Below are 45576 nucleotides of genomic sequence, written 5' to 3' on the forward strand. Positions count from 1 at the left end.
GCTTATTTAGGAAACAACGCCGTCTAGAAAACCCGCTATTAGCTTACTATGGAAAATATTTTTAGTCTGTTTTAGTCAGCAATGTCATGAAAGAGAGTTATTTGGACAGGTTACTAGTAATGAGATTTGACAGAACTTCAATGTCAGAACTTTCTTACATTAATAGAGATTTTTCTTAACGATATAATTGAAGCAAGCCTTTATAGTCTGCCTAAACTATCTTTTGGAGGCTGTAAATGGATTTCAGAACTTACCGAGAGTTGGCATTAACGGCTGAACCAGGTTGGGGCATAGCTTTTCTAAAACAGCATAAATATGAAATTTATCATCAGACACTTTATTGGCTGATGGATGCTGGACTTTGCATATCAAAAGATGAGTTACACGTTGAGCAGTTGGCAGGCTGTGACATTATTTTTTGTCGTTTACACCCTTTTCGTTTGGAGCGTTTCTTAAGAAGCCAAGATATTCCGCTTTACAAGAGTGACAGTGAATCTCGCTGGGTCTTGCCACAACCTATTTTGCCATATCATTATCGTCGTTGGCGAGCCTCCTTGATTATGACATTAGGCTGATTTTCAACCTTACTGTTCTTAAGTTTATTTCAGTATTATCCTTGATTAAAAAATTGATAGAAAAGGCAGCCATCTGGCTGCCTTTTTTAAAACTATTCTTTTTATTAATGTTACTTGTATGTCAAGGTAAAAGTAGCCGTGGCATCAGCTCTACCGGGAGTGACTTCTGATTCGGTTTGGATATATCTTGCTCTCAGTGGAATGGTAAAAGTTGTACTATTTTCATTTGATAAAGTATATATCCAAGGAGTTCCAAACTTTATATAATTGTTAAATCTACGATTGGAAAACTCGGCAAGCTGAATGGCAACACCTTGAGCGCTATTGGTTCCGGACTTGATACTCATAATACCTGCACTATTATCTACCGTACTTGTGTTAGGTGATATTGATACTCCCAACGCATTTTGAGTGTAATTTCCGGTGTTCACTACGCCTGTGGTGTAATTGTAGTTGGTATTTTTACCATCTTTTAGGGTGCCGTAAAATCTCGGACAGTTAGTCAGCCTGATGGATGCGTCGACCCATTCAGTGGTTTTCCCTTTTCCTGTTAATTTATCACCTATCTTATGCTGTCCCATAGGGACAGTCACATTCGATACCCTGCACGTTTGCGACACTATATTGATAGAGCCGGTGATTGCTAATCTTGCCAATAAAACATTAGCACCAGGCGCTTTAAACCTTATGTTGCTGGAAGGTAAGTTAAATCCTCTAATAGTTCCCGGTTGTACATTTCCTATTTTAATGAAAAATAAAACCATGCCTAAGTTTAAATTATAATTAGTGAACTGATTCGCTGGTGTGACTTCGTTAGCTTTTATATCTATAGGTAAAGGCCTATTCTCTGCTAATATCATTACGCCAATACCCGGCACTCCGGTTTGATAAATAGTTGCTCTAGGATAAGGTCCGCCATACCATTGCGAACTAGGCAATGGCATGCGTGTATAATTATAACTCCTATAAATTTGATATGGCGAGCTTGAAGGGGTGCAATGTACGGATAGCCTTTGTCCTACGCGAAAATCTTGCCTAAATATAACTGTGCCGTTAGGCGTGTCAGGGCCAACAGTTAAGTTATTTACAGCCAAAGGCATTTGTGCGTTAACTAAAGATGAGGTTCGAGAACATTGGATCGCTTCCGCTACGCTAGAGTATCCTCCTATGACTAACAATAAGAAGATCCAAAAAAATTTTTTTATACACTTCATCTTAATCTACCTGTTACTTTAGGTGAAACTTTTCTAAGCTTGTTAATTCAGTTGGTTAGTGGCAAGCAGCTTTGAATTTATGGATCCCATTTGGTAAATCTTTCTTTATTTCATAATCAATTGAGCAACTTTTTGAATCAGGTTCTGACCATTTTATATTTAATTGTCCACTGTTTTTATCGACTCTGGCATAAAGAACGCCACCTTGGCCTACAGTGCCAACATGATTGTTTTGACCATCTGTAACATAAGCCCCAAATGGTAATGGGTTTCCTTCATAGGTTGCTTTGACCAAAATCAGATTACCCTGCTTGGTTTTATAGCTTAACTTCACCACAGCTCCTGCATGAGGGGCTACTTTCTGAGAAGTAGATTCCAATTCAACCCCGGCAGAGGTTCCTTTTGGATCAATGTTAATCTCGTTTATCTGATAAGGTTTCAAATAAGGTACGGCAGCATAACCATTGCTATCAAGATGAATACCAGGATATGAAGATACACTTGCTCCCTCAGCACCTATAGCTTCAATCAAGGCAAAGGTATTGGCTACATAGGGGGTGAGTGTTATTCCACCTGAATGTGCTATGACAGTGCCATTAATCCCTGCCGCAGCGCTGTTGTAGTTATTTCCATGGCTATAACTACCTGTTAGTGTGGTTGCATGCCCTCGATAATTGGCGTTGAGTGAATGACTGGTTCCGCCGTTATCAGTATTGGTAATAGTTGCACCATAACCTAATTCACTTTCGGCTCCATATACACCAGATACCGCCAACTGCTGGCTATTATTGCCATTGGTGTCATGGGAAAGGTCGACCATCATCTGCGGCGAGAAGTTACTTTTTCCAAGGGGCAGACTAAAGCTCAATAAATAGTTGGTTTCTTCTGTTCCTATACTGGAAAAGCTACGGTTTATACTTAAACCATAAGACAAAATTTTATAACGATTGTTATATCCAAAATGATATTGCTTTTCTGTCCCTTTTTGGTTCCAATAATCTTGTAATGAGCCACTTAAATAAAATTGTCCCCAATTATTAGGTAAACTCTGTGCTGCGGTAACAGTAAAGCGATTTTTAGATCTGAAAATATTCTCTGGTGAATCTCCTAAAGATACAGCATCACGGGTATGCATTGCTGTCATAAAGTCCATATACCCATCGGTTGAGAATCGATATGCAGCCAATGACAAGTTAGTGTTTGTTTCGCTGATAGCCTTACTATAGCTTAGTCGATAACTTTGTCCTGTTATATTTTCTACTCTCTTACTAATATCCATAGGTTCAACTCCGTCTCCCAAGCGGGTTCTTGCGTGGGTAATATCCAGAGCAAATGCACCAATGGAAGAACCGATAGCACCACCAAGTTGCACGGCGTAATAATCATCACTGGCCTGGAGTCCACCATAACTAGTAAAGGTATTATTGACACCATACTGGTAAGTCGCCTGATAGATATCAGGATTACTTAATAAGCTATCACTATGAATTTTACCTGCGGTAAATTCATAGTGTATTGTACCTGGCCTTAACAACTGGGTTACAGAAGCGTAGGGTACTTTAAATGAGTGTTCACTGGCATCAGATTCTCTTACAGTAACAACAAGATCCCCACCAAAACCGGTAGGATAGAGATCGTTAATTAGAAATTCACCGGGAGTTACATTGGTTTCATAAATGATTTGATCATTTTGGCGGATAAAAACTCGCGCATTAGTTTTAGCTACACCTCTTATTTGAGGTGCGTAGCCTTGCTGAGATTCAGGTAACATTCTTCTATCGCTTGCCAAATGAAGTCCAACGAAAGGTAAGGTGTCAAATATTTGTCCAGAAGTATTTGATTGTCCAACTAAAGCACTACTTCTCCATGAAGGGATATCACGTTGTATATATGTATTTATAGCGTTATAGTTCTCTCTTCCTCCTTCAATTGAAGAGTAGTTACCATTATGTCTTAGTTGCCATGCTCCGATATTGATTCCGGTTCTAAAGTTGGCAAATAATGAGTTGTAATTTTCTCCATTGGAACGGCTACTATAACCATTGATATTGTATCCAAAAATACCAGAGTTGATGCCCTCATCCCATAGTTCAGGGTGAACTTCCCCCCTTGCCTTATTGTACAGATAGGCTTGAGGCACAATAATGTCAAGGTGTTGAGTTCCGCTATCATAGTTAACGTATGCCGTAGAGATGTGATTTTTCAAGTCAATGCATGAATCGATATTTTTATCAATGGGTATGGGTAATTCATCTGGATTGAATTGAATGTCTTTTATCAATTTTTGACTCAGGCATGGATATACCTTTTTCTTATTGTCTACCTTGAATTCAACATTGTAATAGCCAAGTAATACCCCATTGATATATACTGCCGACTTATAATTTCCAGGAAGAGCAGATGCGCCATCTTGAAAATAGCTTAAATCGAAGCTATCTGATCCCACCATGTTCAATAGAGATGAATCAAATGTAACGCTAGTAGATGATGCACCAACAGATGGGGAGGTATCAGCAAGAGTTATCCTACAGCCAAATGATAGTGTATAGCCCACTACTAATAATGTAATAAAATTACTGATTGGTAATTTTTTCAATTTGACCTCGATTTAGTTATTTAGCTGATGCCAATATTGTTATCCATATTAGGCTATTAATTATTTAACTAAATATTCCTGAAGTTTCATGGCGCCGTAATCATTGATATAAGTGGCTTCAACTTTACTTCCTATTCGGTTAGGTAGTTGGAACTTCAACGATGAATGTGGCGATACCATCTCTCCTTCTATTTCTTTTTCATTGGATACTATCTTGGCGAAGGAAATGTGGAAAGGAGTTGGGTTATCAACTCTTACAGTGTCATTGTCTAGTCGGTTGAAACTGATCTTTTCTATAGAATCCTTAACGTCAAACGCTAATGAGTTTGGTCGGTAAAATAGCTTTATTCTCGTTCTAAACGCCATTTGCAAATAGTTTTCATTGCTTTCTGAGCTTGGTTTTGCAGGGATTTCAAGTACGTTTAGCCAAAATAAACTCTCCCTATCAGTCGGAAGAGTATCCCCTGTGTAACGTATTCTTAGAGTCTGTCCCTTATCTGGATCAATTCTATTTACAGGAGGAGTAATGATAAATGGAACATCGATGAAGTCAGGTTTTTCATCAATTTCACCATTGTCAATCCAGCTTTGAACCAAAACAGGAGTTTCTCCCCTGTTATCCAGCTTTACACTCACCTCATTCGCATCAGAAGGGTAAATTACACGAGTGCCAGTAATCACCACGCTGGCTAATGCTTGTGGTGTAACTCCTATAGTACATATTAATGTAACCATAATTAGAATAAGGTAAAAGAAGCGAAGCACTGTATTATCCTTTTTGATGATAGGGGGGGAGTTCCCCCCTATATATCTTATTTAATAAAAGGTTTACTTATATTGGATTGAATAAACTACTGATGAATTAACCTTACCCGCAGTCACCGCATTTTCAGCATAATATTCTACAGTGTAAGGAAGTTGAGCCTTACCTCCGGCTGTGGTTGGCAAATTGACATAAGTGTTTGTAGTAGTTTGGCTTGAGTCGCCAACTTTGATTGCTGTATCAGATGAAGCGTCACGTAACTGCAATGTCACGTTACTTGCGGCATTGTTTGGCGCGGTATTTTTAAGACGACCAGTTGCTATATTGACTGCCGAGCCGCTCTCGAAGAAAGCAGAACCCTGAGTCATAGTACCTAGTGCAGTACAATCACTTAACTCAACGGTAAAGCTGGTTTTCCCGGCGGTATTACCAGCCGCTTGAAGTTGACTGTTACTGACAGTTGGCAGTGTTACAGTGGCATTGCCTGTGCCATTAACCGTAGCATTACAAGTGGCTCCAGTGATCTCACCAACGAATTGAATAGTACCTGTTGATGCTGCGTTAGCTGTTCCTAGAGAAGCATAACCAGCTAAAGATACCGCTAATACAATTACTTTCTTCATATGTGTACCTATTAATCCTTAATATTTAAAGAATAGGTGGTATGCGCTTTTATACTTGTATAATTTAGAAGCCTAGGCAAACCTAAGATCTCAAATTAAAATTGAGCTTCATATTTTCAAGCTAAGCTCGAACCACTTCGATGCTGATACTACAATTAGTTTTGACTAGAATGAAAGAGGGGAGGGGTTGGATCGGAAATGACAATCCCCCTATAGGAAAATTCCTACACGGGTGATGCTTTTTATAGTTTTTTAATCTTATGTTTAATATCTAGTTGTTCAATTGTCGCAATCTATTAATCTATTGATGAATATTAATTTTTTATACTAGTCATGCGAGCTATAAATATCAATTGGTAAAATAGGATGATGTCGATAATGTTAAAGTAAAAATGTTTTTAGTTTACTTTTTAGTCAAGTTGGTGTTTGTTGTTGAAATAACTTAGGTGTTTTATTTTATAGAAAATTTAAGCTAAATTTAGATTGTAAAATCTATCGTTTCGTTTTTCTCTGAAATTAGGTATGCTTTTATATCTTCAGCAAGATGCTCCAATGAATTACTGAGTGTAACCAGATACACACTTGCTTCTTCTAGGGTTTCTGCCTGTTCTAACTGCTCGCAATGTTTGACTATGGAAGTAGCTGAAATAATCTTCGCCGCACCTTTAATTTTGTGGGCTATACTCTTGGTCTTATCTTCATCCCCATCTTTCAATGCTGATTTCAAACTTATTAGGTCAGCTTCATTGGCATTCAATAATTCATGTAGTAACTGCTCTGTTAGCATTAAATTGCCACCGGTTAATTTATCCAATGTACTAGGTAGGAAGCTGGGCTTTGGAACATCTTGTTCAAGTACTTGATGGAAGCTATCCAAGGTGCTTTTAAGCTCAGATAAACTGATAGGCTTAAACAGGCAATCATTCATGCCTGCGGCGATGCAGATTTTTTTGACTTCCAGCTGGGCATTGGCTGTGTAACCTAAGATAACAGCTGGCGATAGATTACGGCTTTTCTCAAGTTGTCTCAGCTTGCGGCTAAGCTCATAACCATCCATCTCCGGCATATTACAATCGGTAATGACGATTCGATAAGGGTGTTGGTTGAAGAGTTGGAGCGCTTCCTGACCATCGTTTGCTTCATCAATGCTGTGCCCCATATATTTAAGTTGCTGTGACAACAGCAGTCTGTTGGCTGGATGGTCATCGACTATTAATACATGTTGTGCTTGGGTTGCTGGGAGGGCATCTGGTACAGAAGAGGTTTGATTTTCTTCAGCAGTATCGGTATTGGCGATTTGTAAAGGTATTCGGATATTGATACATGTTCCTTGCCCTGGTTCACTAACCAAAGTAATAGAACCGCCCATCATCTCACACAGGGAACGGCATATAGGTAAACCCAGACCGGTTCCCCCTTTGTTGTGGGCACCATTTTGGGCTTGAACGAAAGGATTAAATAAGTCCTGTTGCTCTTCAATTGGCATGCCTATACCTGTATCGGCCACTTGGAAGACCAGTTCATTCTGACCTGCGGCGTTTTTCGCTTTAAGTGCTGTGAGGACTATATTGCCCTGCTCGGTAAATTTTATGGAATTACCTATTAGATTGGACAGTATCTGTTTGATTCTTAGGGGGTCTAGCAGCGCATACGTTGGTAGTTGAGGGTCAACTTCCAACGATAATTGCAAGCCCTTTTGGGTTGCAATACCTTCGAAGATACGTATTACCGAATCCAGCGTTTGCCTTAGTTCTGTCTGTACAGGGTTTAAGCTTAATTGCCCTGCCTCAATTCTAACAATGTCGAGTATATCGCCAATCAGTTCCAGTAACCCTTTGGCTGAGTCATAAGCAACACGAATAGACTTAAAATCATACAAGTTTTCCTGGGAGCGTTTTATCGATAGCTCCAGCAAGCCTATAATCGCATTCATGGGGGTGCGTATTTCATGGCTCATAGTCGCCAAAAATTGAGTCTTGGCCACGCTGGCCTTTTCGGCCTGTTCCTTGGCTAGGCTCAACTGTTGCATTAATTCAATTCGGTCGCTGACATCTATCCATCCACCGACAATCCCCTGGATCTGATTTTGTTCATTTTTATAAGGGCGGAACCAGTGATACACATCAATAGGTTTTTCATCAATATATATACGCCTATCTTCGTAGCATGCTCTGTTCTCATCTATGGCTTGAATATATTTTTGATCTATGGTGTGAACATCTTTGATTCTGTCACCGTTTTTCAACACTGTTCTGTTTATCAATTCCTGTTCTGATACGTGGAAAAATTGTAAATAACTTTGATTGCAGAGAATTAGCTTACGCTCTGTATTGCGTACATAAATAGGGTGGGGGATGCTGTCAATAACCTCTTGCATAAATATAAGTTGTTTTTGCAGTTCCTTTTTTACCTTTAACCGTTTGAGATAGTGGCTACGAGTGAACCAGGCCCAGATTAAAGATGCAGTAATCAACAATATAGCGGCAATAGTGATGGAATAGATAGTATACTTATAGTCACGCCAGGTCTCTTGTCCGGGGACGGCATTGCCGCGCCATCTATTTCCTATAGATTGCAACTCATCTGCGGGAATAATGGCCAGAACCTTATTGAGAATGCTGATTAATTCAGGGTTACCTTTGCTCGTGGCAAAGGCTGCAGTCGCCGGCGGTAAACTATCAAAAATACCCTGTATTTCAAGTTTGTGGTCATAATAGTGATTGACGTAATAATCTGCGACCCCAAGCGGGGCTATAGTGGCATCTACCTTACCTTTTAGCGTGGCCTCAAGGGCTTCCATATAGTTGCTTACTTCTAGAACTTTAATCTGAGGTAATACTTCAGGTAACATTTCCGTAGAGATATGTGCCGTTGGTAAGGCTATTTTTAAGTTATTTTTTTGCTGATTGATGTGAGAGTTTTTAAGGGAGATCCATACAAATGGAGCATAAGCTAACTCTTTAGTGAAAATCAGTTCCTTTTTACGTTTATCTGAAGGTGATAACAATGCTAGATCAGCACTGTTATCTTGTAGGCTCTTGGCAATTTCATGGAAGTTTTGCGTCTGGATAATGATAGTGTCAATCCCGCTATAAAGCTTTATAATCTCCAAAATATCAGCTGCGAAACCATGTAATCTGCCTTCTTGATCGAAATAGGTCATAGGTGCATTAAACTTATTGGCTGCAATTCTTATAGGCTGATGTCGCTTTAACCAAGCTAATTCTGTATCAGTCAGATCCAGACCGAGTTTTTTTTTAGATAGATTCAGGCCGCCTCCACTCCAACGTTTTTTGATGGCCCAATGCTCACTTTGCGGGATTTGATTTAATGCATCATCTATTATCTCTTTAAGTTGCTGTTTATCATTGCTTAAAGCAAAGCTTATGCCTTGAGTATCAACGGGCAATAATTTCTTAATCCGTAACTTCTTGGCAAAATAGTTGTTAACAATATAGTTGGCTGAAAACAGATCCATGATAACGGCATCAGCTTCACCAAATACAGCTGCGGCTACCGTTTTTATTTTGGAGGGATAGGGGGTGATTTGGATTTTAGGAAGAAGTGTGGTTAAGTCGGCATCTGGCAGGTAATCATAAGCCATGGCAATATGAGTCGGAGCTTGTTCTGAAGGCAGTTTTTCTGAAGTGTATAACGCAGCTTGGTTATCGACATAAGCCCGGCTTAGTAGTAATCCTTGGGATGCTTCGTAATCAGAGGCCCCGGTGAGCAGATCCAATTCGCCGTCCTTGATAGCTAAGATAGCGTCCTCTTTGTTATTAAATAAACGTAGCTCTATTCTGACTTTTAGGAGGTCGGAAAGAAGCTGCAAGTAATCGGCACTCAAGCCCTCGTAATAGTCACTGTTGCCATCCATTGTCATATCGAAAGGTGGATTGTCAGGTGTCGTAACTCCTACCCGGATACTTTGCTGTGTTTGTAACCACTGCCACTGCTCATCGGCTAAATCTATCTCTATTTCACTCATACTGGCATGGCCTGAGAGTGTTGGAGTATGCAATTGAGCCCCTTTTGCTTGCTTTGAAGTAAAAGTGACAAAAAGCAATATTAAGTATAGCGCCAATAGAAGTGGTGCTTTCTTCATATAATATGATTTCTCTTGGATATTTCGATAAGATCGACCAGGGTACGAGCGTTAAGCTTTTCCAGTAAACGAGTCTTATATGTACTTATGGTTTTATTACTGAGTAACATGCGATCGGCAATCTCTTTATTGGAAAGGCCGTGTGACAGTTGTTGAAGTACCATCATTTCTCGGCCTGATAATTGTGCCAACTTATCTGACTCCGGCAGTTGTTTGTTCTGCTTATAATGAATGTAAGCATTGTTGGGAAAGTAGGAATATCCAGATAACACCGCCCTCAAAGCCCCTAAAACCTCAGTTAGATCCTCTTGTTTTGAGACAAAACCAGAGGCGCCTGCTTGTATACAGCGGGTAACAAAGTACTCGGATGGCTGTGCCGTCAACACCAGGATTTTAGGTGGAAAGTCCACATTATTTAACCTGTTAATCACCTCTAGACCATCTAGTTGTGGTATGCCTATATCCAGAATAACGGCATCTGGTTGATGCTCTCGAATGAGCTTCAGCGCGTCAACTCCATTATCTGTTGTGGCTATGACATGAAAGCCATTTTGCTCGAGTATGATTTTTATGGCCATAATCACCACAGGATGGTCATCAACAACAATAATTTTCTTCATATTCTAAACTTCTACCCCCATTATCATTCAAGCCAATTGTGGCAGAATAATATTTACATGTAAGTAGGATATTTCCTACTGAACTTTCAGCCTTTTCTCTTGGGTTTTACAATTACTATAATATGGTTGAATATATATCGCTTCAAAGTAAATTAGGAATAGTGTGATATAGACCATTTTCGGTGTGTTGGCGTAAATATAGCCATATAAGGATTTGGTTAATTTTAATAAAGCAAATGTCGGCTATTTTTGGAGATAAATGATGCTGACCGCCATTTATATCCATATTATTTTTTGGCTTAAACAATGAAGAAATGCAAGGTGTTGGTGCTTGAGGATCATCCTTTTCAACGCACTGTGCTGGAGCACAACCTCAAGTCGCTAACTTGTGTGGAAGTCTTCAGCTTTGGCTGCGCGACAGCCGCTTTTTCCTGGTTACAACAGCATAGGGAGGTCGATATCGTAATTTGCGACTTGATGTTGGCTGGAACCGATGGTTTGTCTTTCTTGCGCCAGGCAAGAGCCAGATTCAAAATCCGTGGGGTAGCGCTTTATAGTGATGTTGACAAAGATCTGCGTCGGGCGGTGTCTCAGATGGTTAAGCTATTGGGATTTCAGTATCTGGGTGATTTGGCTAAGTCGCCCACAATTGAAAACTTGAATGCCATGATCAAGTGTTATCGTGAGCTCAATGAGCCGCCGAAGATACCAACTGAGCCGGAGTTACATCCGGATTGGTTTTCGTTAAACTTCAAGGATTTTAAGGATGCGGTCACGCAACATCAATTTGTTGGTTTCTATCAACCCAAGTTCAGCGTTACTGATTTACAAATAGAAGGAGCGGAAGTGTTGGCGCGATGGCAGCATCCCGTGTTTGGGTTACTGCATCCTAATCTGTTTATTGAACCTCTCATTCGTTATGGCCTGCTGGACGAGATGTTTCTTCAATTATTCCATCAGGGGATCAAATTGCAAAAGCGATTGTTGGAACAGAACTATCGCTTATCGCTTGCCTACAACCTTGACATTTCCCAATTAAACTCCACTGAACTTGTATATCAAATTTCCAAATTGATTCGGGATTATAAGCTTCCGCCTAAGTTGGTTACCATAGAGATAACAGAGTCTGGACTTATATTGGCACCGGCCCTCAACATGGAGAATTTGATCCGTTTACGTATGTTGGGTTGTGAATTGGCGATTGATGATTTCGGTGCCGCACATTCATCTTTAGCTCGCCTGTGTGATCTGCCTTTTTCACAGATGAAACTGGATGCCTGCTTTGTGGAAGGTTTGGATACAGAGCCCAGATGTAAGGCGGCGATATCCAGTGTGATAGCGCTCTCGGATTCATTGGATATGCAGCTAGTTATTGAAGGTATTGAAACGGCTGCCCAGCTTAAGTTATTGCAAAATCTCGGTTGCAATCTGGGACAGGGATTTTACTTTTCGCATCCATTGAGTGAAGCTGACTTTTGTAAACGCTTTTTACAGAATGAACTTTTAAGACTTCATGGCTGAACAGATAGCGGCAATAACCTGTTTGCGCTGTACTTTGAACCCCTCGGCAACCTGTTGCGGCCAGGGATAATAGTGCCTCGGGCGTTTAAAACGGGCCAGCTTGTCTGCCAGGAAGGCAGTCAACTCGGCTTCGCTCGGCGCCTGTGAGCCTCGATAACGCAAAATGGCGGCCGGTAGTAAACCAAACTCAGGGTTATCTTCACCAAAGACAATGGCATCCAGGATGGCCGGGTGCCGTTTCAGCGCCGCTTCCACCTCTTCCGGTTGAATATTCTCGCCGCCGCAGATAAACATATTGTCGACCCGCCCCTGAATATGCAGTAGCCCATCCAGGCTCCAGAAGCCTTTGTCCTTGGTGCAGAACCAACCGTCTTGGGTCTCTTTAACTATGCTGCCATCCGGCTGCAGATAACCCATAAACAGGGTCTCGCCCCTGACCCAGATAACTCCTTGTTCTATTTTGAGTTCGCGCCCGGGTAACAGGCGGCCACTGCTGCCATCACTGCGGGCGAATCCCGTGGTGATCTGCGAGCCCATCTCTGTCATGCCGTAACTGGTAAAGGATTTCACTTTCAAGGGGGATAGCCGGTCCAGCAGGCCTTGGCCTATGGCACCGCCGCCAAGTAGCAGGCACTTTACCCCCATAAGGCTTTCGGGGTTGTCGTCCAATAGGCGTTGCAACTGGGTGGCCACCAATGAGAGATGAGTGATGGCATCGCGCTTTAACTGCGCTGCCATAGTCAGCTCATTATCCGGCAGCACCACGGCCGCGGCGGCCAGGGCGCAGCGATTGAGAATGGCCAGACCTCCAATATGGAACAGCGGTAGCGAGAGTAACCAGGCATCACCATTTGCCAAATGGATCAACTGCCGACTGCCATTGGCGTTGGCGATATGGTTGTTAAGGCAGTGGACTGCGGCCTTGGGGCTGCCACTGGAGCCCGAGGTAAGAATGATATTGAGCGGCGTATCGGCCGAGACCGTGGCTATCTCGGCTGGGATACCATTCGATTCGAGAATAGCAAAATCCGCCAGCACTCGGGTGATATCCCGCGTTTGCCAAAGCTTATTTCTGGTGTTATCCGGACACCAGATAAAGCGAATATGAAAACGCTCAAGCAGCTCCTGGAGCTGACTATCCGGAAACTTGGGTGACAGCGGGCAAAAGAGCAGCCCCAGATCCAGACAAGCCCAATACAGCAATATCAGCTCGCGGCAGTTGGTGGCCACACAGGCCAGTTTATCCCCGCGCTGCAACCCCAAGGCTCGCAGCTCGGTGCCGAGCGCCAACACCTGCCGGCTTACTGCCTGATAGCTATGGCAGATACCGCCCTCTACCAAGGCGATGGCATCCGGCGTTTGTTGGCCACTGAGGTGAAGGGGCGAGTAGGTCATGTGCTCTCCTGTTACTGAAATTGGAGGTTGCAGAGGCTGTCAGAGCTTGGCGGTTACAGACAGGGCCACTGACCCAAGAGTTCCAGCTCGGCAAAGTCCAGACAGGGTTTGTGGCCTTGACCGACAATAATATCGCGTCCGAAAGGCGCCAGAGTATCCAGTCCGGGGGCTTCATTGGGGGTCAAGAGGGCACTGACCGCCTCCAGATCGGCAATTCCCAGAGAAGATTCCAGGCTGGAGCTCAACAGGGCGCGCACACCGGCCGCTTCGGCCTGTTCGATCAGGGTTTGCAGTCTGGTTAAGCTGCCGAGCAACATAGGTTTAAGCACCAGCGCGGTCAGGCCGCTCGCGAAGTCATTGCAGTCAGGTACAAACTCACTTTGCAGCAGACTTTCATCCAGGGCATAGCGGATCCCTGTGGCCTTGAATAGGGCCGGGTTATCGTCGGCGCGGCGGCAGGGTTCCTCAATATATTCAATGCTGGTTTTGGGCAGACAAGCGCAAAAATCCACTGCTTGTTGATACTCAAAGCCCTGATTGGCATCCAGCCTGAGTTTGAGATGAGGTTTGGCGGCCAATACAGCATGGATCAGTCTGAGCTCTTGCTCCATGCTGGTCTGGGCGACTTTTATCTTGGCTCTGAGAACCGTATCGGGAAGCGCCGCCAGCCTTTGTTGCAGTAGCGCCAGTGGCTCTTCTTCTCTGTGGTAGATGAGCGGGATGGTTTCAACGGCAGGCCAGCGCTGTGGCAGTTGTCCCTTGAGTTTGGCATCGAGCAGACTTAGCCCCCAGGCGAGTGAGGGATACTGACAGGCATCGGCCGCCTGACTCAACTTAAGCTCTTTGGCGGCCAGTGCTTGCATCAGTGCCAAGGCTGCTTCTGTCACCTCCGCCAGCGATTCACGGCTAAAACCCAGCAGTGGCTCGCCGTTGGCATCCAGGCCGCTCAAGGGGGCGACTTCTACAAAATGTTCTTCGTTGCCGCAACTGGCCTTGATAACCAGCCCGGATCTCTGCTCGATTCTTTGCTTACCCACAGGTAGTGAGGTTTCCAGCGGCAGCCTATAGCGGGCCAGTGACAGTGAGTCTGGATGCATCATTCACCCCTTGAAATCGCGTTCAGGGCGCCTTTGAGCGCCGTGGCAAAAGCGCCGGGTTGGGCCTGATGGCTATTATGGCCCGCATCGGCAATGGTATGCAGCTTGAATCCGGCTTGTGGCTGCCAGGCCTTGGCGAGAGCGCCAAACTTGCCATCCTGCTCCCCGAGGTAGTAGTGGCTTGGGCAAGCAAGCTTGGCCGGCACCTGGCGCAGATCCTGTTGCAGTGCCAGTGAAGTGGCCTGGTAACAGCTGATTAGGCCAAGCGGCTGCTGATGGCGGCGTTTCTCAATTAAACCTTCTCGCTCGGCGCTTGATAGGTCGGCAAATACCGCTTGCTGATACCAGAGGGCCAGCACTTGTTCAATTGGCATAGTGTTAAAACGTTCGGCCCACAGCTTATCGGCCATCGCCCTCTGCTGACGTTCATCATGGGATAACAGGCCCGGGTGACAGGACTCAAGATGCAGGCTCAGCAACGCCTCGGGCCAGGTTTGAGCCAGATGCAGTGCGATACGGCCACCAAGCGAGTATCCCAACAAGTGAAAGCGCGCGATGCCGGCCTTGAGCAGTGTATGACGCAGCAAGGCAACACAGTCACTGAAGCCTGGGCTGTCGATTTGGATATCACCGCTGCGGCCATGTCCCGGGAGATCGACCGCAATACAGTAGTAGTCCTGACTCAGGAGCGGCAGCAACTCGCGCCAATCATAGCTGCTGCCGAGAAAACCGTGCAGCAGCACCAAAGGCGGCTGGGTTGCTGAACCCTGAGTCGTTGTGGCTAACATCAGCTTTGTTTTACCCATTGGCCTATGCTGGCTATCTGGTCGCTGGCCTGGGTTTGGCTGACGCAAACCTCGATGACCGAGGCGCCGTTATAGTTGAGTGCTTCACTGTAGGCATCCATAAAGCCTTGGAAGTCTTCCACCCTATTGTAGGGCAGGCCAAACATGGCCGCACCATAACCAAACTCCAGTCCGTGGCTTAATCGGTAATAGTGAGCCCTTACTTGCTCGTCCGGCACCGGCAGGATATTGAAGATATTGCCGCCATCATTGTTGAGTATCACTATCACCAACGGCCCCTGAGCCTGGCGTGCCAGCGCCAGAGAGTTGAGGTCGTGCAGCGCCGATAGATCGCCGAGCACCAAGGTGGTGGCCTGACCCTTGTGGTTGGCGACGCCGCAGGCACTTGCCAGCAGGCCATCTATCCCCGAAGCACCGCGGTTGGTGTAGGTGATGGCGGCGCAGCAACTGATGGGCGCGAACATATCATAAAGCCGCACCGGCAAGCTATTACCGATAAACAGCTGTTGTTCGCCGGTGCGGGTTGCCGCTATGGCCCTGATCACCTGGGCCTCACCGAACTCGCCGTTATCTATTTGGCGTACAAAGAGCTCATTGAGCGCCTCATTCTGGGCGGTGAGCTCCAGCGCCCAATTGGCGGAGGACGAGCGTGGCCACTCAAGCGCGGCTATCTGCTGCAGCTCTGCCAGCCAGAGCTGCTTGGGTTTATGGCTGGGATCCAGGCGCATCTGCTGCGGCAATACTTGCCAATATTGGTGCCAGTTCTGCTGTTCAAGATAACTTATTAAGCGTTTCGACAGCAGGCGTCCACCAAACACCAGTGCCCGGTCGGCTTGTTGCAGCAGGGCTCGGCCCTTGGGGTTGAGCAGCAGTTGGTCGACATTGCCTATCGCGGCAGGATGTTGGCGCAGCTGAGACTGGGCATCTGTCAGCAGCGGCCAACCGAGTTTGCTGGCCAGTTCGACCAACTTTTGTGGATTATCGGCACTATCCAGGGTGCCGGCGATGATAACACCCTTGCCGTGAACAAAACGCGCCATGGTATCCCAACTGGGGACTTGTCCCATGCCTACAGCTGCATATTGGTTATAGGGTGTGCTTGCCTGTTGCCAGTTCGTCAGAGGTTGCAGGTAATGCTCTATGGCTTGACTTCTGGGGGCATCCAGGCTGCTTGGGTACAGTGGCTCACGATACATGCAATTGATGTGGACCGGCATGCTTTGGTTGGCCACGGCTTCATCAATCTGAGTCAGCAGCGCTTGGGGAGCTATGGCCAGATCCGGTGTCGGCAGGTTTAACTGCTTGGCATATTGGCCGAAAATCGCCGGTTGGAGTATGGCTTGGTTGGCGCCGCAAGCTATCAGCTCCGGCGGTCTGTCGCCGGAAAGCACGACCAAGGGGACTTGAGTTAACCAGGCCTCGACTATGGCCGGATACAAATTGGCCACGGCTGTTCCCGAGGTGGTGATAATGGCCACCGGAGCTCGACTGGCTTTGGCGAGTCCGAGTGCCATAAAACCCAGTCCTCGCTCATCAAAGTGCAGATGTTGTTTCAGTTTGTCCTGGCGGGCGGCTGCCAGTGTCAGAGGCGTTGAGCGCGAGCCCGGTGCCATGCACACATGCTGAGCCCCAAGGCGTGCCAGTTCTTCAAGTATGAGGGAACCCCAAAGGAGATTGAGTTCGGCGTGAGAATTGATTTGCATAGACGGCTTACCCAGTATCGAATGCGCATTAGTGTACCGCTTTTGGCAGCGCTATTGTATGAACTCTTGGGCAAATCTGTCTGTATACTTCAAGTCGTAAAGAGCGGGCTGAGATCCTATTTAGATTGTTATCACAAGCCTACAGTAAGGTCCCGCTCACCAAACGCAACTGTGAACGTATCCATTCCAGATCCGGGTCTTGTTGGCCGCTGGGACTAAGCAGTGTCAGTGTCAGCGGCTCAGTGACATTGAACAGGCGAGTGGTTTCCATTTCCGACAGCTTGCAAAGGTGTAGCAGAGGTTCTTCGCCCAACAGATCGAATACCGCCTTGTAGGGCACCAAAGCCACCGCCTGTGAGGCTTCCAGATAGGCACTCAGGGAGGAGATGCCGGTGATAGTCATTTCGACATTCAAATCCAGATTGTTGATCCGGCAGTAATCTTCAAATGGGCTTAGAGTGTTGGGGCCTATGCTCAAATCTGTGTTGATGTAAGGATACTCGGCGATGGTTTCCAACGTTAGCTCGCGGGAGAGCAGCGGATGATTCTTGTTGCAGATAAGGTAGAGGCTATCTAGTTTTCTCAGGGCTTCAATCTGTAATTTGCTGCCTATAGATTGCAGTTCTTGTGGGTAGTGACAACTGCAAAGTCCTGCACTGATGTTGCCATCTATGAGCCCTTGCAATGAGTTACAGCTCCAGGAATTCAAATTGATATGCAGCTGTTTGTTCTGTTGTTTAATGGCCTGCATCAAGGCCTTGGGATAGGCGTAAGAGATAAGACCCGGCGTGACAAGTTCAAAGTTTTTATTGCCCGCCATAGCTGGATTGCCAAGCTGATTGAAGCCCTTGGCACTGTTCACTATTTCTTTGGCAATAGGGTAAACCTTAGCCGCAAATTCATTGGGAATAAGGCCATACTTTTTTCTTAGAAATAGTTCGTTACCAAAAATAGATCTGGCAGTTTTTAAACAACGGCTTATTTTTGGGGCTGGTACATTTAAAAGCTTTGAAACGTGTGTTGCAGATTTGTTTTCATATAAGCTAACAAGGATGGAAAGGCTCAAAATATCCAGCTTTTCAAAGTCAATATGGTTCATCTGCAATACTCCTTTAGTGGTACCTTCAGCATCTATATTAACCTGTTTTTTCAGAAAGAATAATTTTATTCGAAGCTATTTTCGATTCTGTATTCTAGATCACTAAATGCTGTTTTTTTGACTAATTTAAAGAGGTTTGTGAGAGAGATTCTCATTAACTGTGTGTATTTCACATAGTGAAATAATACATTTCCAAATATCGCTTTATCTAAATGCTATTTCTTATTTTTAGCAGAACGTTTTCTAGAAAATAGCAATGTAGTCAGTGTCTTATGTTTCGATCTTTCAATCTTTTCCTCAACGGTTATTTGATGGCGATCAAAATTAATATTGCTGTAGATAGTAATAATTCAACTGCGCAATAAGCGTATTAAAACTAAAAATGATGTTTGGAGGGTTATATGGATACTTCAGTTATTCTAAGTTATGCCTTTATCTACTTCGTGCTTTTTATTGCAGTGCCATTCGTGCTGGTGGTGTTTGTGATGACATGTATCAAGTTCTTTAAGTCAGATGAAAAGAATGCCGAAGAGATAAAGCTCAAAAATAGGTTCTTTGACAAGCAGAGTTTAGATTTTTTTAAATCTCTGAAGTCTTTAACCAATGGTCGATACGAAGTTTGTAGCAATGTGGCGTTGGAGTCAGTGGTTGATATTGACCCACATGCGACCGCGAGTCACTCGCGCCTGGACTATGTATTGATAGATCAGAATTCTTCAGAAATAAAAATGGTAATTTCAGATTTCAGTGATGCTGAAAGCGCCAACTCAAAGAGCCTACTCGAAAAGCTCAACGTTCGCCTCATCGATATGAAACGCTCCAATCCCCTGGATGCACAGCACCTTGAGCAGATGTTGACAGCTTAGGCTGCAATAACGGGTGGCGGTTTAGGCCGCTACCTTTGAGTCCCTGTATATCCAATTGAAAGTGAGGACCCGAGATGTCCAGTATTCGATGGCGTGCAATATTAGGCGCGGCCTCTATGACCTGTTTGTTGGGGGTAAGCGGCATTGCCTATGCCGAGACCGCGTTGAAAATCAACAGTGATCCCTGTGTGAAGTGTCACAAACGCAATGGCTTAATGCAGGGGCACCATGGTCAGGATCAGCTCAATATGAGTTGTAGTACCTGTCATGGGGAAAAAGGAAAACATCCAAGAAAGCCCAATGATTTAAGAGTTTTTACTCCTCAGGAAGGGATTGCCCCAGCAACCCAGAATGCCACTTGTCTCAAGTGTCACCAGCCACAGAAATTGGCTGAGAAAGAGTGGACCCACAATGTTCACGCCGACAAGTTGAGCTGCGCCGCCTGCCACAAGCTGCACCCGTTGGACGATCCAATGAAGCAAGCAACTGGCACACAGCACAGCAAGCTGTGCCGTGACTGTCATACGGTCAACTAAGGGGTAAGAGTAATGGAAAATTCCAGAAGACGTTTTTTAAAAGGGGGCTGTGCCCTGATGGCCGGTGCCTCTCTCTATCCATTGAGTGGCAATGAGGCGGTTGCCAGCGCCGATCATGACTCTGGCATCAACTATGCCCTGCTCCATGATGAAACCAAGTGTATTGGCTGTAACGCCTGTAGTGATGCCTGCCGGGAAGTGAACCAGGTACCTGAAGGGGTCTCGCGGTTGGAGATTATTCGCACTGGCCCATATGGTGAATACCCGAACCAGTTTTACCACTTTAGCCGTAAGTCTTGTCAGCACTGTGAAGACGCGCCTTGTGTCAACGTTTGTCCAACTGGTGCGGCGTTCAAGGACAAGAAAACCGGCATTGTGACTGTGGATGCCTGGAAGTGTGTTGGTTGCCAATACTGTATTGCGGCTTGCCCCTATCAGGTGCGCTTTATTAACCCAGTTACCAAAGCGGCCGACAAATGTGATTTCTGCCGTGAGACTCAACTCAAGCAGGGCAAACAGCCGGCCTGTGTAGAAGCCTGCCCAACCAAGGCTTTGGTATTCGGTAACCTGAAAGATCCGAGTTCAGAAGTGGTGCAGATGATTCGGGCCAACCCAACCCAGAGATCCAAGGTTGATCTCGGCACCCGGCCAAAGCTGTTCAAGATAGTGGCCAAACAGGGGGAGATTAAGCTATGAGTCCTTTTCATTTTGATACTTTGGTTTGGCACTGGCCCATTGCGTTTTATCTGTTCTTCGCCGGGGTTTCGGCGGGCGCCATGTTCTTTGCCGTATTGTTGAAACACCGTTGCCTGCAACAGGATGCCTGGCGCTCCGGCTTTGTCCAGGCTGCTTGTTTGGTCGCCCCACTCACTGTGATGGCAGGTTTGGGGATCTTGGTCATCGACCTGACCAAGCCGTTCCATTTCTGGAAGATTTTGGTGTTCTATAACCCCACTTCGGTGATGTCCATCGGGGTGATGATCCTCATGGTCTATATGGTGTTTATGTTCGCCTGGATTGCCATGGTGTTCCGTCAACCGATAGATGACTGGTGTGAGCAACGCTTCCCCGTGGTGCTCAAAGTGACCGGATTTTTGGCCAAACATGAACCCAGCTTAACAGGTTTATTGGTGATCTTGTCTCTGGCGTTGGGGGCTTATACCGGCTTCCTGCTGTCGGCTCTGCCCGGTTACCCCATGCTGAAGAATCCGGTACTGCCGTTGCTGTTCCTGATCTCCGGTCTCTCTTCCGGTGCGGCGGCATCCCTACTTGGTGGTGTGCTGCTCAAGGGCAACCCCGACGGCAAAGAAGTGCACTTTATTCACAGGATAGAGATCCCTCTTATCCTGGTGGAAATTGCGGTTATCTTCACTTTCTTTGTCGGGCTGGTGCTCACCGGTGGCCAAAGCAAAGTTGCGGCCTTCAATGCCATCGGGGAAGGTTTCTGGGGTTGGGTGTTCTGGCTCGGTATCCTGGGTTGTGGTCTCTCTATCCCACTGGCAATGAATCTGTTTATGACCGCCACGGCCAAGCGTAAATGGTCTTATGTGGCAGCGACAGCAACCCTGAGTCTGTTGGGGGTCATTTTGCTGCGCCACTTCATCCTGTACACAGGACAAATGACGATTGCTTAACCCCCATAAAAAGGAAAATGTGATGTTGAAAAAAATGCTTCTGATGATGGCTCTGGGTTTCTCCGGTTCACTGCTGGCAGCCCCAATAGCTGATTCTCACACGGAAATGTCCGGCTGCGAAGCCTGCCATAAAGATGGTTCGCCTTCTGCCGATTATGCCTTTGAAAACGAGCAATGTGCTTCCTGTCACGGTGATATGAATTCGCTCGAAGGTGAGGCACACAAGAAACATGATGGCGTGCTCAGCTGTACTGACTGTCACACAGCTCACGAAGAAAAAGACCCGGCAGCGGGTTGTAAAGACTGCCACTGATAAGAGGTTAAGGAATGCGGCGGCTTTGCAGTCAAGAACAAGCACCGCCGCATCCTGAAGCAACGTTATTACGTTGCTGACAAGGAAGTGATTGGGCAGGAAGCCACTTTGTTATTGCGCCTTTGACGCATTTCCCGATCCTCCACGGGACTCGCCACCTAATGAGCACGCGGGTGGCTTTTCTTGGTTTTAATTCACTGGTTATTAATCCACTCGCTCATTACCACATGGGTTTTAATCTTCACTATCTCGGTATGAGTGTCTATATATTCGCGGATCTCGTGCAATCGCCGCATCGAGGGAGTCTTGACGAATACCAGCAGGTCCATGTCGCCGGAGATCCCGTGACAGGTGACGACCTCCGGAATCGCATGAAACACATGTACTACATCGCTGCAGCGGGGGCATTTGTGTTGAATTTCAAAGTAGGCACTGACGGCTTCTTTTTGGGATTCACTGAGCAGCAATTGGTAACCACGGATCACACCGTTTTGCTCGAGCTTCTTGATCCTGTCTGAGACGGCACTGCGGGACAGCGACACTTCGGCTGCCACATCTGAAATGCTTCGACGGGCGTTTTTTTTAAGCGCATTAATGATTGCTTTATCGAACTTATCCATGCTACCTGACGTTTTGTGTGTTTTTTGCCGATTTGCCGTCATTTCGTCGGCTTAAAAGCCGTATTTGACGGAAACGAATGACAGAAATTCTGCCGGAGAACGACTATACTGGCGCCATTCAAGATACTGATAATTTAGCAGATGAATCAAGTTACAGGAACAATCGGACGCTGGCAGGGTGCCGGCTTAATGGCCACCACATTGTTGGGTACCGGGGTGTTTATTTTGCCGCAGATGACAGTCGATAAGGCCGGTAGTGGCGCCTTACTGGCTTGGGCTCTGTTGACCCTGGCCATTATTCCGGTGACCTTGGTGTTTGCCCGTCTGGCCAGCCGTTTCCCTCACGCTGCCGGCCCCGCCTATTTTGTCGAACGAGCCTTTGGCCGTACCTTGGGTCGCACCATAGGCCTGAGTTTTTTGATGGCTGTGCCTATCGGTGCGCCCGCCGCCATTTTGATGACTTTCCAATTCGTTAACGCCCTGATCCCCGTATCCGGTTGGGTGCAGGTGGGCTGCGAACTCTTGGTTCTGCTCGGGCTCTGGCTGCTCAATCTCAGGGGAATTCAGGTTTCTGCCAAGGCGCAATTTGCCCTGACACTGGGGATTGTGGCCGTGGTGGTGATGATGTTCGGCGCCGGTGGTGCCAAGGCCGGTGAGTTGCTGTCTTTGACCGCTCATTCCACTCCCGACTATGACGGTGTGATGCTGGCAATAGGCATCGCCTTCTGGAGCTTCCTCGGTGTGGAGGCCATGACCCACTTGGCCAATGATTTCCAGCGCCCGGATCGAGACTTGATCCCCGCCATGGTGATAGGGGTGATTTTGGTCGGCGCGGTTTATCTGGTTTGTACCTTGTTGTTATTGCTGGTGGAGGTGGATACCAAGGTCGCCATGATAGGGGCATTTGATACCCTGCTTGGCGGATACGGCGCTCAGGTGATAGGTGTGCTGGGTATTGCCAGTGGTCTGGCGGCAGTGAACGTCTATGCCGCCAGTGTATCGCGGCTGCTTTGGAGCTTCAGTACCGAGGGAATATTGCCGGCCTGGTTCCGTGAGCGTAACAGTTATCAGGTGCCGGTCAGAGCTTTGTCGGCCGTGCTTGGTGTGATGGGGCTGGTGATAGTGCTGACCTATATTTCAGGCCAACAGCTTGAGCAGTTGATTGCCTGGAGTAATGGGGTATTTGTGGTGATCTATCTGTTGTCCATGCTGGCAGCCATTCGCTTGCTGAGCAAACGCTACCTGCCTTTGGTACTGCTAAGCTGCGCGCTTTGTGTCTTGCTGGCGTTTGCACTCGGCAGCGCCATGGCTTACGCCCTGGGTTTGCTGTGTGTGTTGGCTGTGTTGTTGACACTGCAACAGCAGTGGCAGAAACGCCAATTGCCGCCGGTGATTCCTATGCAATAAAAGCATGCAATAAAAGCATGCAATAAAGGGCTGGTTCAGTCTGAGTTGCCAGTCATGGCCTGGTTGCGCAGCTGGATAAGCTCAGAGTGTTTGAGATACAGCAGGTCGGCACAGCGGCGAATGATCTGGTCTTCGTAGCGGCACAATTCGCCGTCTGCATAGGCCACACGCCACATCGCCAGGATCAGCTGCTGCTTCTGCTCAAGGGTAAAGCTATCATTGATGGCCGAGGTGAACTCAAACAGTGAGGTGGCATCGTGACGGGTCCGCTTCGCCTCAATTATCAGCTCAGCCGCTGCTTCGGCAGCTAAACCCAGTGTTTGTTCCAGGAGTTCGGGCAACAGCTGCGATTCGGTGCCGGACATCTCCTCATCGGCATAAACCACTTCCAACAACATGCTGGCAGCTGCCAGTTCCAGTTGTTTCTGTTGTTCCTGCGGGGACTGACTCTGTTGATGGGCATTCAAAAACTGCTTGAGCTTGGCGATCATAGGCTTCTCTGTCAGTTGGTTCAGTATAGGCTCTAAACATGTCGGGCCACGCGGTTTGCGGCTTGGCGCCGGGTAAATCCGGCCTTGCCGATGCGCGCTTTAACCGGGCGGCCACATTTTTTAGACGCCATCAGTGGCCGCGGGTTCCCCTTTGATAGCGTGAACCGCTTTACAGCAGTGAGCCCAGCCCCTTGACAAGGAGATCGGCTGTGCCTTCGCCACCGCTACTTTGCAGGTAGTTTTTGACTATATCTATCATGGGCGCAGCCAGCTCTTTGGAGATCCCAAGTTTGGCAAAGGCATCATAGACCATGGCGCTGCCCTGCAAGGAGTTACCCAGGTCGCCGGCTTTGGACAATAGGCCCGTCATCCCTGAGTTGCCATCTAGCTTGGGCGCTGCGGCCAGCAAGCCGTCAATACCGGGTATGCTGTCGGCAATGGGAGAGAAAGATTCTTGTCCCAATGACGTCTTGGCCAGTCCGAGCAGGCTGCCAAGGCCACCTTTGGCCTGGGTTTGGGTCAGGCCCAGCTGTGACATCACAGTGCCGACCAGCTCACTGTTTTGAGTGGCGGTCTGGCTATTGGTGGCCGTATCGGCTTGTGTTTGGGGGGTGCTGGTGAGTTTGTCGAACCACCCGGCCTGCGCTGGGGCCGCCATCAGTGAGCCCATGATTACGGCTGCTGTGATATAAGCTTTCATTTCTGCTTTCCTATGCATATAAAAGGTGTTCTGGGGCCATATTCTAGTCTTATCTCAGGCGCCGATGCACGGCTTTTGCGTGACAGGCGGTCGTTTTGCTGTATTTCATTTGTGCATTGGCGTGGGAATTTGGGTATCCTTGGCGTCTATCTTGATCCTTTAATTACAACCTTTTTGGAAAAGCTGCATGTCTCTGTCTGCCATCCTGACCGAAGCTTATAACTTCTTCCGTAATCATATCGTTCAGCTGGCAATGCTGACCGTTCCCTTGCTGCTATTGCAGGTGGGTATTCAAATGTGGCTCGGTACCGAGTTGCAAAGTGCCGATCCTGAAAATCCACAATTCGGTACCCCTCATATGCTGGCGGTGATCGCCTTGATGGTGATCTTCTCTGTGCTTATCGCGGCCTTGACTCTGTTTATGGAACTGCGTACCGAGGGGATGCAGCCCAGCACGGGCCAGGTGTTAAAGTCCAGTCTGGCGTTTGTGCCGGGTTTGATGTTGGCCGGGGTGTTCTCCGGCATGGCGATTGCTGCACCGACTATGATCCTGGCGGCCATAGGGCCAGTATGGATCCTGGGGATGGGGATCAGCCTGTATCTGTTTGCCCGCCTGGCTTTTGTTAACTTTATGGTGGTGGTCGAGCGTCTGACCCCGCTGCAGGCCATCAAGGCCAGTTTTGAGTTCAGTAGCGGACTCACCGGCAAGACAATCTTGGTGCTGCTGAGCTACTTTCCGCTACTGATCATGGGGAGTGTGCTGTCGCAACTTGGGCAGGCTGGTGGTATGCCACTGCAGTTGCTGGTGGATACCTTGGTGGCTTTCATTGGTTTGTTCGTCAATGTGGCCTTATTCCGCCTTTATCGGGTTGCCCGTAAGGGTTAATAATCAACTCTCTACTGGCCGCTCCTGCGGCCTTGTGAGGTCAGACTGTGCTGGATGATGTTGCTTTTATTGCCAGTGTGTCGGAAGACTTGGCCCGGGAGTACCGGACTGCCAAGCGCTACGTGCAGGATGTGCCAACCCAGGCACTGCTGCATGTTCGCAGCTTTGCCCACAGATTGACTGAGCTGTTGGCTGCACCGGCCAAACTCAGTTTTGACAGTCCCAACCTTTATGATCGTATCGAACAGCTCAATCGCCAGCGGCTGATCGATGTGCGCATCACCCGGGCGCTGCATAGGCTGAGGGCCGATGGCAACCGCGGCGCCCATCCGGAAAAGTTCCACCTCACCGAAACACAACTGCTGCAACTGGCCAAAAAGGCCATCGGCGATCTGCTGAAACTGATGGAACTGGCCTATCCCAGACTAAAGGGCCGGGAAGCTCCTGAATACCGCTTCGATGATTTTGATCTGCAGGCCGGACGTGAGCTCTGCTATCGGGCCGTGATGGAAGATGATGCCGAGGCGCAATATCTGTTGGGGATGGCGCTCAAGAATCGTGCTCTGATTGCCCGGGGCCAGGAGCAGGCCCTGCAAGATAAGGCTGACGAACCGCTTGCCGGTGATTCGGCGCGCATGCTGGCCAAGGCGGCACACTGGTTTGCCGAGGCGGCAGCACGCGAGCCCAAGGCCTTGTTTGAGCACGGCGTCGCCCTAATTCATGGCTATCGCGGCGATGTCGATATCGCCTCCGGGCAGCGGGCGATTCGTCAAGCAGCAGAAGCCGGCGTGACCGATGCCATGGCACTCCTGGGCTACTTCTATCTGGTGGGTAGTGGTGAGCTGGCTAAAGATGAAGCCGAGGCCGAACGTTTCCTCAGTGCTGCCGCCGCCAACGAGCAATCTGAGGCTATGGCCAATCTCGGGGTGCTCTGTTATCAACGCGGTCAGCTGCAACAAGCCTTTGAACACATCACCCGGGCGGCCAGAGCCGGCGATCCTCACGCTCAATACCACCTTGCCCTGATGTTGGCCCGTGGCGAAGGCTGTGAAGCAGACCCAGGTGCCAGTGAACAATGGCTCGCCGAGGCGGCAGAGCAGGGACAGCTGGATGCCATGTTGGCGCGGGCGCAGCATATGCTTAACGATGATGCTGCATTTGGTTCAGATCTGTCCCAGGCAGAGAGTTACTTAAGGCAGGTTATTCGCTATGGTCACAGTGTGACCGCCATGATTGAATTGGCGATAGCCTTGACCGATGGTTGCTTAGGACGCATAGACGTAGTGGAGGCCGTTGCCTGGTTGCGACTGGCACGAGAGCGTGCCGACGAGCGTGAACTGGAGGTGATAGGCCCCTTGTGGCAGTCATTGCAACAACAGGTGGAGAGCGTATTGCAACTGAGCCAGTCGGTGGATGAGCGGCGTGCCCTGAAACGGGCGCAGGAACTACTCGCCGATTAATCCGGTTCGTGTTCTAGGATTCGACCTCTTGAACCCAATCCAGAATCCCGGCACAAGTTGGGCTCCAAGTCATAGAGATCTCTTTGTCTGCCTTTGTGGCGACATTGCTGGATACTGGCCAATTGACGCTTTAAGTAGTTGCGGCCAAACAGGCCCAGACACAGGAGTGTGGTTGCTGCCAAGATCAACACCAGGGGCATAAGCAAGAGGACCAGGCTAAAAGCGCAGAGACTCAGCAGGGCTCCCGTCAAGGTTCTGGGATTGAGTGGCAGATTCTGCGCAAACTGTCGATACATTTTTCTTCCTCCGGACTTGCTTGGCTCAGGTCAGGTTTAAATCTACTTCATTATTTATCATGTTTAATACCGCTTTATTAAGAAAGCGTTAAGAGGTAGGAGTTCCCCGAATAAATATTTATTCATCAACTGTGATTTAGTACTTGAAAAATGGTTTTTGTTGCAGTTTAGGTTGGTTTTTCAAATGATTGTGAACTAACTCTCAACTGCAGCGACAGAATATGTAATTATCTCGCAAAATCTTACTGTGCCTATGGCTGTGGGCTTTTCCCAAATATCGGACCCTGCTAATGATGAAACTCCGCTCATTGAAACACAAGTTGCTGGTGTGTGTGGTACTGGCACTGACCCTGGTAGTGGCTCTGCTTTCCTGGCAAAGCTACAGCACTCAGAAAACACAACTGCTGCAAGCCAGTCAGCAAGAGTTAAAGCGTATTGGTGAGATGCAGGCACAGCGTGTCACCGAGTGGTTGGCGATTCGTACCAACGTGGTTTCATCCTTGCGGGAATACATAAGTGATGACTTTGTGCCTGCACTGCAACAGGCCAGAGCGGCCGGCAAGCTGGAGTCTGTCTACTTCGGTGGCAGTGACGGCAAAATGCAGGATGCCGATCCCAGCGTGGACAACAGCCATTACGACCCCCGCAGCCGTCCCTGGTACCAGGATGCCATGGCCAAAGGCCGGGCCATTATCACCAAACCCTATATCGACAGCGGCTATGGTATTCAGGTGGTCTCTTTGGCGCAGCCAACCGCCAAAGGGGTGATAGGCGGTGACTTGGCAATTGATACTCTGGTGGCCGAGGTCAACAGCATGGCGATCCCGGCCGCGGGTTTTGCCATCATGATGCATAACGACGGTACCGTCATCGCTTATAAGGATGGCAGCAAGGCGATGCGTCCGGTTGCCGAAATTGATGATGATCTCGGTGCGGGCATTCTGGCCAATATTCAAAAAACGGCGCAGTTGCAATCTCTGTATTTTGATGCCGATGGTCGGGACAAACTTGTTTGGGCAACGGCCATCCCGGATACTGACTGGCAGCTCTTGCTGCTGCTGGATAAGGCAACGCTTGAAGCACCGCTTGGCAAATTGCTTTGGACCCAGGTTGGTTTGGCGGCGCTGGTGCTGCTGGTGAGCACGGCGGCTATCTCTTGGTTTCTTGGACTCTTGTTGGCCCCGCTTGGGCGGGTATCCCAGGCGCTGGCACGGATTGCCGACGGCAATGGCGATCTGACCCAAAGGATCACTGTCGACAGTAATGATGAAGTGGCCGAGCTGGCCGACAACTTCAACCGCTTTGTCTCGGCCCAGCATCAGCTGATAAGCCATATACGTCAGTTGGCGGCCGAATTGGATCTGGATGCCGAGCGGGGGTTGAACACCACCCAGAGCTCGGTTGTTGAGCTGCAAAGGCAGCAGCAGGAAGTAACCATGGTGGCTACCGCAGTTACCGAGATGGCCAGTGCCACTCAGGAGATTGCCGCCAACGCCGAGTTGACCGCTACTGCAGCGCAGCAATCTTCCTGCAGCTCGCAGCAGGGTAAGAGTCTGGTACTGCAGACCCGAGACTCGATACATTCATTGGCCGAGGAAGTAGGCCAAACCACTGAAGTGATTAATGAGCTCAATCGTCATGCCCAGGCTATCAGCGCTATTCTCACCGCAATTCAAGGAGTGGCCGACCAGACCAATCTGTTGGCGTTGAACGCCGCCATCGAGGCTGCCCGCGCCGGCGAACAAGGGCGCGGCTTTGCCGTAGTGGCCGATGAAGTGAGGGTTCTATCCCAACGAACTCAGGATTCAGCCTCCGAAATCCACGACACCATAGAAGCATTGCAGCAAACCACCGCCAGGGCGGTAGCCTCCATGGAAAACAGCCGCCAGATGGCAGGCCGCAGTGTCGGCGATGCCGAAGAGGCCAGTAAGGCGCTGGAAGAGATAGCCGTTGCAGTGGCGCAGATATCGGATATGGCCGGACAGATAGCCACGGCGGCGGAAGAGCAGACTCAAGTAACTGGGGAGATTACCCAAAACACCACGGCCATCAAGGATGTTACCGATGAGATCACCGCCACCGCCATGGACGACCTTGAACACGCCAAGGCGCTCAAGGTGCGTGCGACCGATCTCAATGCCAAGGTTGCGACCTTCGTGCTCTAATCACATTTAATCCAAGACCGCTGCTCAGGCGGTCTTTTTACTGCTCATGCTGTCACCTATCAGCTGCCGCATCCAGCGGTGGCCGGGGTCGTCGTTATTGCGCTCATGCCAGAGCAGCACATAAGCCATGGGCATAAAGTCTATCGGCAGTGGCAATTGCTGCAGCGAGTAAAGCTTGCAGGCGTGCAGTGCAAAACTGGAGGGTAGGGTAAATACCAAGTCACTGTGAGCGCAAATACTGGCAGCACCGTAGAAGTCGGGCACTGTGGCACTGAGGCGGCGATGATGACCGAGGTCCGCCAGAAAATAATCCAGCGCCCACCAATCATTACCCTCGCAACGCACCTGTACATGGGGTAGCGCCAGGTAGGCCGCCAGATCCCAGACCTTGTTCTTTTGAGCTTGCAGCGCCGGGTGTCCTTCACGCACCAGACACACCTGATGATCCTGAAACAGAGTTTGATACAGGATCCCTTCCGGCAACTGGCTGAAGTGAAAACTGGAGCTGGGCTGCAGATCCCTTCCCGAAATTCCCAAATCTATCTGCCCCTGTTGCAGTGCCTGCATCGATTTTTCGGTCCAGACGTAGGAGTCGAGTCTGACATTGGGGGCGTTACTGAGCAGGCGACCGATAAAACTGGGCAGCAGGGTTTCATAGGCGCTTTCTACCATGGTGAGCGAAAACTGCCGATTACTGCTGGCCGGGGTAAACACGGGAGGTTGGGTCAGTTGATGCAGACTCTGTAAGGCGATAGGCAGATGTTGCGCTAACTGTTCAGCGTGAGCCGTCGGTTTGAGGCCGTGGGCGGTGCGCTGAAACAGAGGATCGCCCAACATGTCGCGCAGGCGGTTGAGGCTTTTGCTCAATGCAGATTGACTCAGGTGCAGTCGATTGGCGGCGCGGGTCACGCTGCGCTCTTCCAGTAGCACCTGCAACATGACCAACAGGTTGAGGTCGATACGGGCCAGGTTATCCAGATTCACCCTGATATTCCTCAGAGGAAATTATGTTGTGAGATTATATCATTTCTTTTCATACCACCAGTTCATTAGAATGTGCCCCATCTCAGTTTTCACTCAGGATTGAACGACAACCTATGGCAAAAAACCTCCTGCCTATGCTGATGGCCATGGTGCTGTTAAGCCCACTGGCTATCGATATCTACTTGCCCTCTTTGCCGACTATGGCGATTGAATATGGCGTCAGTGCCGGCGAAGTCCAGTCGACTCTGGTGCTTTTTCTATTCGCTATGGGGGTAGGGCAGATCCTCATAGGCCCCTTGGCAGACAGATTTGGCCGCAGGCCTGTGGCATTGGGGGGGATTGCTCTCTATGTGCTTAGTGCACTGTTGGCTGTGGTTGCCATGGAGTTCGAATGGTTACAGATTGCCAGGGTATTGCAGGGGTTGGCGGCCTGCTCCACCTCTATTGTGGTGTTTAGCGCGGTGCGTGACTGTTATACACCGGCTGAAAGTTCCCGTATCTACAGCTATCTCAACGGTGCGATTTGCGTCATCCCCGCACTGGCGCCAACGCTTGGCGGCGTGATGGCGATGCAATTCGGTTGGCGCTCTACCTTTGGGCTTATGGCTGTTTACGGCTTGGTGATCCTGCTGCTGGTGAGTATGCGTTTTCCAGAAACCCGGCCGCAGAATACCGTCAGCAGTGGGCCGCTGTACCGCTGGGGCCGCTATCAGCCTGTATTGGCCGAACGCCACTTCCTGTTCTATGCCTTCTGCTGCATGGCGGGTATGGCCTCAATATTGAGCTATGTGTCCTACGCACCTGTGTGGCTGATTGATCATTTGGGTATGTCAGAACTGGCATTCAGTGGCCTGTTTGGCCTCAACGCCTTGGTGAATATTGTTGCCTGTTTTGCCGCGCCAGTGCTCACCAGACGCCTTGGAAATCGCGCGACCGTTGTGTTTTCGCTCTGGTTGTTGTTGGCTTCTGCCGCGATACAACCTGTGCTGCAGATCTATGGTCCTCAGCAAGGTATGGCTGCCGCCATGAGCTTTATGTTGCCCATGATGTTGCTGTGTGTTGGTTTCGCCTTCCTGCTGGGTCCTGCAACCAGTATGGCGTTGGCGGCCTTCGGCGAGCGAGCCGGTACTGCGGCAGCCTTGCTCGGTTGTATTCAGATGAGCGGCGCTTCTTTGCTGGCCGGTCTGGTGCAGCAAACTGACCTCAGTGCGCCATTTGCAGTGACTTTGGTGATGGGCAGCCTGTCTATGGTGCTGCTGCTGGTCATGGCCCAGAGCCGTTTTAATGCCTGGCATCATGAGCAACAGTGTGCGCATCACTGAGCTTTAGTTTCAAGTAAGGTTTCACCCTTGGCCCGTTGCAGTTGACCGCTGCCGCGGGCATTTTTTATTTTCATACCAATGTCTTATTAGAGTCACAAGCTTGTCATGTGATGGGCTTAGTCTCGATTGCGAGTCTTCTTTATGGCGCGGTGATTCACTCGCTGATTCCCCACTGATTTGCTGGTGCCCCGTTTCTTAACGGGGCTTTTTTTATCTGTTTAGGTAACCAGATATCGAAGCTTGGGCCACCGTCTTGGTTGTCGCTGATGGCAATGTCTCCACCGTGCTGGCGAATGATCTGGGCGCTGATGGTCAGTCCCAAGCCGTGACCGCCGCTGCCGCGATCCCGTGATTTGTCGATGCGAACAAAGGGATCAAAAATGCGCTGCTTGTCTTCATCCCGGATCCCTGGGCCATCGTTGGCAATATGCAGCCAGATCCTATCTGTGTCGCCGCTAATTCTTATGCTGACTTTTTGGTGGGCATAACGGTAGCCGTTGCGGATGATATTACTGACGGCCCTGTGCCAGAGGCGCAGGTCTATCATGGCCGTTAGTGGTTCTGCCGTGGTGAGTTCAAGGGCGATGTCGGTTTCAAACTGCAGGTGGGCGATCAACTCCTGCAGTGCGGTATCCAATGATTGGTAGCTCAATTGTAATGGCGCCTGGCGTCGCTCCATCTTGGCGTAATGCAACAATTCGTCCACCATGGTGCCGAGTTCATCCAGATCCTGATGTATGCCTTCCAGATAGGGCATTTGCTCCGGGCGAACGCCTGAATCGTCCAGCATATCCAGATTGCAACGGATCCTGAATATAGGTGTACGCACTTCGTGGGCTACGGCATTGGTGAGTTGTTTGTTGCTATCGATGAGTTTGGCTATCTTGTCAGCCATTTGATTGAAGGATTGGTTCAGGTGTCCCACTTTGTGCCACACACCTGTTTTGGCTCTAACTTTGAAATCACCATTGGCAAAGGCGCTGTGGACCCGCTCCAAGCGGCGCAGGCGCCGGGCCAATAGATAGAGCAGCACAAAGTTGATAAAAGCCAGTACCGGAAACATCACCCAGAAAGCAATGGATTCTTTGAAGTAGTATTCCTGCCAGAAGGGCGCGGACTCATCGCGGCTGATGGCATACACCTTGTCTGAGCCCTGGAACATGATGTAGGAGATATCCTCTTCCACATCTTTGATATAACGCTGGTTTTCTCTCAGGCGCTGTTTCTCGTCAGCCGACAGCTCATCCGAGTCCAGCGAGATGACCCTCAGCTGTTTGTGCAGGTTGCCGAGCACTTGCTCAAGCGAGGCCTCGGCACTGGCAACGCCCTCGGCCGTCGAGATATCCGATAACAACTGGATCAGAGACATATAGGAGCGATCCTGATAGTCGGCTTCCCACTCATCGGAGGAAAAGAAGTCCAGTTGAAAGACAAAAATGAAGCAGGTGAAAAACAGAAACACCAGCACCAGGTAGGAGAAGATAAACAGCCGTTTCATTACCACCTATCCGGTACAAATAGATAACCCTTGCCTCTTACCGTGATTATCTTGCGCGGCAAGCTGGGGTTGTCACCTAATTTCTTCCTTAAAATCACTACCTTGTTATCTATGCTGCGGTCTATTCCGTCGTACTCTATGCCGCGGGTTTCCTTGACCAGATACTCCCGCGACAGTATTTCATCCGGATGTGAGCTCAGCAGCCATAGCAGGTCAAATTCGGCAGTGGTGAGGTTGACTTCTACCTGACTGATGGCGCAAAACTTGCGGGCATTATCCAGGTAGAGTTCTCCGAACTGGCGTTCGCGATTGCTTTCCGTTGGCACATTTTCCTGACGTCTTAGCAACATGCGGATCCTGGCCAGGAGTACCCTGGGTTGGATTGGTTTACTGACAAAATCATCGGCGCCCATCTCCAGTGCGGCCACTTGATCCATGTCGTCCTCACTGGCGGTCAGGATCAGTATCTTGCCTTGGTATTGGGCGCGGATTTCACGGCAGATACTCAGACCATCACTCCCCGGCAACATAAGATCCAGGATCACCAGTTCAGGTTGACGTTCGAGGATAAGTTGTCCTGCGCGACTGCCGTCATCTATTCGTTCAACATCGAAATGTTGGTTTCTGAGATAATCTGTCAGAAGGTCACTGATCTTATTATCGTCTTCTACGAGTGTTATGCGAGTGTTTGCCATTTCCTGCCGGTAAGCATGCGGGTTTAGATAAAGCAAAATTATCACTCCGGTTACATAAGTGACAGCTCAATTGGCATAAAGGGGGACTTGGTCACCCCTTTACCCACAAACATTCAGTAATGCGGTTGACAGTATTGAAAATATAGCCAGCCCAAAATCCAAGTTATAGGTCGCTATAAATTAACCTTTGCAGTACTGGGAGTAGCGGTGTTTCTGACAGAGTGCCGCCATTATATATTTGTCGTTATGGTTGTTAACGTAGTTATTCCACCAAGTATTTGAGTCCACCTGAGTTCTCGTAAAGTCTTTGTCGAGATCCCAGGAAAATTTCTGGGTGTCATAATGGGTCGCACAGCCACTGACTACTATGGCTAAGCCTATGGTAAAAAAGAGGTTTTTAAGCGATTTCATCCAATGATCTCAAACTCAAAAGTAATAAGTCAGTGCCAGGTTGGCGTTCCACTGCTGTTTGCCATCGACAATCGGCGAGTCGGCAATGGCGGAATCCAGGTAGCTGTAGTTGCTGCTTTGGCTGAGTTCGAGATGTTCGCCCAGAGGCACAATCAGCTTGTAACCTGCGTTGTAGGTGAAGGCTTTGCCCGGTTGGTAGTACTTATGCTGCTTATTGGCTTCAGCCTTGCTGACTCCGAAGTAGTACTGGGTAAAGTCACGGCTCAAGTAGCTGACGCCGGCGTAGGGAACGACAGTGCCCCAGCCCAGATTCAGTGGTACGGCGTAACGGACCTGGCCGATAAAGCCGTTGTATCTGTTGGTTACGTCATGTTGTACCGAGGTGGATAGAGTACCGAATCCCAGTTGGGTATCCAGGTTGATACCCAGATCGCCACTCAGTTTACGTTCATGGATACCGCCAAGCGCTGCTGCGTCTGAGTCTTTCAAGGCAATACCCGGACTACCCAGAAACACACTCAGGTTGAACAGATCTTTATCATTACCGAAAAAACGGTAGTTGATATTGGCCAGTGAGGCGTTGAAGTCCTTGCCGTTATAACCCAGGTTACCGAATGGACGCAGCTTGGAATCGACGCCTTGATAGAGTTCGCTGCCCTGATAGGCACCGGCAGAGACAAAGAAACTGTTTTCATGGCTGTAAATCTGGCCATTACGGATATAAACGTCAGTGTTGTCCGCCAAGGCGGCACTGCTTACTGCAGCCCCAACGAGGGCCAGGGCGCTGAATCTGAATGCTTTCATATTACTTCTCCTGAATACATAAGAAATCCCGGGCATTGTCCTCGGCGCTGCGGCCATACAATAGCGCCGCTTTGTATGGAAATGTCCGTGATCTGTCCCGTAAGCTTGGAGTATGATTTGGCTTTGGCACCCGAAGGGAGACGTAACGTGACCAAGTGTTTGATTGACAAGATTTCTGGGCTGTATGCCGGTGATAAACTGACATTCAGGGACAAGCTGGCAAGCGGGATAGATAACAAGTCTCGGATGGCGACGCTGGAGGTTTTCGGCGACAGGGTTGCGGGTGATGCCCAGGCGGATCCCAAACATCATGGTGGCCCGGATAGGGTGCTGCATCATTTTCCTCGCGAGCACTATGGCTATTACCGGCGCATGGGGCTGATAACCGCGGGGCAGGATGCACCGGCCATGGGAGAAAACATCAGCAGTGTTGGCCTGACCGAGGCGGATATTCATATCGGCGATATCCTCAGCTTTGGCGAAGTTGAGCTGCAGGTCACCCAACCGCGTTCCCCCTGCTTTAAGCTCAATCACCAATATAGTCAGCGGGACTTTGCCCTTGCCATGCAGCAAACGGGTATGTCAGGTTGGTTCTATCGGGTGCTTAAGCCTGGCATCATAAACTGTCAGGATGCCCTGATATTGAAACAAAGGCGTACCGATATCAGTGTTGCCGAGGCGATGAAGCTGTATTTTCGCCCCGAATTTGATGCGGCCGCCTATGACAGGCTGCTCAGTTGTGAAGGTTTGGCCGCCAGCTGGGTAGGCAGCTTGCAGCGCCGACTGGAGCGGGGCAGCATAGAAGACTGGCAGATGCGCCTCTATGGCCCGGATAGTTTGGCTTTGAACTGAAAAAAGTTAGGAAACAACATGGAAAAGCAGGAAAGAGACATGGGAATGTTGGTGCATCTGGCGAGTTTTGCCGGTTACCTGATCCCTTTGGGCACTATCTTGGGGCCGTTGATCGTTTGGTTGATGAAACGGGAAGAGTTTGAATTTGTCGATGTTTGCGGCCGTAATTGCCTGAACTTCAAAATCAGTATGATCATTTACACCATCATCAGCTTGATCCTGATCTTTGTTGGCATAGGTTTGGTGCTGGTGGCCGTGCTGGCAATTTTTGATGTGGTGGTGACCATAGTCGCAGCAGTCAAGGCCAGTGAAGGCGTGGAATACAAGTACCCCTTGGCAATCAAATTCCTGTGATCCCGGGCCATCCATTGGATGGCCTTGTTGCCGACAGCGGAGGAGCAATGCGAGCCTTTTTATCCGGTATCAATAACTTTTGGGTCGGTCTGGTGTTCGGGTTGTCACTGCCGCTGTTGTTAATTGTGCTGACTCTGAGTGTGACGCTTTATCAACTCACTGATTTTGCCAATGATGTTGCCATAACTCCTCTGTATCAGCGTGGGGAGCAGACTTTGGCGCGGGTTGACCAACTGCTGGTGACTTTGGATCAACGACTCAGTGTTGACGACCCAGGCTTATTGGCACCACTGAAGCAAATAGAGTTGTTGCCTGAGCTTAAGTTGTTGGCTCTCAGCGTTGCCAAGTTACAGGTTGAAGAGAACCAACCGGCCCTCTCAGCTGTGAAGGCGGAGCTGGCGACTCAACTCGATGCATCCCTCAAGCAAAGATTTGCGGCAGCCGAGGCTGAAGCCCTTAGCCAGCATTTGCAGCAAATTCTGGAAATATTGGCCAAGGGTAAAGAGGCGCCTTTGCCGCCTCAATCCTGATTATTTGCCGAGGTTTCTGTAGCTAGTTTACTCAGCGCTCGCTGGCGGTAATCCAGCAAGGCAAACACCCCGAATAGAAAGGCGTTGAGATAGTCTTTAGCCTTGAGCGGCAACAACTGACAAAATATCGTGTGAAATATCAGCACCTGCAGCCCATGCATCATGGCGGTTACCCCGAGAAGTATGGTGAGTATCACGCCGATATTGCCTTCAAACGGGCTGAACAGGTTGAAAAACATCAACACCCAGGCCAATAGGGTCGCCAGTTTTCCCAACACTAATACGGCTTTCATGACTCTGCTCCTCCCGGGACGCGATACAGGCGGTAGCTGACCTGGCCGGCCTGCTTCTCTTTCAATGCCTCCCAGTCAGCCGGTATCGGCAACTGCTGCAATTCAGATTCCACTTCGAGATAGATAAGGGCACCTGGGTTGAGCCATTGATGCCGGGCCAGCAGGGTTAGGGTTTGTTCGGCCAGCCCCTTGCGAAAAGGGGGATCGATAAACACGATATCGAAACGGCGATCGGCAGGGCGCGCCAAACCGGCCAATACATCGCCGTTAATGACCTCGGCACTATCGCATTTTAGGGTTTGCAGATTCTGCTGCAGTTGCTGAGCCGCAGTTTTTTGCAGTTCATAGACTCTGGCAAAAGCGGCATAGCGGGACAGGGCTTCCAATGCCAGAGCGCCACTGCCACCGAAACAGTCCAATACCGAGCTGCCACTGAGTTCACCTGCCAGCCAGTTAAAAAGAGTTTCCCGCACCCTGTCTGTGGTTGGTCTCAGGCCTTCCAGATCCTGGATGGGTAATTTTCTCGAGCGCCATTGGCCTGCGATAATACGAACCTGACCGCTGCCCGGTCTATTTTTGGCCATCTTGCCCCCGTGATTTTGCCTGAAGAAAGAAAGTGGTAGACTATGCCACCTTAAAAGCGTCGCTATTTTATAACAAACTCAGCCGAAAAGGTGAGATGAAGCTAAAGCCCTTTATCGCTCGGGAATGCCAGTAACAGGCCCCGCTGCTCCAGGGAAATAGTTGCGACCTCAAGCGGGAGCCCGGCTCCTGAAGATCCCCCACGATGTTGAGCACTGGTAGCACTGATGGCAAAGAAAGGTTTTTTTTCCTGGTTTCGTAAAGACAAACGCAACGACGAAGCCGAACAGGCGGCCAAACTCGCCGAACAACAGGCTGCAGAAGCCGCGGCAGAGGCCGAACGTTTAGCTGCTGAAAAAGCCCAGGCCGAACAAGCCGAAGCTGAGCGTCTGGCCGCTGAAAAGGCGCAGGCCGAGCAGGCAGAAGCAGCACGTCTGGCCGCTGAAAAGGCCCAGGCCGAACAGGCAGAAGCCGAGCGTATTGCTGCTGAAAAGGCCCAGGCTGAACAAGCTGAAGCCGAGCGTATTGCTGCTGAAAAGGCCCAGGCTGAACAAGCTGAAGCCGAGCGTATTGCTGCTGAAAAGGCACAAGCCGAGCAGGCAGAAGCCGAGCGTCTGGCGGCTGAAAAGGCCCAGGCCGAACAAGCCGAAGCCGAGCGTATTGCTGCTGAAAAGGCGCAGGCAGAGCAAGCCGAAGCCGAACGTCTGGCCGCTGAAAAGGCCCAGGCAGAACAGGCAGAAGCCGAACGTTTAGCTGTTGAAAAAGCCCAGGCCGAGCAGGCTGAAGCCGAGCGTCTGGCCGCTGAAAAGGCCCAGGCAGAACAGGCAGAAGTCGAGCGTATTGCCGCTGAAAAGGCCCAGGCCGAGCAAGCCGAAGCTGAACGTTTGGCCGCTGAAAAAGCACAAGCTGAACAGGTTGCCGAGGAACAAGCTCAACCTGAGCCACAGGCAAAACCTGCTAAAGAGGGCTTCTTTGCCCGCCTCAAGCGGGGGCTGATGCGCACCAGCGAAAATATCGGTAGCGGTTTTATCGGGCTTTTTCGTGGTAAAAAGATTGATGATGACCTGTTTGAAGAGCTGGAAGAGCAACTGCTTATTGCCGACGTTGGGGTAGAAACCACCAGTCGGTTGATCTCCAGCCTGACAGATCATGCTTCACGCAAGCAGCTCAAGGATGCCGAAGCCTTATATGAATTGCTGCAGCAGGAGATGCTGGCGACGCTGGAGCCTGTGAGTGCGCCTCTGGTGCCGGACAATGCTGCCGGGCCTTTCGTTATTTTAATGGTGGGTGTCAACGGCGTTGGCAAGACCACTACGATAGGCAAGTTGGCCAAACAGTATCAGCGCGAAGGCAAGTCTGTCATGCTGGCTGCCGGTGATACTTTCCGCGCCGCTGCAGTTGAGCAGTTGCAGGTTTGGGGCCAGCGCAATGATATTCCTGTGATTGCCCAGCATACAGGTGCTGATAGCGCTTCTGTGTTGTTTGATGCCCTGCAGGCTGCCAAGGCCAGAAATGTTGATGTGTTGATTGCCGATACCGCAGGTCGCTTGCAGAACAAGAGCCATCTGATGGACGAGCTGAAGAAAGTGGTTCGGGTGATGAAGAAACTGGATCCGGACGCTCCCCATGAAGTGATGCTGACCCTGGATGCCTGTACGGGCCAGAATGCCATCAGTCAGGCGCAACTGTTCCAGGAAGCGGTCGGGGTTACCGGTATCAGTATCAGTAAGCTGGATGGCACAGCCAAAGGCGGAGTTATCTTTGCCATTGCCGATAAATTTGGTATTCCTATTCGTTACATAGGCGTGGGAGAGCAGATAGACGATCTGCGTACCTTCAATGCCAAAGACTTTATCGAAGCCCTGTTCAGTCAGGAGAAGGCGGATAACTGATATATGATTCGATTTGAGCAGGTCAGCAAAATTTACGCCGGGGGCCAAAAGGCATTGTCTGATGTGAGTTTTCATCTTCAGCGGGGCGAAATGGCCTTTCTTACCGGGCATTCCGGGGCCGGTAAGAGTACCTTGCTCAAATTGATCACAGTTATCGAGCGCGCCAGTGCCGGCCGGGTATGGATCAACGGCCATGATATCGCCGGTATCAAGCGCGGCCATGTGCCTTACCTGCGCCGCGATATCGGGATGATCTTCCAAAGCCACCATCTATTGATGGACCGCAGCGTGTTTGACAATGTGGCGCTGCCCTTGGTTATCGAAGGTTTTACCCTGGGGGAGATCCGCAAGCGGGTCGCCGGTGCTCTGGATATGGTGGGGCTCTATGGTAAAGAGCGCCATAACCCCATTATGCTTTCGGGCGGTGAGCAGCAGCGGGTAGGTATTGCCAGGGCGATAGTCAACAAACCCCCTCTATTGCTGGCCGATGAGCCGACCGGTAACCTGGACCCCAAGCTGTCCATGGATATTCTCAGGCTGTTTGAAACCTTCAATGATGCGGGCACCAGCGTGTTGATTGCCACCCATGATCTCGGTCTTATCGCCAGAATGAAGTACCGCACCCTGACCCTGAAGCAGGGGCGGATGATAGGTGGTGAAGAACTGGGGACCAGCCCCATGAGCGCTAAGGAATAAGCTATGTCTGCCCAGCCTTCATTGACCCGCAGTAAACTCCCGCTTTCCGGCCGGATAGTGATGTTTTTTATCCGCCATATACAGCATGCCATGGCCAGCATGGGTGAGTTGTGGCGCAACCCTATCTCATCGCTGATGACCATGGCTGTGCTGGGGGTCAGTCTGAGTTTGCCGGCCGCCTTGCAGGTGCTGGTAAAAAATGCCGAAACCATTACCCAATCCTGGAACAGTGCGGCACAGATCTCCTTGTTTATTGAGGGGAACCGCTCAGAGCAGAGTATTCAGAGCCTGCTGGCGCGGATTAAGGTTTACCCGGAAATCGACACGGTCGACTATATCAATCGTGACGAGGCACTGGCGGAGTTCCAACAGCTGTCTGGTTTCGGCGAGGCGCTCTCCTATCTGGAAAGCAACCCTTTGCCGGCGGTGATCAGCGTGATCCCCACTGAAAAGTATTCCAGCCCCGCAGGCGCCAGAGAGCTTTTGACCAAGCTGGAGCGTGAGCCTGAGGTGAGCTTTGGCCGTCTGGATATCGAGTGGCTGGAGCGCTTACAGGCGCTGGTGCGCTTGCTGGAACGTACCGTGCTGGCGTTGGCGGCACTGCTGATCCTGGCTGTGGTGCTGGTCATAGGCAACACTATTCGCCTGGCTATCATGAATCGGCGCAGTGAAATTGAGGTCATGAAGCTGGTCGGGGCCACGGAAGCCTTTATTCAGCGGCCCTTTCTCTACACCGGCATCTGGTATGGTGTTATCGGCGGTATACTCGCCTGGGTGATAATCAACCTCTTGGTCTGGTACCTGGATGGGGCGTTGGCCTCGCTTTTGGGCCTGTATGGCAGCCAACTTGAGATGCAGTCTCTGACCTTTGTTGAGCTGCTGCAGATGATGGCACTGGCGTCATTTTTGGGTTGGTTGGGGTCTTTCCTGTCGGTACGCCAACACCTGCGAGCCATAGAGCCTCATTGAGGTAAAAATGAACTTATCTTCACTTGCATTGTCCTATTTTCGGGGTGAAAATAATCCCGGATGTTGGATACGGCGTTGACAATATATGTCAATTGACCGATAGTGCATCGGCTCATCAGCGTTTTTTTCGACCCGAAATGAGCATCAAAGCAGTAAGAAACAGGAGCGTGAATGACTGATCAAACGCAATCAATGGCACTGATGGTTCCCCAAGGGAGCAGCAGTCTCGAGGCCTATATCCATTCGGTAAACAGCATGACAATGCTGGACGCCGAGCAGGAGTATGAGCTGGCGAAGCGTTTGCAGGAAACAGGTGATCTGCAGGCGGCTAAGCAACTGATTATGTCGCACTTACGTTTTGTGGTGCATATTGCCCGCGGTTATGCGGGTTATGGTCTGCCACAGGCAGACCTGATCCAGGAAGGCAACATAGGCCTGATGAAGGCGGTCAAGCGTTTCGACCCTGATGTGGGTGTACGTTTGGTATCTTTCGCCGTGCACTGGATCAAGGCAGAAATTCATGAATATGTGTTGAAGAACTGGCGCATAGTCAAAGTCGCCACCACCAAGGCACAACGTAAGTTGTTCTTCAACCTGCGTAAGGCCAAGAAACGTCTGGGTTGGTTCAGCGATGAAGAGGTCACCATGGTGGCCGAAAACCTTGGCGTATCCAAACAGGATGTGACCGAGATGGAGTCGCGAATGGCGGCGCAGGATCCGGCCTTCGACCTGACCAATGATCACGATGATGATCATGACTTTGCCCCGGCGCTTTATCTGGAAGACCATTCTTCCGATCTGGCCGCCCAGGTAGAAAATGACAACTGGGAATCCAACGCCCAGAACAAGCTGTTGTCTGCCATCAAGACCTTGGATGAGCGCAGCCAGCATATTCTGCGGGCCCGTTGGTTGGACGATGAAAAGACCACACTGCAGGAATTGGCCGATACCTATCAGGTGTCTGCCGAGCGGATCCGCCAGTTGGAGAAAAACGCCATGAACAAGCTTAAGGCTTGTATGGACGTATAACATAACTTATTTAGTGTGTTGTTTTGATTGCTAATGAATGCCGTTCACCCCAAGTGAACGGCATTCTGCTTTCTTGGCGGGCGTTTAAAGTATTATCCAGACGTTTTGTACCTGGATAACCTCGGTATTTCTCGCACCTTTTGCTGATTTTTGATTTAGCTGAGTGGGTTAATTCACTGACTCAAAGTTCAGTCTTATCGGTCGGTCGAATTACCAGGCAAGCTCAAGGATTTCACGGCTGCTGTCCAGACCAAGATCGCCGGTTTCAGACAAGGCGGTCATGCCGTGAGCTTCCAGTGCGGCAACAACATCGGCGATACGCTCTTGCGGTACATCATAGTCGCGCAGACGAGTCTTGAGGCCAACCTGTTCAAAGAAGGCCTGGGTGGCTGCAATGGCTTGCTCGATACGGCTGTCTTCATCACCCGAAGTGATATCCCAAACCCGCTCGGCATATTGCAGCAGTTTGGCGCGTTTCTGTTCCTTGCGCACCCGCCATACAGAGGGCAGGACTACGGCCAGCGTTTGCGCATGATCTATGCCGAACATGGCAGTCAGCTCGTGGCCTATCATATGAGTGGTCCAGTCTGCCGGTACGCCGCTGCCTATCATGCCGTTGAGCGCCGAGGTGGCACTCCACACCAGATTGGCGCGGGCATTATAGTTCTCCGGCTCGGCCACGGTGACAGGGCCCACTTCAATCAGGGTCTTCAGTATGCCCTCGGCCATTCTGTCCTGAACTCTGGCATCCACGGGGAAGGTGACGTATTGCTCGACCACGTGCACGAAAGAGTCGACTACGCCGTTGGCGACCTGGATCTTCGGCAGACTGAAGGTCAGGCTGGGATCCAGCACGGAGAATACCGGGAAACTCTGCGGATGAGTCACGGGAAACTTGCCACCCTGATGGCTGACCACTGCAAAAGCATTCATTTCTGAGCCTGTAGCCGGCAGTGTCGCCACTGTACCGACAGGCAGTACCTCTGTGACCGGAACCGGGTTTAAACCGTGATGCAGCAAGCTGCTGCTGTCGCCATCGAATTTTGCCGCCAGGGCAATAAACTTGGTGCCGTCCATTACTGAACCGCCACCAACGGCCAACAGAAAGTCGATGGATTCGCGCCGCGCCAGCTCGGCAGCCCTGGCCAGGGTGTCATATTTGGGGTTGGCTTCAATGCCACCGAATTCAAACACAACGCGGTCGCCCAGCGCGGTTATGACCTTGTCCAGGGTGCCGAAGCGTTTGACACTGCCACCGCCGTAAGTCACCAGCACTCTGGCATTGGCCGGTACCAGTTGATCCAATTCTGCCAGTCTGTCTTTACCAAATACTATGTGGGTAGGGTTGCGATAGTCGAAATTGAGCATGATATTTCTCTCTTTTACAGCCGAAAAACTATGGTTGCCATCTTAGTCCTCTCAGCTTGGATTGAAATACACATTGCTGGAGCATTTATGCCTATTCCTGCCTAATTTGGTGAATAGGGGCTTGAATATGGCTATTTTGATGCTTTTTTCTGTGATGCTGCTAGTATCCAAACCCTGATGATTGGAGAGTGTTATGAGTGATATTGCAGCCTTAATGGCGGCCCTGGCGGTGGATGAAGGGGTCAACAGCACCAGCCTGCCAGGGGTGCATCTGTTTCGCAGTTCGGCCTATGGCAGCCGTGGCCCCATGTGTTATTCCCAAGGGATCATGATAGTCGGCCAGGGGCGTAAACGTGTCTATCTCGAAGATAAGATCTATGACTATGATCCGCAGAACACCTTGGTGATGACAGTGCCTATGCCGGTGGAGTGTGAAACCTTTGCTTCCGAGGAAGAACCGGTATTGGTACTCATGGTGGATATAGATCTGCAGCAACTGAACCAGTTGATCCGCATGATGGATCAACACCACAAGGTGCCCAAGGATCTCGATGATGCTCGTCAGAGCGGCTTCTTTGTTGCCGCCAACAGTGAAGACATGCTCTGCTGTGTCGAGCGTTTGCTGCTGGCTCTGCAGTCGCCGTTGGAAGCCGAGGTCTTGGGTAAGGCCATGGTGCAAGAGTTGCTGTTTCGGGTATTGGCTTCCGACAATGCGGCGCCTTTATATGCGCTGGCGCTCAGTCATACCCGTTTATCCCGGGTAGAGAAGGCGCTCAAATATCTGCATCAGAACTATCGTGAAAGTGTGGAGGTAGAGCAGTTAGCCGAGTTGGTTAACATGAGTCCCTCGGCATTTCATCGCTGTTTCAAGGAGGTCACGGCCTCATCGCCCATTCAGTACTTGAAGAAGATCCGCCTTAATAAGGCCAAAGAGCTACTGCAAAGACAGCGCCTCAAGGTGAAGGAAGCGGCACTGGAAGTGGGCTATGAGAGCCCGGCTCAATTCAGCCGGGAGTTCAAGCGTTACTTCGATCAGAGTCCGGGGGAAACAGCCAGGCTTTAAGGCTGACTCCAAAAGGTTTTGTGAACCGAGACCTCACCAGTATCCGGCAGATATTCCATGATCAGTGTCTCTTCATTTTGCTGGATAAAATACACTGAGCGGTAGATACAGGTATTGGGCGTTTGTTTATAGGTATAGGCCACGTCGACAGTGGTTGTAGGCAGATTGGCATCTTCTACATAGGCTATGCTGAGGTCGGTATCTGTGAGGCCATGCCACAACTGTTCGCAGGCGTCGAAAATATGGGTGTCTTTGCCTGCGGTGGCATAGGGCCAGCCGTTGGAACTGGAATCAACACTGCCATCACCAAAGCTGGCCAGATTGTCGATGGCGCCCTGTTCTCCCTTGGCCAGATAGCCACTGTGATAGAGTTTCACCGCAGATTCAAAGGCGGCATACTGGCCCCTGAGCACTTGCTCTGTGGCGTCGTCGCGCAGATTGATAAACTTGGGCGCGGCCACTACTGCCAGGATCCCGAGGATAATAATCACCACTACAAGTTCAATTAGGGTAAAGCCCTGATACTGCTTTGCTTTCATTACATCGCCCGGTTTATAGAATAGAGATATTGCCAACAATCGTCGCCGATGCGGCAGTCTAGCCAAGCCTCTGAGGTCTGGCAAGTCGCGGATGATAAGAATAACAGCGAACTCACTTAATGAAGTGGCTCGCCGTTCGATCTTTTGCTTTACTCGGGTAGTGTTCATAAATCTGTGTCATTTGAGTAATATACACCCAAAAGG

43 protein-coding genes are annotated in these 45576 nt (G+C 49.6%); 20 read left to right on the forward strand and 23 right to left on the reverse strand.

Going from position 1 to position 45576, the window contains the following annotated elements:
• Positions 1 to 236: 236 nt before the first annotated feature.
• A complete protein-coding gene (locus RC73_RS20590; protein WP_143078329.1) occupies positions 237 to 575 on the forward strand; it encodes a hypothetical protein in 339 nt (112 codons plus the stop codon).
• 110 nt (positions 576 to 685) lie between these two features.
• Here the strand turns inward: RC73_RS20590 and RC73_RS16655 are convergent, their stop codons facing one another.
• The 6 genes from RC73_RS16655 to RC73_RS16680 all read right to left on the reverse strand — a co-directional run bounded on the left by RC73_RS16655 (position 686) and on the right by RC73_RS16680 (position 10496).
• Positions 686 to 1789, reverse strand: coding sequence for a fimbrial protein (locus RC73_RS16655; RefSeq protein WP_082014359.1), 1104 nt, complete (start codon positions 1787 to 1789; stop codon positions 686 to 688).
• Between the two features lie 55 nt (positions 1790 to 1844).
• Positions 1845 to 4385 (reverse strand): fimbria/pilus outer membrane usher protein, encoded by a 2541-nt coding sequence (locus RC73_RS16660; protein ID WP_143078330.1) that lies wholly within the window; start codon positions 4383 to 4385, stop codon positions 1845 to 1847.
• A 60-nt stretch (positions 4386 to 4445) separates the two neighbouring features.
• Positions 4446 to 5150, reverse strand: coding sequence for a fimbrial biogenesis chaperone (locus tag RC73_RS16665; RefSeq protein ID WP_200888003.1), 705 nt, complete (start codon positions 5148 to 5150; stop codon positions 4446 to 4448).
• A gap of 63 nt (positions 5151 to 5213) precedes the next feature.
• Positions 5214 to 5771: a fimbrial protein gene (locus tag RC73_RS16670; RefSeq protein ID WP_039035715.1), complete on the reverse strand. Its 558-nt coding sequence runs from the start codon at positions 5769 to 5771 to the stop codon at positions 5214 to 5216.
• 478 nt (positions 5772 to 6249) lie between these two features.
• Positions 6250 to 9876: an ATP-binding protein gene (locus tag RC73_RS16675; RefSeq protein WP_039035716.1), complete on the reverse strand. Its 3627-nt coding sequence runs from the start codon at positions 9874 to 9876 to the stop codon at positions 6250 to 6252.
• Positions 9873 to 10496: a response regulator transcription factor gene (locus RC73_RS16680; protein ID WP_039035717.1), complete on the reverse strand. Its 624-nt coding sequence runs from the start codon at positions 10494 to 10496 to the stop codon at positions 9873 to 9875. The genes RC73_RS16675 and RC73_RS16680 overlap by 4 nt, the downstream gene beginning before the upstream one ends.
• A 306-nt stretch (positions 10497 to 10802) precedes the next feature.
• Here RC73_RS16680 and RC73_RS16685 point away from each other — a divergent pair, with 306 nt between their 5' ends.
• Positions 10803 to 12017, forward strand: a complete 1215-nt coding sequence (locus RC73_RS16685; RefSeq protein WP_039035718.1) for an EAL domain-containing response regulator — start codon at positions 10803 to 10805, stop codon at positions 12015 to 12017.
• On the opposite strand, the gene menE is transcribed toward RC73_RS16685, so the two are convergent.
• The 5 genes from menE to RC73_RS16710 form a co-directional block, all read right to left on the reverse strand.
• Positions 12000 to 13412, reverse strand: coding sequence for an o-succinylbenzoate--CoA ligase (gene menE / locus RC73_RS16690; protein ID WP_039035719.1), 1413 nt, complete (start codon positions 13410 to 13412; stop codon positions 12000 to 12002). The genes RC73_RS16685 and menE overlap by 18 nt on opposite strands.
• Before the next feature lie 53 nt (positions 13413 to 13465).
• The gene (gene menC, locus RC73_RS16695; RefSeq protein ID WP_039035720.1) at positions 13466 to 14509 is read right to left on the reverse strand and encodes an o-succinylbenzoate synthase; all 1044 of its coding nucleotides are present in this window, start codon (positions 14507 to 14509) and stop codon (positions 13466 to 13468) included.
• Entirely contained in the window at positions 14509 to 15315 is an 807-nt protein-coding gene (menH, locus tag RC73_RS16700; RefSeq protein ID WP_233962987.1) for a 2-succinyl-6-hydroxy-2,4-cyclohexadiene-1-carboxylate synthase, read from the reverse strand. The genes menC and menH overlap by 1 nt, the downstream gene beginning before the upstream one ends.
• Complete coding sequence (menD, locus tag RC73_RS16705; RefSeq protein WP_039035721.1) at positions 15297 to 17018, reverse strand: 2-succinyl-5-enolpyruvyl-6-hydroxy-3-cyclohexene-1-carboxylic-acid synthase; 1722 nt, start codon at positions 17016 to 17018, stop codon at positions 15297 to 15299. The genes menH and menD overlap by 19 nt, the downstream gene beginning before the upstream one ends.
• A 139-nt stretch (positions 17019 to 17157) precedes the next feature.
• Complete coding sequence (locus RC73_RS16710; protein ID WP_160289587.1) at positions 17158 to 17880, reverse strand: LysR family transcriptional regulator substrate-binding protein; 723 nt, start codon at positions 17878 to 17880, stop codon at positions 17158 to 17160.
• Positions 17881 to 18518: 638 nt separating this feature from the next.
• Between RC73_RS16710 and RC73_RS16715 the strand changes: the two genes are divergently transcribed.
• From RC73_RS16715 to RC73_RS16735, 5 genes are all read left to right on the forward strand, one after another.
• On the forward strand, positions 18519 to 18983 hold the full coding sequence (locus tag RC73_RS16715) for a hypothetical protein (RefSeq protein WP_039035723.1): 465 nt from the start codon (positions 18519 to 18521) through the stop codon (positions 18981 to 18983).
• Between the two features lie 74 nt (positions 18984 to 19057).
• The gene (locus RC73_RS16720) at positions 19058 to 19519 is read left to right on the forward strand and encodes a cytochrome c3 family protein (RefSeq protein WP_039035724.1); all 462 of its coding nucleotides are present in this window, start codon (positions 19058 to 19060) and stop codon (positions 19517 to 19519) included.
• Between the two features lie 12 nt (positions 19520 to 19531).
• A complete protein-coding gene (locus RC73_RS16725; protein WP_025010745.1) occupies positions 19532 to 20215 on the forward strand; it encodes a 4Fe-4S dicluster domain-containing protein in 684 nt (227 codons plus the stop codon).
• On the forward strand, positions 20212 to 21153 hold the full coding sequence (gene nrfD, locus RC73_RS16730) for a cytochrome c nitrite reductase subunit NrfD (RefSeq protein WP_039035725.1): 942 nt from the start codon (positions 20212 to 20214) through the stop codon (positions 21151 to 21153). Before RC73_RS16725 ends, nrfD begins: the two co-directional genes overlap by 4 nt.
• A gap of 22 nt (positions 21154 to 21175) precedes the next feature.
• Positions 21176 to 21466: a cytochrome c3 family protein gene (locus RC73_RS16735; RefSeq protein WP_039035726.1), complete on the forward strand. Its 291-nt coding sequence runs from the start codon at positions 21176 to 21178 to the stop codon at positions 21464 to 21466.
• Between the two features lie 194 nt (positions 21467 to 21660).
• On the opposite strand, the gene RC73_RS16740 is transcribed toward RC73_RS16735, so the two are convergent.
• A complete protein-coding gene (locus RC73_RS16740; RefSeq protein WP_028780007.1) occupies positions 21661 to 22086 on the reverse strand; it encodes an Lrp/AsnC family transcriptional regulator in 426 nt (141 codons plus the stop codon).
• A gap of 141 nt (positions 22087 to 22227) precedes the next feature.
• Here RC73_RS16740 and yjeH point away from each other — a divergent pair, with 141 nt between their 5' ends.
• A complete protein-coding gene (gene yjeH, locus RC73_RS16745; protein ID WP_039035727.1) occupies positions 22228 to 23493 on the forward strand; it encodes an L-methionine/branched-chain amino acid transporter in 1266 nt (421 codons plus the stop codon).
• A gap of 35 nt (positions 23494 to 23528) precedes the next feature.
• Here yjeH and RC73_RS16750 read toward each other — a convergent pair whose 3' ends face one another.
• Positions 23529 to 23984: a tellurite resistance TerB family protein gene (locus tag RC73_RS16750; RefSeq protein WP_039035728.1), complete on the reverse strand. Its 456-nt coding sequence runs from the start codon at positions 23982 to 23984 to the stop codon at positions 23529 to 23531.
• Positions 23985 to 24153: 169 nt separating this feature from the next.
• The gene (locus tag RC73_RS16755) at positions 24154 to 24684 is read right to left on the reverse strand and encodes a DUF2780 domain-containing protein (protein WP_039035729.1); all 531 of its coding nucleotides are present in this window, start codon (positions 24682 to 24684) and stop codon (positions 24154 to 24156) included.
• A gap of 187 nt (positions 24685 to 24871) precedes the next feature.
• On the opposite strand from RC73_RS16755, the gene RC73_RS16760 reads away from it, so the two are divergent.
• Together RC73_RS16760 and RC73_RS16765 are read left to right on the forward strand one after the other, a co-directional pair.
• Positions 24872 to 25570 (forward strand): hypothetical protein, encoded by a 699-nt coding sequence (locus tag RC73_RS16760; protein WP_039035730.1) that lies wholly within the window; start codon positions 24872 to 24874, stop codon positions 25568 to 25570.
• Between the two features lie 47 nt (positions 25571 to 25617).
• Positions 25618 to 27030 (forward strand): tetratricopeptide repeat protein, encoded by a 1413-nt coding sequence (locus RC73_RS16765; RefSeq protein WP_039035731.1) that lies wholly within the window; start codon positions 25618 to 25620, stop codon positions 27028 to 27030.
• Here RC73_RS16765 and RC73_RS16770 read toward each other — a convergent pair.
• The gene (locus tag RC73_RS16770) at positions 27027 to 27326 is read right to left on the reverse strand and encodes a hypothetical protein (protein ID WP_039035732.1); all 300 of its coding nucleotides are present in this window, start codon (positions 27324 to 27326) and stop codon (positions 27027 to 27029) included. The two genes, RC73_RS16765 and RC73_RS16770, sit on opposite strands and share 4 nt — an antisense overlap.
• A gap of 293 nt (positions 27327 to 27619) precedes the next feature.
• Between RC73_RS16770 and RC73_RS16775 the strand changes: the two genes are divergently transcribed.
• Positions 27620 to 29491, forward strand: a complete 1872-nt coding sequence (locus tag RC73_RS16775; protein WP_039035733.1) for a methyl-accepting chemotaxis protein — start codon at positions 27620 to 27622, stop codon at positions 29489 to 29491.
• A gap of 24 nt (positions 29492 to 29515) precedes the next feature.
• Here RC73_RS16775 and RC73_RS16780 read toward each other — a convergent pair whose 3' ends face one another.
• The gene (locus RC73_RS16780) at positions 29516 to 30475 is read right to left on the reverse strand and encodes a LysR family transcriptional regulator (protein WP_025888907.1); all 960 of its coding nucleotides are present in this window, start codon (positions 30473 to 30475) and stop codon (positions 29516 to 29518) included.
• A 113-nt stretch (positions 30476 to 30588) separates the two neighbouring features.
• Between RC73_RS16780 and RC73_RS16785 the strand changes: the two genes are divergently transcribed.
• Positions 30589 to 31797 carry a multidrug effflux MFS transporter gene (locus RC73_RS16785; RefSeq protein WP_039035734.1) on the forward strand — a complete coding sequence of 403 codons (1209 nt, stop codon included), beginning with the start codon at positions 30589 to 30591 and terminating at the stop codon, positions 31795 to 31797.
• Positions 31798 to 31951: 154 nt separating this feature from the next.
• On the opposite strand, the gene RC73_RS16790 is transcribed toward RC73_RS16785, so the two are convergent.
• From RC73_RS16790 to RC73_RS16800, 3 genes are all read right to left on the reverse strand, one after another.
• A complete protein-coding gene (locus RC73_RS16790) occupies positions 31952 to 33295 on the reverse strand; it encodes an ATP-binding protein (RefSeq protein ID WP_052248255.1) in 1344 nt (447 codons plus the stop codon).
• The gene (locus tag RC73_RS16795; RefSeq protein WP_039035735.1) at positions 33295 to 33990 is read right to left on the reverse strand and encodes a response regulator; all 696 of its coding nucleotides are present in this window, start codon (positions 33988 to 33990) and stop codon (positions 33295 to 33297) included. Before RC73_RS16795 ends, RC73_RS16790 begins: the two co-directional genes overlap by 1 nt.
• Positions 33991 to 34416: 426 nt before the next feature.
• Complete coding sequence (locus tag RC73_RS16800; RefSeq protein ID WP_052248256.1) at positions 34417 to 35205, reverse strand: MipA/OmpV family protein; 789 nt, start codon at positions 35203 to 35205, stop codon at positions 34417 to 34419.
• 147 nt (positions 35206 to 35352) lie between these two features.
• On the opposite strand from RC73_RS16800, the gene RC73_RS16805 reads away from it, so the two are divergent.
• From RC73_RS16805 to RC73_RS16815, 3 genes are read left to right on the forward strand one after another with little or no spacing between them, the layout of a single operon-like run.
• A complete protein-coding gene (locus tag RC73_RS16805; protein ID WP_039035736.1) occupies positions 35353 to 36057 on the forward strand; it encodes an MOSC domain-containing protein in 705 nt (234 codons plus the stop codon).
• 18 nt (positions 36058 to 36075) lie between these two features.
• Positions 36076 to 36411, forward strand: coding sequence for a DUF4870 domain-containing protein (locus RC73_RS16810; protein ID WP_039035737.1), 336 nt, complete (start codon positions 36076 to 36078; stop codon positions 36409 to 36411).
• 47 nt (positions 36412 to 36458) lie between these two features.
• Positions 36459 to 36941 carry a hypothetical protein gene (locus RC73_RS16815; protein ID WP_039035738.1) on the forward strand — a complete coding sequence of 161 codons (483 nt, stop codon included), beginning with the start codon at positions 36459 to 36461 and terminating at the stop codon, positions 36939 to 36941.
• Here RC73_RS16815 and RC73_RS16820 read toward each other — a convergent pair.
• The gene (locus RC73_RS16820) at positions 36932 to 37234 is read right to left on the reverse strand and encodes a DUF1145 domain-containing protein (RefSeq protein WP_039035739.1); all 303 of its coding nucleotides are present in this window, start codon (positions 37232 to 37234) and stop codon (positions 36932 to 36934) included. The genes RC73_RS16815 and RC73_RS16820 overlap by 10 nt on opposite strands.
• Positions 37231 to 37818, reverse strand: a complete 588-nt coding sequence (gene rsmD / locus RC73_RS16825) for a 16S rRNA (guanine(966)-N(2))-methyltransferase RsmD (RefSeq protein WP_039035740.1) — start codon at positions 37816 to 37818, stop codon at positions 37231 to 37233. The genes RC73_RS16820 and rsmD overlap by 4 nt, the downstream gene beginning before the upstream one ends.
• Positions 37819 to 38043: 225 nt before the next feature.
• Between rsmD and ftsY the strand changes: the two genes are divergently transcribed.
• The 4 genes from ftsY to rpoH all read left to right on the forward strand — a co-directional run bounded on the left by ftsY (position 38044) and on the right by rpoH (position 42402).
• Entirely contained in the window at positions 38044 to 39708 is a 1665-nt protein-coding gene (gene ftsY, locus RC73_RS16830) for a signal recognition particle-docking protein FtsY (protein WP_039035741.1), read from the forward strand.
• A 3-nt stretch (positions 39709 to 39711) separates the two neighbouring features.
• A complete protein-coding gene (gene ftsE / locus RC73_RS16835) occupies positions 39712 to 40404 on the forward strand; it encodes a cell division ATP-binding protein FtsE (protein WP_025012145.1) in 693 nt (230 codons plus the stop codon).
• Between the two features lie 3 nt (positions 40405 to 40407).
• Positions 40408 to 41373, forward strand: coding sequence for a permease-like cell division protein FtsX (gene ftsX / locus RC73_RS16840; protein ID WP_039035742.1), 966 nt, complete (start codon positions 40408 to 40410; stop codon positions 41371 to 41373).
• Positions 41374 to 41544: 171 nt separating this feature from the next.
• Positions 41545 to 42402: an RNA polymerase sigma factor RpoH gene (gene rpoH, locus RC73_RS16845; RefSeq protein ID WP_028780766.1), complete on the forward strand. Its 858-nt coding sequence runs from the start codon at positions 41545 to 41547 to the stop codon at positions 42400 to 42402.
• A gap of 210 nt (positions 42403 to 42612) precedes the next feature.
• On the opposite strand, the gene RC73_RS16850 is transcribed toward rpoH, so the two are convergent.
• On the reverse strand, positions 42613 to 43770 hold the full coding sequence (locus RC73_RS16850) for an iron-containing alcohol dehydrogenase (protein WP_039035743.1): 1158 nt from the start codon (positions 43768 to 43770) through the stop codon (positions 42613 to 42615).
• A 193-nt stretch (positions 43771 to 43963) separates the two neighbouring features.
• Here RC73_RS16850 and RC73_RS16855 point away from each other — a divergent pair, with 193 nt between their 5' ends.
• Complete coding sequence (locus tag RC73_RS16855) at positions 43964 to 44833, forward strand: AraC family transcriptional regulator (RefSeq protein WP_039035744.1); 870 nt, start codon at positions 43964 to 43966, stop codon at positions 44831 to 44833.
• Here RC73_RS16855 and RC73_RS21455 read toward each other — a convergent pair.
• Entirely contained in the window at positions 44830 to 45372 is a 543-nt protein-coding gene (locus tag RC73_RS21455) for a type II secretion system protein (RefSeq protein ID WP_039035745.1), read from the reverse strand. The two genes, RC73_RS16855 and RC73_RS21455, sit on opposite strands and share 4 nt — an antisense overlap.
• Positions 45373 to 45576 lie beyond the last annotated feature (204 nt).

The organism is Shewanella sp. ECSMB14102 (genome assembly GCF_000813075.1).
Lineage (GTDB): Bacteria > Pseudomonadota > Gammaproteobacteria > Enterobacterales > Shewanellaceae > Shewanella > Shewanella indica.

What these genes read in the sequence shown, in the direction of transcription:
- RC73_RS16785 (WP_039035734.1), top strand. Translation starts at nt 30,589, where the DNA reads ATGGCAAAAAACCTCCTGCCTATGCTGATGGCCATGGTGCTGTTAAGC.
- RC73_RS16715 (WP_039035723.1), top strand. Translation starts at nt 18,519, where the DNA reads ATGGATACTTCAGTTATTCTAAGTTATGCCTTTATCTACTTCGTGCTT.
- menD (WP_039035721.1), bottom strand. Translation starts at nt 17,018, where the DNA reads ATGCAAATCAATTCTCACGCCGAACTCAATCTCCTTTGGGGTTCCCTC.
- ftsX (WP_039035742.1), top strand. Translation starts at nt 40,408, where the DNA reads ATGTCTGCCCAGCCTTCATTGACCCGCAGTAAACTCCCGCTTTCCGGC.
- rsmD (WP_039035740.1), bottom strand. Translation starts at nt 37,818, where the DNA reads ATGGCCAAAAATAGACCGGGCAGCGGTCAGGTTCGTATTATCGCAGGC.
- RC73_RS16790 (WP_052248255.1), bottom strand. Translation starts at nt 33,295, where the DNA reads ATGAAACGGCTGTTTATCTTCTCCTACCTGGTGCTGGTGTTTCTGTTT.
- RC73_RS21455 (WP_039035745.1), bottom strand. Translation starts at nt 45,372, where the DNA reads ATGAAAGCAAAGCAGTATCAGGGCTTTACCCTAATTGAACTTGTAGTG.
- RC73_RS16820 (WP_039035739.1), bottom strand. Translation starts at nt 37,234, where the DNA reads ATGAAAGCCGTATTAGTGTTGGGAAAACTGGCGACCCTATTGGCCTGG.
- RC73_RS20590 (WP_143078329.1), top strand. Translation starts at nt 237, where the DNA reads ATGGATTTCAGAACTTACCGAGAGTTGGCATTAACGGCTGAACCAGGT.
- RC73_RS16655 (WP_082014359.1), bottom strand. Translation starts at nt 1,789, where the DNA reads ATGAAGTGTATAAAAAAATTTTTTTGGATCTTCTTATTGTTAGTCATA.
- RC73_RS16750 (WP_039035728.1), bottom strand. Translation starts at nt 23,984, where the DNA reads ATGATCGCCAAGCTCAAGCAGTTTTTGAATGCCCATCAACAGAGTCAG.
- yjeH (WP_039035727.1), top strand. Translation starts at nt 22,228, where the DNA reads ATGAATCAAGTTACAGGAACAATCGGACGCTGGCAGGGTGCCGGCTTA.
- RC73_RS16740 (WP_028780007.1), bottom strand. Translation starts at nt 22,086, where the DNA reads ATGGATAAGTTCGATAAAGCAATCATTAATGCGCTTAAAAAAAACGCC.
- RC73_RS16800 (WP_052248256.1), bottom strand. Translation starts at nt 35,205, where the DNA reads ATGAAAGCATTCAGATTCAGCGCCCTGGCCCTCGTTGGGGCTGCAGTA.
- ftsY (WP_039035741.1), top strand. Translation starts at nt 38,044, where the DNA reads ATGGCAAAGAAAGGTTTTTTTTCCTGGTTTCGTAAAGACAAACGCAAC.
- RC73_RS16720 (WP_039035724.1), top strand. Translation starts at nt 19,058, where the DNA reads ATGTCCAGTATTCGATGGCGTGCAATATTAGGCGCGGCCTCTATGACC.
- rpoH (WP_028780766.1), top strand. Translation starts at nt 41,545, where the DNA reads ATGACTGATCAAACGCAATCAATGGCACTGATGGTTCCCCAAGGGAGC.
- nrfD (WP_039035725.1), top strand. Translation starts at nt 20,212, where the DNA reads ATGAGTCCTTTTCATTTTGATACTTTGGTTTGGCACTGGCCCATTGCG.
- RC73_RS16760 (WP_039035730.1), top strand. Translation starts at nt 24,872, where the DNA reads ATGTCTCTGTCTGCCATCCTGACCGAAGCTTATAACTTCTTCCGTAAT.
- ftsE (WP_025012145.1), top strand. Translation starts at nt 39,712, where the DNA reads ATGATTCGATTTGAGCAGGTCAGCAAAATTTACGCCGGGGGCCAAAAG.
- RC73_RS16680 (WP_039035717.1), bottom strand. Translation starts at nt 10,496, where the DNA reads ATGAAGAAAATTATTGTTGTTGATGACCATCCTGTGGTGATTATGGCC.
- RC73_RS16670 (WP_039035715.1), bottom strand. Translation starts at nt 5,771, where the DNA reads ATGAAGAAAGTAATTGTATTAGCGGTATCTTTAGCTGGTTATGCTTCT.
- menE (WP_039035719.1), bottom strand. Translation starts at nt 13,412, where the DNA reads ATGACCTACTCGCCCCTTCACCTCAGTGGCCAACAAACGCCGGATGCC.
- RC73_RS16855 (WP_039035744.1), top strand. Translation starts at nt 43,964, where the DNA reads ATGAGTGATATTGCAGCCTTAATGGCGGCCCTGGCGGTGGATGAAGGG.
- RC73_RS16685 (WP_039035718.1), top strand. Translation starts at nt 10,803, where the DNA reads ATGAAGAAATGCAAGGTGTTGGTGCTTGAGGATCATCCTTTTCAACGC.
- RC73_RS16725 (WP_025010745.1), top strand. Translation starts at nt 19,532, where the DNA reads ATGGAAAATTCCAGAAGACGTTTTTTAAAAGGGGGCTGTGCCCTGATG.
- RC73_RS16755 (WP_039035729.1), bottom strand. Translation starts at nt 24,684, where the DNA reads ATGAAAGCTTATATCACAGCAGCCGTAATCATGGGCTCACTGATGGCG.
- RC73_RS16675 (WP_039035716.1), bottom strand. Translation starts at nt 9,876, where the DNA reads ATGAAGAAAGCACCACTTCTATTGGCGCTATACTTAATATTGCTTTTT.
- RC73_RS16815 (WP_039035738.1), top strand. Translation starts at nt 36,459, where the DNA reads ATGCGAGCCTTTTTATCCGGTATCAATAACTTTTGGGTCGGTCTGGTG.
- menC (WP_039035720.1), bottom strand. Translation starts at nt 14,509, where the DNA reads ATGCATCCAGACTCACTGTCACTGGCCCGCTATAGGCTGCCGCTGGAA.
- RC73_RS16735 (WP_039035726.1), top strand. Translation starts at nt 21,176, where the DNA reads ATGTTGAAAAAAATGCTTCTGATGATGGCTCTGGGTTTCTCCGGTTCA.
- RC73_RS16850 (WP_039035743.1), bottom strand. Translation starts at nt 43,770, where the DNA reads ATGCTCAATTTCGACTATCGCAACCCTACCCACATAGTATTTGGTAAA.
- RC73_RS16775 (WP_039035733.1), top strand. Translation starts at nt 27,620, where the DNA reads ATGAAACTCCGCTCATTGAAACACAAGTTGCTGGTGTGTGTGGTACTG.
- RC73_RS16795 (WP_039035735.1), bottom strand. Translation starts at nt 33,990, where the DNA reads ATGGCAAACACTCGCATAACACTCGTAGAAGACGATAATAAGATCAGT.
- menH (WP_233962987.1), bottom strand. Translation starts at nt 15,315, where the DNA reads ATGGGTAAAACAAAGCTGATGTTAGCCACAACGACTCAGGGTTCAGCA.
- RC73_RS16810 (WP_039035737.1), top strand. Translation starts at nt 36,076, where the DNA reads ATGGAAAAGCAGGAAAGAGACATGGGAATGTTGGTGCATCTGGCGAGT.
- RC73_RS16770 (WP_039035732.1), bottom strand. Translation starts at nt 27,326, where the DNA reads ATGTATCGACAGTTTGCGCAGAATCTGCCACTCAATCCCAGAACCTTG.